This is a genomic window from Jonesia quinghaiensis DSM 15701 (assembly GCF_000423205.1).
GTDB lineage: Bacteria > Actinomycetota > Actinomycetes > Actinomycetales > Cellulomonadaceae > Jonesia > Jonesia quinghaiensis.
In genome coordinates, this window is the sequence record NZ_AUHN01000012.1 from 1,148 (window position 1) to 58,818 (window position 57,671).

Below are 57,671 nucleotides of genomic sequence, written 5' to 3' on the forward strand. Positions count from 1 at the left end.
TGTATGCTCCCCGCACTCGCGGGGATGAGCCCTGCATCTGGTGAGCATCCTCTACAGCGCGCAAATGCTCCCCGCACTCGCGGGGATGAGCCCAATGGAGAACACCCACGTTGCGGCCCGCTCGAATGCTCCCCGCACTCGCGGGGATGAGCCCTCGCCCGCCGCGTGTGCGCTTCTTGGCGAAACATGCTCCCCGCACTCGCGGGGATGAGCCTAATCACAACGCCCGGCGGTAAATCAAGAAGATATGCTCCCCGCACTCGCGGGGATGAGCCCGCCGCATTAGATGGGTGTTTAAGTGCCATTAGATGCTCCCCGCACTCGCGGGGATGAGCCCCAGCTTCGGCGAGATGGGCGCAATCTTCAACAATGCTCCCCGCACTCGCGGGGATGAGCCCAACTGGTTCCCGGTAGTCCTTCTGTTTGGCTGATGCTCCCCGCACTCGCGGGGATGAGCCCGAAATCAAAACCGCACTACTCGCCCTCGCCGCATGCTCCCCGCACTCGCGGGGATGAGCCCCGAGTCGTAAACAATGTTGCCCGCCCGCAAGTATGCTCCCCGCACTCGCGGGGATGAGCCCCAGGTCGGATTCGCCGCTTTAAGGTCATCCCAATGCTCCCCGCACTCGCGGGGATGAGCCCCAATCCAAGGGCTGAGATACCCGGAAGGCACCATGCTCCCCGCACTCGCGGGGATGAGCCCCATGCTCACCTGCACAATCACAATCTGGCTACATGCTCCCCGCACTCGCGGGGATGAGCCCGCCAAGCAAATCGCATTCATGGACGCGCACGCATGCTCCCCGCACTCGCGGGGATGAGCCCGGGCAAAACTACGCCGCGAGCGTCACCATCAAATGCTCCCCGCACTCGCGGGGATGAGCCCTTCTTGATTACACGTGCCGAGAACTCCGGTGAATGCTCCCCGCACTCGCGGGGATGAGCCCCCCGATTACTCTGCCGGCGGTGTGGTCCGCGCATGCTCCCCGCACTCGCGGGGATGAGCCCCCCCGTCGACCTTGCGCATGATTCTGACACTGAATGCTCCCCGCACTCGCGGGGATGAACCCCTTGGGATCACACTGGGGGCATTTGGTTTTCTATGCTCCCCGCACTCGCGGGGATGAGCCCATGACCGGCTACATCAAGCGCCAAGTGCCACTATGCTCCCCGCACTCGCGGGGATGAAACCCATCTGACTTGGTTTCAAGAACTACTTCAAATTGTGTTCCCCGCACTAGCAGGGTTATCTCGCTAGTGCGAACCGCATCCTGCTCATTGCGCCGTTATGGAAGCTGGGCAGGGTGCGGCAACTTTCCTTCACGCAAACGAAGGGGAGTGCGCTGTCAGGCTTGCTGCGGCCACTATCCCTGGAGAACATTAATCGCTCCTGTATTTCGCGAAGGTACTCCCCGAATCTGGGCACGGTGAAAGCGAGAACGCTAGGTTCCGGTGAGAACAGAATCCCCTTCCCTAAGAGCGACTCGCGTACTGAAGAGATCCCGCGAACGTCCTTCTTCCCAAGCCGTGAGGCGTACAGGCTTTCACGGATATAAGTTCGTGTTTTCTTAGCACAACCGGTAGCCGCTGATCATCTCGACAGGGGGTTACCCCTGCGATTCAGAGGGACGCTTACTTTCCAGCTCGATCCCACTAGACTCCTTCTAAGGTCTTCTAAGGTCTTCTAAGGTCTTCTCACGATGCCCGCTTCTCAAGCCTGCTCGACTTCGTTATTGGGATCCCCCCGTTTCATTTGGCGGTTGTCTATTTTTGGAGTGTGTTGCGCGAATGGCAGAACAAAGCGGTAAACATGTCGTGCTGCCGGTGCTTTTCGTTCTTGGGCTATTGCCCTTACTCCAAGGGTGCGCCCCGGAATCAACGGAGGAAGACCACCCGTATTACTTGAATTACCGTGACACTAAGCAGGCGCTAGCTCGTGTGGTGGAAGCTAGGCCAGATGACCTGTTTGTTTTCCCGACTGATGCACCCGAGGGTGTTAACGACATGACGAGTTACACCAATAACGAGCACTTAAAGCAGATGTTCTACGTGTATCAGGGCGTCAGAGTTGAGTCTTGTATTGCTGTCTCGCCGGAGGAATGTTCCGAACGCGGGGAAGGCGAAAGTGAGTACCTGATTGCTTCGGGGGTTGATGGTGATAAAAAGTGGCGAGTGTTCGCAACCGCTACCACAGGCGGTCTTGTAGCTACTGAATTAGGTGGTCGCTCGTCTGCCGCTGATGTTCCTTCGCCGCCGGAAGAGTGGGGTTCAATGGATTCCCCACCTCAGGTGCCACAGCCCAGTGAATCCGTTGACCGGGTTTTGGAGTTATGGGCTGGGTACACGTTCACCACTGAGAGTGAACCCGCATGGATCACCGAGTACGCGCAAGACCCACCCGTCTGTGAGCCTGAATGCTACTGATCGAGCAGCGTCGTCGCGTGGAGCGCACTGTTGCACTCTGTTTTTGGCTTTATCGGGAGCCCAAGCCCGCCGCAGCCGGTTGGCGGGTAGTTTGGAAGACGCTAGAAGCTCATCGAGCGCGGTAATGACTTTTGTTGATGCGAGGTAGGGGCCGCATTGTTGTGATGACGAGGGTACCGGTGGTGCGGGTGGTACGGGGTTCACAAGGGTTTGGCTTGAGTGTGTTTTGGTCAGGAACGCCCTCTCTGTAGCGGGCTGAGAATGGTTAAGAAAACTTAGAAGTTCCTAAAACAGCTCTAGGTGACTGCTTGACACTTTTTGAGAGTTGCTGTGGCTCACAAAAAATGCGCAGTTTACAGGTAACTGTGATCCACAGTTCGTTGCCTCGGTATAAGTCTGTATAATTATCCCGACTTATACCGAGGGGGCTTCATGGCCGTTACACCCAACCCGTTCACTCCAGCTTTCGGGATCACACCACCCAAGATTGTTGGTCGTGAACTCTTTGTTGAGGACTTTGCCGAGGCTCTTGATTCGGGCCCGGGTAGTCCTTGCCGTGCAATCCTCGTCACCGGGGATAGAGGGACAGGCAAGACGGTGACCCTCAACCTCTTCGAAGAAGAGGCTCTTAAGCGTGATTGGGTTGTTATCTCCGAGACCCTGCGCGCGCGACTAGTGGACGACCTTGTTGAGTCTGTGCTTCCTCGCATCCTTGCGACGGAAAAGCCCAAGCCCGAAGCGTTCTTCTCCGGGCTTAGTTTTCCGTTCGTCGGTGGCGGGGTGAACCGTGAGAAAAATGAGGCGTATCCCGTGAAAGAAACGGTCAGGACCCTCGTTTTCGATCTTGCCGCCGAGTTAGACAAACAAGAGCGTGGCCTACTGGTCTCGTTGGACGAAGTCCACCTTGGGTACGAGGACGATCTTGTGCCTATCGTTCAAGTTGTGCAGCACGCCTTCCGCCGTGGGCTACCCGTTGCTTTTGTCGCGGCAGGGCTCCCCGAAGCTGTCAAAGACGTGCTAAATGGCGATGTATTAACCTTCCTCCGCAGGGCCGAGCGAATGACAACTCGATACCTGACAACTGAGGAGGCGCTGACTGCGCTATCGGAACCTCTTGAGCGTGCAGAGGTTAAAGTCAAGCGCCAGACCCTTCGAGAAATCGCTGAGACCACCGGCGGATATCCATTTTTTGTGCAGTCGGCAGGCCACGAACTGTTCCGTGCCGCCCGAGAAAACGAGTGGACCCTTGAGGGCAAGGAAGACGTTGTTGACCAGGCCATGGACAAAGCGAAAGAAAGGCTGTTTCAGGCAGTTCACGACCATGAGACTGCCGGGCTCAGTCCAAACCTCACTGAGTACCTTCTAGCTATGCGGAACGCGAACTCTGCTACCGAGATAGCGCAGATCCTTGGCAAAAAGTCCTCCACGTCCACTTCGAGACAACGGGCGCAACTGATCGCTAAGGGGTTGATCAAGGCGACCGGTCATGGGCGCGTTGAGTATGCTTTACCGTTCTTCCGTGAGTATCTTACGGCGCGGCATGACGTGTTCGATGATCTTAAACCACCCCGCACGAGTGCGAGGAAGCGCCGTTGAGTAAATAAAAGGTGCTTCAATGCCCTCGGTAGGGTTGGGCAGTCAAGGGGGGACCCGTGGATCACCGAGTACGCGCAAGACCCACCCGTCTGTGAACCTGAATGCTACTGATCGAGCAGCATCGTCGCGTGGAGTGCACTGTTGCACTCTGTTTTTGGCTTTATCGGGAGCCCAAGCCCACCGCAGCTACCCCTACGGATGCTGCGGCGGCGAGTGCTCGGAGTGTGTTCCATCTGGTCCAGTGTTGTGCGTAGTGGGGCCAGTAGTGGGCTCCTTGGGTGTTGAGGGTGCGGTTGAGGGGGACGTTCGCGGCGATGGTGATGGCTGTGGTGAGCAGGGAGGCCCCTGCGACGATCAGGTCTGTTGTGTTGCCGTGTTGTAGTGCTGTTATGCCCAGGGTGGTTGTGGTGATTGCTGTTCCGGCGAAGAGGACGATGAATGGGCCGCTTTCGGCTGCCCGGTTGATGTGGTTCATGGTTGTGGTGGCGTCGGTGTTGTTGAGTTGGCGTAAAGCTGGGATCACCATGACTGTGAATGCGGTGTAGACGCCGCCGAGTAGTCCTGTTCCCACCACGGTGATGGTGTTGATCATCCCCATGCTCCGGCCATGGCGGTGCGTTGTGCGTAGGCGTGGAAGGGTGCTGGTGGCCTTCCGAGGAGTCGTTGGATGCCGTTGGTGAGTGTTGCGTTGCGGCCGTCGAGGATTTCTGTGAAGAGGTAGGCGAGGGGTTCTGCTTCTTCGGGTGGTACGCCGTCTTGGGTGAGGTCGGCGACGAATGTTGGGACGTCGACTGTTTCAAAGGTGACGGGGCGGCCCATGGCGTTGTGGAGGATTTCTGCTGCTTGGGTGAAGGTGAGGAGTTCTGGGCCGGAGAGTTCGTAGGTGTTGTTGTCGGGTTCGTCGTGGGTGAGGGCGTGTACTGCTGCGTCGGCGACGTCTTCGAGGTCGACGAATGCTTCTGGGGTGTCGTTGGCTGGGAGTTTGAGGTGGCCGCGGGTTACTGGTCCGTGGAGGAAGTGTTCTGAGAAGTTTTGTTGGAACCATGAGCAGCGCAGCACGGTGGTGGGTAGGCCGCTTTCGCGCAGTGCGTTTTCGCTGTGGCGGGCTCCTTCTTCGCCGCGTCCGGAGAGGAGGACGAGGCGTTCGAGTCCTTCGTGTGCGGCGAGGTGGCCGAGGGTTGCCATTTTTTCGGGGACGCCGGGGAATGCTAGGTCTGGGGTGAAGCATACGTATGCTGCGGTGGCGCCGTGGAGGGTTGGTTGCCAGGTGTTGGGGTTGTTCCAGTCGAAGCCGGTGCGTCGTGATGCGAGGCGTGGTGTGTGGCCTTGGGCGGTTAGTCGGTCGTTGATGCGGGAGCCGGTGTGTCCGGGGCCGCCGAGGATCAGTGTGTTCATGTCTCTACTTCACCCCAATATCGTCAGACGCTGAATAGGTGATACTCCATGAAACCTTTGTGATCGTCTAGCATGTTGTGTATGGACCCTCTCGCTCACTACCTTGCTGGCCCGCGCGCTACCCGCGCTTTTGCCCTCATGATGCATATGGGTGGCCGGTGGGGGATCAGTATTCGTGATGAATCTGCCCTGACCGTCATTGCCGTGGTGGAAGGCGCCACGTGCGTTGACGGCACGCTCCTTTACCCCGGTGATGTGGCGCTTGTGCGCGGCCCAGACCCCTACCTCCTGACTGATGCGGATCAAAGCCCGGCGAGCATCGTTATTGATCCTGGTCAACATTGCCGCACACTGGATGGCCGTGACCTGCGGCAAGAGTACCGGCGTGGGATTCGCCGGTGGGGTAACGCTGAGCAGGGGGACACTACCGTGCTGGTTGGTACTTATGAACGGCCTGACGACGTTGGTGGGTTGGTGGTCAGTTCCCTGCCGCGCCTTGCTGTGGTGCGCCGGGAACATGCCGAGTCAAGCATTGTTGATGTGCTTGCTCAGGAGATTTCCCACGACGGCCCTGCGGGACAAATCGTGGTTGACCGGCTTCTCGATGTCCTGGTGGTCAGTACTGTGCGGGCGTGGTCTGCTACCGCCGCTGGGCAAGACCACCACACCTGGTTGGCGTGCAGCGACCCGGTGGTGGTGCACGCGTTGGAGCTTATCCATGCGGAACCTGGCGCATCGTGGACGGTAGAGAGGTTGGCCCGGCAGGTGAATGTGTCACGGGCATCGTTTGCGGCGCGGTTCCGGGCGGGCGTGGGCCAAGCACCCATGGCTTACCTCACCCGGTGGCGCCTGACTCTCGCCGGTGACCTGCTCCTTACGCCCACAAACACGGTTGCTGCGGTGGCGCGCACGGTGGGGTATGACAACCCGTATGCGTTTAGTACTGCTTTCAAGCGTCACACCGGGGTGACTCCCAGCGACTACCGGCATGGCAAAGAGCTGGCAGCAGTGTCATGAGTGGGCATGCTTCACCAGCGCGCTGACGGCTGTGACCGCCGCAAAAAGGCGGCGGGCAGCGCCTCGGACAGACTGCTTGCCGATGCGTGGGAGCGTGCGGGGAGTTCGTTACGCTGGAGCGTCGTCGATTTGTTGTTTTAGTTTTATTCCCAGTGGCGTACGGGAATAATCAATGTGAGGCGACTGTGAACCAAACGGCACAAAGAAACCTTTTTTGCGGAGGTATTCTTTGTCTCGCTTAGCGAAAGCGATCTGCGACGTTGTTTCGAGGTTGGCTCGATCAAGCTCCTCTTGAGCTTGGACGCGCAAGCTCTGCAAATTACTAATAACAACCGCAGTGCATCTTTCATGTGCAAACCCGTGAGCCACAATTTCCTCCGCAATAAAAAGGCACAACACAAAGTAGCTTGTGGCGTATGTACTGTTCGTTCAGTGCCCGCCACGTGGGGCTTTCTCCATCAAGCATCTCCTAGTCGCCAACGCCACACCACCCTCAGTGCGGGTGATCCTTCGTTTTCCGCCCCCGTGCAACATGATTCATGATGCGCCTTGACATAGAGTGAAGGTTAAGGAGTTCGCTTGAAAACTTTACTTTCTTGGCGAACTACTTAAACGCATCAGTGTTTTTACATGCATTGTTTGTTGCTATATCACAAGGGGGTGAGCGTGTTGTTGAAAAAGAAAGTATGCCGTGTTGAAGGATGTCCATCACCTGTAAGAGCGCGATTGTTATGTAATCGTCACTATCAGCAGGCGCGGCGTGGTAGCCCATTTTCCTCACCCACGCCTGACGCAACTAAAGATCTGCAGCGTCATGGCTCTCCTGATGGTTTCGGCAGATTCGGCCTGTTAGATGAGGACGACCTGCTCGTGAAGTGCCATGAGTGTGGGCACTGGGTACACAGTCTCGCCCACCACGCGATTTTCGCGCATTCGATCACGGCCCGTGAATACCGGCAACGCCACGGCTTACCCCCACGGCAGCCGTTGCTTTCCAAAGCTGCGCATCAACGGCGTCAAGAGTCGTGGCATCAAGTCGGCTAGCGCCGAGGCTGCGCCACAGGGGCAGCGTTATGAGGCAGCACATGACTGTGGGCCTACCTCAAAAGTTATGAGATAGGCCCACCGTGATTCGCGGTCACACGGTTGTGAATGTCCTGTTCACCGGTGTGTGGTTACTTCTTTGACCACTTCTGGTGTGATTCGCCAGAGCATTCCCACAGTTGTAGTGCGGCGCCATTACCAGTTTTGCGGTCAACAATGTCAACGCACTTGTTAGCTTGCGGGTTCACCAGGTCACCGGCATCAGAGAGCACCCACTGTTGGGCGGCGTTCCCCGAGCAGGTCGCAATCTGCACGGGGGTACCGTTCTTGGTGCCACCCCACGCAGCGTCAAGGCACAGATTGTTGTTGGTGCGCACGGTGCCATCAGTGAAGGTCCACTGCTTGCTGTTGCCGCCCACGCAGTCCCACATGTTGACGCGCTGCCCGTCGGCGAAACGCGCAATCGGTGAGCCCGATGCGCCACTCACAGTGGGTACCGTCAGGCACTTGTCATTCAGTTTGCTCACAAGGGCAACACCTTTCGTGGTGTTGCCTGATCCGTCACCAGTCCCTGAACCGTCACCGTCACCAGAGCCTGCCCCTGGACCGTCGCTACCACCGGTGTCGCCACTGTCGCCACCATCGTTGTCGCCATTGCCGTTGTCGGCGCCGTCACCTGGGTTGTTTGTTCCTCCGCCAGAACTTTCACCGGTGACGGACGACAGTTCAAGGCGTGCGCTGACAGGGTTGCCGCTGTGAACGAGGGATTCAAATGCGCCAACGTCGTCGAAAGCGAACGCGTAGGCACGGCCATCTTCCATCGCAGCGTGGACGGCTTTGCCGTACTTGTTGACAACGTCACCTTGGTAGAACTTCGCGGCGTCGGTCACTGGTTCAGCAGTACTGTCACCCAACGTGCCGCGGGTGAGTGCCGCACACAGTGTGCGGGCAATGGGCCCAACCACTTGATCGTTTGGTGCGTGGAGCGCACCGTCGCAACCCCACACATCGGCAGATGATGGGCGATCAAACGACGCAACAGTTGCCCCGCTGGAATCGGTGAACCGCATCGTTGAGCCACTGGTCCGTCCGGTGAATGTCACCTCAGGGCGGTCACTAAACGGTGTGACCTTCAGGTCACGGTCCGTGTAGGAAGCCCACGCGGTGGAAATGTAGGAGTCAAGGTAGTTTTTGCTCATCAACCCAACGCTGGCCGCTTTGCCCGGTGCCAGCACGCGCAACACGGTACCGTCGTCACGGGTGATCACGGACCCAGCCCACACTGGGTCCGCTGCCAGGGTGTCAACCACAGCTTCGCGCCCGCCGGGAACAACCTGCCCGGTGGTGGATGTTTTGCCGTCAGCCCCGGTCACAGAAACCGCGTGGGGCAGAGCGAACATGTCTACTTGGGAGCTGTTGATCCACAGGCCGGCGTCGTTGTAGGTGAACTCTGTCCAATCGAACAAGATGTCTTCGGTGGGGTCGCCGGGCGCCCAGGGGGCGGGTTGAACCAGCCCGTCCTGGGTGAGAGAGAACGGCAGTTCCTCACCGAAGGAGAAGTACACGCGCCCAGAGAATCCGCGCGGTACTTTCAGGGTGGTGCTTTTGCCGGTGGTGGTTCCGTCAATGGATGCATCGGGTGCGGCTGACGGCGGGTTACTCCCCGCAGGCCAGGCATGGAACGTTCCAGCGGCGTCTACCCAACCCAGTTTCCCTGAGGCGAGGTCAGTGCCAAGGACGTAAAGGTGGACGTCATCGTTCAACCCGGAATTGTTCGCGATGGTGATGGGTAAAACGTCAGGCCCAGCAGCGTGAGCGGGGGCGGCAAGCCCAACGCCTCCCAGCGCTGCGACGGTGCCAGTGGTGGCGCAGGCCACCCATTGAGTGAGTCTTCGCATCATTGTTCCCTTCGATCTTCGTGTGGAGCGCGGGTGCGTTCCACAGTGATTCGCCGAGCGGGGGACCATCCGTGGTGCGCTTACGGCGACGCGCCGATCGATCAGCACGTGGTGTTGCGAGAGCCCTCAACATAACGGAACGGTAACGAAAGATACACGGGTGTCAACGGGGGAGTGGTTGGACTCCCCATATTTTTGGCGTGTAGATGGGTGAGCCCTTGGGCATAAATGAAGCCCCAGTCCGCATGTGCGAACTAGGGCTTCATTGCAGGTCAGGCGATTTTCTTTTGCCAGGCAGCTTCAACGGTGTGCAACTCAAAACCCAACGCAATGTTGATGGACAACATGTAGTCATTTTCCGATGCGTTCCACGTGTGTAGCCGTCTTGCTTGGGGGCGGATCTCCTGCAACCGGCTCAACATGTCCGCTTTCATCCACATGCCTAAGCGGTGACCACGGTGACCTTTACGCACAAGAGTTGCCTCTTGGAAGACCGCTTCAGGCCGGTCAAAGGGGTAATCCACCCGGGTATACCCCGCCAAGTCGCCCGTTGCGATATGCCGTGCAGCAACAGCCAGGTAGCCTTTGCCTGTCGCTGCGAGGGAATCTTCCATGTACCGCACCCGCTCAGGGGTTTGGTCGGTTTCCTGCATATCAAGGTCACCTTGGGGAACATCGGTACTCATCGCCTGTGAGAGGCGCACGTGCCCGTCAAGGAACTCATCCGGTGTGCGGTCCGTCCACCACACCAGGTCGTATTCGGGGTGCGCGGCGCTGCGGCTTGCCGCCGCAAACTCATCAAGTTTCGCCTGATCGGCAGGTAGTTGCAGGATCGAGTGGCGTTCCGTTTGTTCTAGTGTCCACCCGCTCGTCAGGTAGGCGGTGGCCACTGAATCTGTGGGGTTAATGCGCCCAACCCCGGTGGCGGCTTCCATCGCTGGCTCACCATCAGCAGCTTCGCGGTGGTCGGTCCATTCCATGAGGGTGGTGCGTCCGCGTTGAGTGGCAAGTTTCTCAGCTTCAGCAAGGAGTTGCGTCGTGATACTGGTTGAGCGCTCAGCTGCAACAATCCACACGAACGCGAGGTGAGTGTTGTCTTTCAACGGGTATGACACCTGAAGAAACCCAGTGACAACAGCGGGCGTTGAGTCGCTGCCCCCGAGGTTCACGGTGGTGTTCCCCTCAGGGCCCCCAACGCCCCCACTGGCGGGTGCCCCGGGTGCCGGGGTTTCGGTCATGACAACAAAGTCACGGTCGTAGTACTCCGCGCGTTGGGCCTCGGTGAGGAACACATCGAAAGGGTCGCAAAAGTCGGTGTGCCCGTGATACTCGGCTGTTTCGCGATGCCACAGTGCATTCCCAGCACGTAAAAGCGCTTGATCCACATGATGGGGGTCAGCCCAGTGTGTGAGGTGGTGAAGAGTCATGACACCACAGTGCGCCCCCAGCGTAGAGAACGGCAACGTTTTTTCTGACAGGTTTCACACCCGCACGGTGATGGGGTCAGCGTGTGTGCCAAGCCGTTTAGCGATAATCGCGCACACAATGAGTTGCAACTGGTGGAAAATCATCACCGGCAGCACCACCAACCCCAACGTGGCGGCAGGGAACAGCACCGTCGCCATGGGGACCCCGGTAGCCAAAGACTTCTTTGAACCGCACATCAAAATAGTGATGCGGTCCTCGCGGGAGAACTTTAACCACCCACCAACCGCCCACGTCAGCCACAAAACCAGAGCGAGGACAAGCATCGACAGCAGGGCAACAACAACAATGTCTGTCATTGATACCCGCGACCAAATACCATCAACCACCCCTTTGCTGAACGCGGCATACACAACGAGCACAACGGATGACCGGTCAGTGAACGTGGTGACTTTACGGTGGCGGGTAACCCACCCGGCAAGCCACCGCCGCGCTAACTGCCCCACGATGAAGGGCAGCAAAATCTGCAGCCCAATTTTGCCAATGGAACTTGCTGAGAACCCCACCTGCGCCCCCATGAAAAGAGCAACCAACACCGGGGTGATGATGACGCCAGCAAGGTTAGAAAACGACGCAGAAACAATCGCCCCAGCCACATTGCCGCGTGCAATGGAAACAAAAGCAATGGAGGACTGCACAGTGGAGGGCAGGAGCGTGAGGAACAAAAACCCGCGTGCCAGGTCAGCTGGTAAAACCTGCTCGGGGAGGAGGAGAGCCGCTAACCCAAGGAGGGGAAACAACACGTAGGTGCAGGCAAGGATCACGGAGTGAAGCCGCCAGTCTCGCACCGCAGCGATCGCCTCATCAGTGCGTAACCGCACACCGTAGAGGAAAAAAAGCCACGCCACCGCAGCAACAACCACCCAGTCGAAGATCTCGGCTGCGCTCCCGGATACCGGGAAGAACGATGCAAGCAGCACTGCACCAAGGAGTGCGGCAAGGAACGGGTCAATGCGACGGAGGAACGTCATGGGAGTCTTTCACGTGTGGGGCGGGACCTCAGGTGAATCTACCCTATGAAGCCTACGAGAACGTAAACGAGAATAAGAAAAGGCTTTCCTCAGTAAGGCTGACCTGAATTCAATAAGGCAATGCTTTCCTTTCTAGTTTTATTGTGGAATTAGTGATTCTATGAATGTATGACAACAATTCATGCTTCCACAGAACAACGGATCGAGGATGCCGTGCACACCCAGCACGGGCCGTCAGCGGCCCATCTCAACTGGCTTCGCGCCGGGGTTCTGGGCGCGAATGACGGAATTGTTTCTGTTGCTGCCGTCGTTGTTGGTGTTGCGGCTGCAACAACGAACAATTCCATGATTATTGCGTCAGGTTTAGCTGCTTTAGTGGGCGGTGCCTTATCCATGGCGCTGGGCGAATATGTTTCTGTGTCATCGGCGCGCGACGCTCAGCGCGCCTCGAAAGTTCCCGTACCTCCTGATGAGATCGTTAACCCGTGGCACGCCGGACTGGCATCGGCGTTAGCGTTTATTGCTGGGGCGCTCTTGCCTTTCCTCGCAGTTGTTGTTGTGGACGGTACCGCGAAAATCCCAGTAACAGTGGTGGCTGTTCTCCTGGCGTTGGTTCTTACTGGTGGTGTGGGTGCTCGTCTGGGTGGGGCTGCGCCAACACGGGCTGTGATTCGTGTTCTGACAGGTGGGACTCTGACTCTGGCGTTGACGTTTGCGGTGGGTTCATTGTTTGGGGTTGCTGTGGCGTAGTTCGCCCGTACAGCATTCCCATCACTCCAGCGGTTGCAGCTACTGCGCACAGTGTCACAGTTCCCCACACCAAAATCCGGTAGTCGATCAACCCCACAAGCGCTGTGGCAGTGACGGTCCCAAAAAGTTGCGGCACGTTGATCGCGACGTTAGCTGCCGCCGATGTGCGCCCCTGTAAATGCGGTGGGGTGAGGCGTTGACGCATCGTCATGTAACCCACAACAACCCAGGACACCGCACACCCCAGCACCGTAATACCTGTAATGACAAGCACTGCGCTTTGTGTTGCCGCGGCAGGTATGAGCGCGACACTGAGGAGTGCCATACCAATAATGATGGTTGCGAGTTCGCCGCGTGCACGGATGATCCGAGCCGCTGTTAAACCACCAATCACAGCGCCAATGCCTTGGAGCGGAACAATCACACCAAGCATCGCTGTCGGTAGTCCGATTCCAAACTCAAGGATCGGGAAAACGGCCACGTTGACCAGCCCTGTTGCCCCGAACCCCACAGCAATAACTGCTGTTGCTAAGGCAAGTGGTGAGGTAACGAATAAGTGGTGGAAACCGGCGAACAGTTCGGTGCGGTAGTTGCCGCGCGGTAGGGCCGGATCTTTATCCTCCTGGACGTTGATTCTGACAAAAAGCGGCACCGCAATCGCGAAGAGAGACATCGTGATGATGACAACAACCTCGGGCCCAAACGCGACGTAGAGGGCTGTGCCGCCTAAGGGCGCAAGCAACCGCAACGCTTGGTCGATTGTTGCCAGCACCCCGTTGCCTGCGGGTAGGCGGGCATCGTCCAGCAAGTCACGCAACAACCCACCCTGCGCGGCGGCGGTGAGGTAGTTCATCGTGCCGTAGGCGAATAGTGTGGCGTGCAAAATCCACACGTCACGAGGGTCGTTAACCAACAGCATCGAGCCAAGAACTGGCACCATGATGGCGTTTGACCAGGCGAGGATTTTGCGGCGGGATACGCGGTCAGCCAGGTGCCCTAACAGTGGAGCTAGGAAGGCTGGTGCACCCAGCATCACGAATGTCAGGCCTGCGGCGGTGTTGGACCCAGTGAGGTCTTTCACCCAGATGGCCACCACCAAGAAAATCAGGGAATCGGCGATATTTGTGGGCACCCACGCCCACGCGAGGTCACGAAAACCGCGAATGTCCCACGGGTTGGTCCGGGGTGCTTGGGGGAGTGATGCCGTGTCAGACATCGGTAGGTGCTCCTTGGGGACCAGTGGTGGAGGTGGGTGGTTGTGTTAGTGGTGATGAGGTGTTCAGCATGGCGGTGAGGAAAAACTGGACGCGGCCAGCATCGGCGGGGCGTTCGCCGGTGTCGCGGTCCGCGTAGTTCTGCAAGGTGGTGAAGAAAGCTTCGGTGATCTCTGAGAGCTCTTCGGGGGTGAGCCACAGGCTTGCGCCAGCTGCCACGCAGTGTTCTAGCCAAACTGAGTGTTCAGGGTTGTTCACCAGCGCTTGCACGTTATTGCGTGCAGTCAGTGATGCCCGTTCGATGGCGAGGTCCGCGAGCGCCCCGATTGCTGCCCCGGAGTCTGGTTGGGTGGGGTCTGCGGCGACGGTGACTGTGGTGGAGACGAGTTTCCAGGGTTTTTCGCGCCCGTGGGATTCGGCGCGTTCGACGTATCCGTATTTGGCGAGTTGGCGCAGGTGGAAGGAGCACGATGCGACGGATTCGCCGGTGAAGGCGGCGCATTGGGTGGCGGTGGCGTGGTGAACTTCGCGCAGGTATTCCAGCAGGGTTATGCGTAGCGGGTGGGTGATGGCGCGGATGCGTTCGGGGTCTTGGGTGAGGGGTGTTGTTGTGGGTGGTGTGGGGTTGCTCATGGGCAACACCCTACAATCCTAAAGATCTCTTTAGCAAGGTTTCTTTAGGATTGTTTGTGGCATGTTCTGGGACTGAGTGTGCTGTCCTGGATATGCCACACGGTCCCAGAACATGCCACATGCAGGAGGGGGGCGATGCGCGGGTGTGTGCGGGAGGAGGAGTGACGATGCAAGGGCTGGGCTGGGCTGGGCTGGGCTGGGCTGGGCTGGGCTGGGCTGGGCTGGGCTGGGCTGGGGGAGATTGCGTAGCGTCGCGTTCGACGTGTAACGCATTGTGCCCTCCAAGGATTACCTTGGAGGGCACAAAGCTGTGGCAGTGTTTTCTGTGGCGATCTGAGTTAGCGTCGACCAGGAATGTAAGCAACAACTTCCAGTTCAAAACCGTCATTGTTTTCCAAATATGCCGCATAGTGGTGGCGGCCGCCCGCATACGGGTGTTTGTCTGGGTACATCAGCGTCCAACCATGTTTGGTTGCCTCAACAGCGATCTCATCAACAACATCGCGAGAGTCTGCCCACAACGCTAAATGATTTAGCCCTGGAGTCATGCGGTTATGGTCAAGCCCTTGCAAGTGGGGGCTTTGCTCGCACACCACGTACTGGGTGCCTAGACGGTAACTAAAACCGTGCTGCCACGTTTGATAGCTCTCAAACCCAAGGGTGGTTAACACCCAACCAAATTCGCTGCCAGCACGTTCAAGGTCAGGGACCCACACCTCGACGTGGTGGATTCCAACAGGGCGCATAAATTGTCCTCGGGGTCAGGGGTGGCAAGTGGCGGTGGAGTGGGTCGCCGCAGTCATTGGGGCTCGGGTGAAAGCGGCAGGGGTGTCTTGATCACTGAGAAGTCATAAATTTACGATGGGTCCGTCACCCCATGATTTACGAGTCATCGGTGACTAACGGTCCTTCGAATTCGTACCCTACAGTCGCACGGGCCCGGAACAAAATGCCATGGCCCGCTGTGAGAGACCTGACGGGATCCCCGTCATTGCAGCGTTCTTCAAGGGGAATCGCAGGTCACAACGACGTCAATTCCCAGTGGATAGTAGTCCACAGTGACAAGTAACCGGGCACCCGCCCTAGTGAGCGGTGCCCATTTTTTGCCCCTACTGCCATGAGTAGTGTCCGTGAACAGGCAACCGTGGCCGCTCACAGCCTCTTCCCCACCGCTGTGAGCCACGGTTGCCACCACCGGTACTGAAGGAACGTAGTACCACTGCACGGCCCATCACAGGTGGGTAAACCATAGACAACAGGAGGAACCATGGAGAGACAGGCATCAACAGCCAGTCGCTTTAAGCGCACCATGAAAGCAGCGTGGAGTGCAGCATTCGCGCTCGCAATCACCGGAGCGGTGGGCGTCACCGTTGCGACTCCAGCACAGGCCGCTAGCGTTGACACCAACCAGTGGTACGTGTTGGAGAACCGCCAAAGTGGCAAGGTCATGGAAGTTGCTGACTGGTCCACCGCTGACGGCGGTGTCATTCAGCAGTTCACCCGCAACGACGGCGCTTGGCAGCAGTGGCGCTTCAAGAGCGTTGGTAGCGGATGGTACGTGTTGGAAAACCGTCACTCCGGCAAGGTTGTTGACCTGTGGGAGAACAAAACTGCTGATGGGACCCCATTCCGCCAGTTCACCGCGCACAACGGTGTGAACCAGCAGTTCAAGCTTGCTGACTCAAACGGTGGCGCACACAAACGCCTCATCAACAACGCGTCTTCCAAGGCGCTCACAGTCACAGACCGTTCAAAGGCTGACTTCGCCACAGTGACTGCGTTGAGCGACAAGAACCAGTTCAACCAGCAGTGGAAGCTCATCCCCGTAAGCACCAGCGGCTCAACTGGTGGAAGCACCGACGCTGGCACCGGAACTGGTGTCGCTGATGGAAACTTCGCTTCTTGGCCAAAGGCTAGCTCGCAGACCAAGGTTTCCAAGACGATCCCTGTGCCAAAATCAGGTTTTGATGGAAAGATGGTCCGTTACTACGGCATCTCAGCTGGTGACCAGGACGAAAACCAGCCCGCCATGTTCGAACTTGAAGATGGTGCAACCATCAAGAACGTGATCATTGGTGATGGCGCCGGAGACGGCATCCACTGCAAGGGAACCTGCACCATCGAGAACGTGTGGTGGGAGAACGTCGGAGAAGACGCTGCGACTCACAAGGGTAAAGAGTCGAACCACGTGATGACTGTCAATGGTGGTGGCGCACGCTCCGCTGACGACAAGGTCTTCCAGCACAATGGGTCTGGCAAGGTTGTTATCAAGAACTTCCAAGTTGAGGACTTTGGCAAGCTCTACCGTTCATGCGGAAACTGCTCCAAGCAGTACGCGCGGTCGGTGGAAATCTCAAACATCTTGGCAACTGGCCCAGCACTGTCCATCGCTGGTATCAACTCCAACCTTGGCGACAAGGCCACCATCAAGAACGTCACTATCGTGAACGACCCTAAGAAGAAGATCGCAATCTGCGAAGAGTACAACGGTGTCACCAAGGGTGAACCAAAGAAGATCAGCACTGGCCCATCCAGCGCTTGCAACTACTCAGCATCGACTGTCACCTACCGCAACTAATACCTGTCACTAGGTATGTAGCACAGACAGTATGAACAAGGGCCGGTACCCCCAATGGGGTACCGGCCCTTGTGCGTCTCATCCTGCTGAAACGAGAAGACTACCGTTTCACAGGTTTTGTGCGGTCAGAACCAGCCGACACCGTGGTGTAACCAGACTTCTTACCTGTAACCACCACCGTGATGCGCTTGCCTTGAAGCGATTTTTTCACTGTCAGCGTTGACTTCTTCGCACCGGAAATCGCTTTTCCATTGGCGTACCACCGGTAACTCAAGGTCGTTCCCTTGGTCCACTTGCCTGGCTTCGCAGTGAGCTTTTTACCCACCTTGACGCTCCCGGAGATCTTCGGCGTAGCAGCACGCATCACCTTCTTTGTTGCCGTGGACGTCAATGACCGGGTGGTGTACCCCGATTTCTTGCCCGTGACCTTCACGGTGATGCGTTGCCCCTCACGTGCGGAACTGAGTTTGAGGGATTTCTTTGTGGCGCCCTTGATGGCTTTACCGTTGGCATACCACTGGTAGCTGAACGAGGTTCCCTTAGTCCACGCCCCCGTCTTAGCGGTGAGGGTTGTTCCCACTACCGCTTGACCAGTAACAACAGGTCGTGTTGCGGACAGTTCCTTGGGTTCTTCCGGTTCGGGAGCAGGGTCGGGAGAAGGTACTTTCTGGGCTGTCACTCCACCCAATGTTGGGGTGACGGGGTTCATCAAACCAGTTGTGGCATCAAACGTCACCCGGTCGATGGTGGTTTCGCGGTGGGTGCCGTCCCCATCAGGAATCGCAAACCGGTGGTAAGCCATGTACCAGTCATCGGTCCCTGGAACATTGAGCACGGAGTTATGTCCGGTTCCCAAAATTCCTAATGTCGGGTCTTTTTCCAACACCACACCACGGTAAGTCCACGGCCCAGTGATAGTTGTTGCCGTGGCATAACCAACCCGGTAGTTAGGTGAACCAGTGTCATCAATGGAATAGGTCAGGTGGTACATGCCCTTGCGGTAGTTGACAAACAATCCTTCACGGAAGTCCGTTAAACCGGTCATACGAGTGAGGGTGTCTGCTTTGATGGAGGTCATGTCTGCGTTGAGTTCCGCCATCACAGGTGACCCGTTGCCCCACAACAGGAAGTCCTTACCGGTGACTGGGTCGTGGAATGTTGCCGGGTCGATCGCCTGCCCAGAGGTGATGGCCTCATTGTTGAGGATGATGGGTTCATCAGTGGCAACGAACGGACCAGTGGGGCTATCAGCAACAGCAACACCAATAGTTTTCCTGTTCAGGGCCGTGTTGTGCCCGGAGAAGTAGAAGTAATACTTCCCATCCTTCTCGCCTATGGTTGGTGCCCATGCGTTACCGGCAGCCCACGGAACATCGCCTGCATCGCCGTCAAGAGTCAAAATCGGAGACTCAGAACGTTTCCAGGTCACGAGGTCCTTAGAGGACCACACGTAAAATTCCTTGCCACCCCACCCGGGGAACCCATCACTGGTTGCATAGATGTAGTACGTGTCGCCAAAAACGGCGATGTTCGGGTCAGCGTACAACCCTGGTAGCACCGGAGTGCGGACCTCAACCGCGCTGATAGTCCACGTCACTGGCTGGGTACCCGAAGGTCCAGTCAGGGTGTAAGTCACCGGTGAAGAAAGGTCCTGAACCGAACCGCTAGCGGGGTTGACCGTCACTGAGTCTGCGGTGGAGAACGTAGGTGCCAGCGTTTTCACGTTTGTGCCAGCCGTTACCGGCAACACCACCGTGCGTTGTTCCGCATCAATGATGGGGTTGTGGGCCAACACCTGCGGTGTTGTCACACTGACGTCAAGGAGCGCCCCAAAGTTGCCGGAAAGCCCCAACACCTCACGTGCATCTAGTGCACGGTTGTAGATCGCAAACTCACGCATCTGCCCAGCGAACAACTTGTCCGCACTGTACAGGGATTTCCCCAACAGGTTGGAGGTGGTGATTCCACCACCAATGTCACCAGGTTTTGTTGTGACACCTGTTTGGGTTCCCACTGCCACACCGTTGAGGTACACCGTTGCGGTGCCATCGGCGAGTGTGTATGTCAGGTGGTGCCACGTGTCAGCGGCTAACGCTTGGCCTGACGCTGCGGTTTGTTCACCGTTCCAGTTCGACGGTGAAATCGAGGTCCGGTAGTTATTGCGGTTCGCTGAGGTAAAAATGTAACCATTCCCAGCGCCTTGCGAGCTGTTTCCCAACCCGTACAAGAAGTAGTCACCCGTTAAACCAGCCGCAAGGCGAACATCGGCCTCGATGGTGATCTCATCAAGTTCAGTCATCAGGTTGTCCGGCAACTCCACAAAGGTGTTTGTGCCGTTGAACTGCAACGACGTGTCAGTCCATTGCGCTGTGCCCTGAACGGTGGCATCAGCACCATTACCCGAAACATCGGTGAGGGTGCTACCTGATTGGCTATCAAAGCTGTATCGCAGGATCTCCCCTTCATCATTGACGGGTGCCGCACTCGGTGCGTTCGTCAAGGCGTTCAGTTCAGCTTTTGTCACCGGGACAACCGTGCCGTGTCGCGGTTTGGCAGGCAGGTCGTAGCTGGCTGGAACTTTCCAGTCTGGGTTGTTGAGGTCTTTAGTAGCCAACGGAATGTACCCGCGGCCACCGTACTCATCAACAAACAGGTAGAACGACTCACCGTTGACGTCACCAGGGTTCGCAGCGAAAACGGTTGGGCCTTCCACAGCGGACGTTCCGGCTTTCTTCCCGATGCAACTGGTCACCATCTCCCACTCGTCCAGTTGAGCGCGCAAAGTGGTGGAACGTTCCTGAATGATGTCCGAGCATCCGGTTCCACCGGCACCTTCATCTTTGGTGAACCTGTGGTAGGTGTCGCCGTCTTTGATAACGGTGGAGTCGATGCGCGACATCCCTTGATCCTGCCAAATTTCAGGTTCAGTGAACGTCACGAAGTCGCGGGTCACCGCGAACATCATGCGGTTGTAGGTGTTCCCGGTGTGGTCGGTATCTTGCGAGTCGTAGAGTTTCGAGGCCCAGAACAAAATGTATGCGCCAATGGACTCGTCGTAGTACGCCTCAGGTGCCCAGGTGTTACCGGCTTCGGGTGGCGATACTTCAACGTGGCGCTGCTCTGACCAGTTGATGAGGTCCGAGGACTCCCAAATTTCAACGTGTCGTGACCCGGTGCGTTGCGAAGCGTCCCATGACGTGCCCCCACCAATGGAAAGGTCAGTGGCAATGAGGTAGAACGTGTCACCTTCGGGGGAGCGAATAATGAACGGGTCACGCAAACCTTCGGTGCCTTTGGTGGATTTCAGAATGGGTTCTCCACCGTTGAGTTCCTGCCATTGCAGGGCGTTGTTTCCTTTGCTTGCAGCAAGGAAAATGTTCTCTCCGGCTTTGCTGTCCCCCGTGAAGTACGCAAAAGCGTACCCCTCATACTCATCAACCTCGTAGGCTGGCCGCACCTGAGCGGTAAAGGTCTTTGTGGTGGTTGCTTCGCCGCGGGTCAACGTTGCAGTCAGTTCGACAGTGGTGGCTTGTGGCTGCCGGGTGACAATGCCTTGCGTGCTCACAACACTGGGGTTGGCTGATTCCCAGGTTACTGAGGTGCGGGCATGTTCAGAGGGCAGCGTAATGTTGCCCTTCACGTCATCAATGGTGTTGACCGTGAGTGTGTCACGGGCGGCATCAACAATTTGCTGATCACTGGAATCGGCAAGCACCGTTACGGTGAACTCACGGGTGTCACTGGTGTTCCCAAGAGTGGCGGTTGCTGTCAGAGTGACCGTGGCATCGGGTTCACCGGCGTTTGGCCGGGTGACCTCACCACGGTTCGTCAGGACCCCAGGGTCACTCGATGTCCACGAGATCGTCGACCCTCCCACACCACTGGTGCGCAAGGTCAGGTTTGAGATGACGCCTGTGGTGTCGCCGAGGTCAAGTGCCTCCAGGTCGCGGGCAATAATGTCGGCATCTGAGGGGGCTAATTCTGCGACCTCGTCAGCGGTGAGAGCTGTGTTGTAGATGCGGAAGTTCTTCACTGAACCGCGTAGGTTTTTGTCGCTTGTGTAGTTGGATTTTCCGATGAAGTTGCTGGTAGTGGTGCCATTCCCCAGGCTGGCGGGGGTCACGGTGACGTTGGTGTTGGTCGCAACTTCACGTCCATTGAGGTAGGAAATCGCAGTGTTTGTTGAGTCGTCCAACGTGTAGGTGATGGTGTTCCACACCCCGCGGGGCAGGTTTGCTCCGGAGTTGACGTTTTGTTCCCCGGACCAGTTCGTTGCACTGATGGAGGTCCGGTAGGTATTTCCGGTGGCGAAAAGATAGCCGGTGCCTGCGGAACTGGTGGCGGTGTTTCCTAGGCCGTAAATGAAGTACGGGGTTTGTTGGGCTGGGTCGATGAGGACGTCAAGGGACACGGTGATGGAGTCCAGGTCGCTCAGGATGTTGTTGGGTAGCTTGATGGCGTCATCGACCCCGTCAAGGGTGTACCCCTGTGCCCCGGTGAGGGTGGGGGAGCCGTTAATTGTGCCATCGTGCCCGTTGCCCGAGGCGTCACGGGCAGTTGTTCCACTGGTGTCATCGAGTGGGTAGTGCAGGATCGGTTGGGGACTGTCACTGCCGCCTGCTTGAGCTGGTGCTTGGGCAACGATGCCCGCCAAGCTCAAGGTGAGTGCGACAGCAACAGCGCGTGTAGTGCTGCGTGTGCGCGTCATTGCGTCTCTTTCGGTGGATGGGGTCGTTCTGTGGCTCGGGGTCATCGTTGAACCCGGTTCATCAGGGCGCCACTGCCCCGATGGTAACGTAAACATCCATGATGTTAGCGCTAACATTATGGGCGCTGTTTTTTCTCTGTCAAGACCTGTTGTGTGTTTAGTGGAGTGCTAAAAACAAACGACGATGCTCAGCGTGCGCGGTGAAGAGAGTTAGGGTATACGCGCTACGGAAAGCACGAATTCATCAGGTTTTCACGGCAGGGCAAGGGCTTCCGTGTGGCCTGTGGGCTCGTGTTTAGTGTTCCGCGGCGGGGGTGGTGAGTGGTGCCGATGGGTGATGTTTGAGAAGTGTTTGCGCTGTTAGCGACCTTTCCCAGTCGAACCTCGACCGTTTTTCTTCGTGAGACGGTGGATGAAACAGAAGCGGCAAGAAGTGTGGGGAGTTGTGCCCATGCTTCGGGCGAATCAGTTTCAAGCTGGTTTTCCATTAACTCGTGAGCCGGATTAATTCTGTTTGGCTGCGATTCCCTGACCCCGCGACACACCATTTCCGCAGGGGAAGTGCTTGCTGAATCGATTCGACAAAAAAGCCCGTAACCAAAACGTTAGAAAAAGAAGCCTTGCGCTTTGGCATGTTAACGCTAACATTGCTCATGTCTTGTCCAACGGTGGGCGAGACCCATTTCTCGAGGAGGAGATATGTTCCGCACATTCAGCAAGCGGGCGGGGCTCCTGGCTGCGGCAACGGTCAGCGCACTTGCACTTGCCTCATGTTCACAAGGGGCCTCAGGCGACGGCGGGTCAGGTGACTCCGACACCATCCGGGTGGGATTCTCACAGCTCGGCGCCGAAAGCGGATGGCGAACCGCGAATACAGAATCAGTCAAGGCGAGCCTCACCGAGGACGCTGGGTTCGACCTCACCTTCGTTGACGCCCAACAAAAACAAGAAAACCAAATCAAGGCTCTGCGCGACTTCATCGACCAAGATGTTGATGTCATCGCTTTCTCCCCCGTTATTGAAACCGGGTGGGATGAGGTCCTTCAAGACATCAAAGACTCCGGCATCCCCGTTGTTTTGGTAGACCGCACCGTTACCACAACCGTCGAGGACCCCTACGTCACCTGGATTGGAGCCGACTTCCGGCTCGAAGGCGAAATGGCTGGGGAATGGGTTGCAGAAAACCACCCAGATGCCAAGATCTTCCAACTACAAGGCACCCTGGGTTCGGGTGCTCAAGTTGACCGTGAAGAAGGGTTCGAAGCCGCAGTTGGCGCCGACGCCATCATCGGTGAAGCAACAGGTAACTTCACGCGTGCCGAAGGTAAAGTCGCTGTTGAAGCCGCGTTGCAGGCTTACCCAGACATGGACATGATCTTCGCGCACAACGATGACATGGGCCTGGGCGCTGTTGAAGCGATCGAAGCTGCGGGTCTCACCCCTGGCGAAGACATCAAGATTGTCACAGTGGACGCTGTTCGCGATGGCCTGCAAGCCCTCAAAGACGGCAAATTCAACTACGTCGTTGAATGCAACCCAGTCTTTGGTGACCAGCTTGCCGAACTCATCAAGCAGGTAGTCGCTGAAGAAGACGTCCCACTCGAAACAGTTGTGGTGGACAAAACCTTCGACCAGAGCATCACCCAAGAGGAACTTGACGCCCGCCTGTACTGACGTCATGAGCCGGGGCGTGTCCACCACGCCCCGGCTATTTCCCGCGAGCGCACCACACCACACCACCTCTACAGCGACGTAGAAAGAAGGCGTGCATGTCGCACCCATCAGGCCACGCCCCGGTTGTTGAAATGACCGGGATTACCATCGAATTTCCTGGAGTCAAAGCACTCGATTCCGTGAGTTTCCGCCTCTTCCCCGGCGAGGTGCACGCACTCATGGGAGAAAATGGGGCCGGAAAATCCACACTTATTAAAGCCCTCACGGGGGTGTATCAAATAGCTGCTGGCACTGTGAACATTGACGGTAAAGCAGTGCGAATCACCGGTACAGATGCCGCACAAAAAGCGGGGATCTCCACGGTCTATCAGGAAGTTAACCTGTGCGGGAACCTCTCGGTTGCGGAAAACATCATGCTGGGGCACGAACCCCGGTTTGGGCCATTCATTTCCTGGCGTGCGCTGAAAGCGCAGGCGGCCACGTTCCTTGCCCGGTTGCATTTGGACATCGACCCATCCAGCAAACTCTCTGAACATTCCATTGCTGTTCAGCAGTTGTGCGCCATCGCGCGTTCCACCGTTGTGCAAGCAAAAGTGTTGATCTTGGATGAGCCAACGTCCAGCCTTCAACAAGCAGAAGTTGACGAGCTTTTCGCTGTGATCCGTGAGTTACGTGACCAAGGGGTTGCTATCTTGTTCGTGTCACACTTTTTGGATCAGATTTACGAGATCTCCGACCGTATTACCGTGTTGCGTAACGGCTCATTCATTGGTGAATACATGGTCAGTGACCTGCCTCGACTGCAGCTCATCGAGAAGATGATTGGGCGTTCAGGGGCGGAACTCGAAAAGATTGACAAAACCTCTGAGCGGCGTGATCCGCAACAGGATGCGACGCCTATTTATCAGGCTGCGGGGTTAGGGAAATTCGGGAAAGTCGAGAACGTTGACATCACCGTCCACCCTGGAGAGATCGTGGGGCTTGCTGGGCTCCTTGGGTCTGGTCGTACCGAAACAGCGCGACTTATGGCTGGCGTTGACCGCCCAGAACACGGTGAAACAAGCCTGCGTGGGAAACCAACCCCCATCAATGACCCGAAAACTGCGCTCAAGAACAACATCGTGTACTCCTCTGAGGACCGCAAAAAAGAAGGCATCATTGGGGACCTCACTGTTCGGGAGAATATTGCCCTGGCGCTGCAGTCCTTGCGAGGAGTGTGGCGGCCCATCCCCAAAGCTGAACTCGACACCATCGTTGAGCGCTATCTCACCGCTTTACGCATTTACCCAGCGAACCCGAACATGCTGATTCGTAACCTCTCAGGTGGAAATCAGCAGAAGGTTTTGCTCGCACGGTGGTTAGCTACCCAACCTGAACTGTTGATTCTTGATGAACCGACCCGTGGCATCGACATTGGTGCGAAAGCTGATATTCAACGGCTTGTTGTTGAACAAGCTCGTGAGGGAATGGGCTTTGTGTTTATTTCCTCGGAGTTTGAAGAGGTGCTGCGGGTGTCAGACCGGGTGCTGATTTTCAAAGATCGTGTCATCACCGATGATCTGGATAACGCTGAGCACACGTTGACCTCAACCGACATTCTCCACGCGATCGCCGCACTGACCGACGCGAAACCCCGCGACGCCGCTCAGCCAGCGACTCACGCGACCGTGACCAAGGAGCACAACGCATGACTACCTCACCTGTGCAACGGATTGTCGGTGCCGTGTGGCACCACCGCCTTTTTTGGCCCGTTGTTGCTTTGATTGTTTTATTGCTCGCATGCCAGATCAATAGCCCAGGCTTTTTGTCTATTGATGTGCGTAATGGTGCGCTCTTTGGTCAACCGATCGATATTTTGCGTACTGCTGCCACCCCGCTGCTGCTTGCCCTTGGGATGGCGCTTGTCATCGCCACCGCTGGTATTGACTTGTCCGTTGGTGCGGTGATGGCCATCAGCCTGGCCGTGTCACTGACTTACCTTCAGGGCAGTGCCAGCGCAGGCGAAGTCCCCACTGTGATGGCTGCGGTGGCGTTGGGTATTGGCGTGGCTTTGCTGTGCGGAATGTTCAATGGATTCCTTGTGTCAGTGTTGGGGATTCAACCTTTTATCGCCACCATGATCCTGATGGTGGCGGGCCGCGGTATCGCCATGCTCATCACACAAGCGCAAATCACCACGGTGACATCGGCGCCCTTTAAATTTATTGGGTCTGGTTCAGTGTTTGGTTTACCTACCCCGGTGGTTATTGCCGCGGTGGTGTTTGTCATTGTGGCGGTCATCGTTCGCCGAACCGCATTAGGCATGATGCTGGAGTCCATCGGGATTAACCGCGAAGCGTCGCGCTTAGCTGGTGTGAACTCACGCGGTATTACGTGGTTTGCCTACGCGCTTGCCGGTGTACTTGCCGGGTTGGCGGGCATCGTCTATGGGGCTCCAACAATGGCGGCAGACGCCAACAATATTGGCCTCATGAAAGAAATGGACGCCATTATGTGTGTCGTCCTGGGCGGCACATTGTTGTCAGGTGGAAAGTTCTACCTTTCGGGGACCGTCATTGGGGCTTTGATCCTGACCACCATTGAACGTGCTGTCATCATTTTCCACCTCCCTTCCCAGATCACACCGCTCTTTAAGGCAATTGTCATCATCGCGGTATGTATCGCACAGTCACCCGAGTTACGCACCTGGCTGCATAAAGCGGGCGGGCGCATGCGGACTAAAACACCCCCCTCTGCGCCATCAACCACCGCATCAACCAGCTCTGCTGATGACCCACGCAAGGAGGTGGCTGTCTCATGACCGCACCAACAGTGACCACAACCCCTGCACCACAGGGTGCTGGTTCCCCGCAGCGATCCTGGGGTGATCGTGCCGCGAAGCTCTGGCATCGCATGACAACACCCTCCACCTTGCCGCTCATGGGCACCCTCGTCACGTTGATCCTCATGCTGGTTATTGGGCAGATGCGTTACTCCACTGAGCGGCGTGACTTTGTATCCATCAAACTGTTCTCCAACCTGTTTGTTGATAACTCATATCTGCTTGTGCTCGCGGTGGGGATGACGTTTGTTATTCTCACTGGCGGTATTGACCTGTCCGTAGGGGCGGTTGTTGCCCTGGTTGGTTTGGTTATTGCCACCCTGCTCCCTACGGGGTTGCCGCTGGTGATTGTGCTGCCGTTGGCTGTGGGAATTGGCTCTCTGTTTGGGTTCATGATCGGGGTGATGGTTCATTACTTCTCCATCCAACCCTTCATAGCCTCACTGGCTGCCATGTTCTTGGCCCGCGGGTTAGCGAACGTGGTGTCTGTGCAGTCGGTGGGTATCGATCACGATGGGTTTTCTGCGCTTGCTGGGTGGTCGTTGAAGTTTGGTGAAGGCCGCGACATTTGGAAAATCAACTCCTCGATGCTCGTGGCAGTTGCCGTGCTCGCCGTGGCGTACCTGTTGCTGCATCACACCCGCTTTGGTCGCACCGTGTATGGGGTGGGGGTAGGTGACCGTGGCAACGCCATCCAACTGATGGGGTTGAACGCTGGGCGCACCACACTGTGGGTGTACGTGATTTCCGGAACCTGTGCGGGTATCAGCGGAGTGCTGTTCGCCTTTTACACAAAGTCCGGTTTTAACCTCACCGGAATCGGCATGGAACTTGATGCCATTGCCGCTGTAGTCATCGGTGGGACTGTGTTGACCGGGGGAGCTGGCTACGTGCTAGGCACGTTCCTTGGGGTCACTGTGTATGGCCTGATCCAGGTCATGATCGCCCGTGAGGGGTTGGATTCCTGGTGGACGAAGGTGTTCATCGGAGTGGTACTCCTCGCGTTTGTTCTGTTGCAGCGCGCGATTGCGCGCAAGAAAGTGAGGTGAGCGGTTCACGACCGTGAAGTTACGTGCCCTCACCGGCCGAAGCGGCAACTTGGGGTCCGGTGAGGGGCACGCTAACGGGGCCATTGGCACCCGTTTTGCTCTCCGAAATTTGAGGAGGAGAGGCACTGTGATTTTCTCATGGTGCCTGAAGTTCCGTCACTCTCCTCACACTGAACAATGAGGTTGAGTGCGTCACGTCCACGACATACATGATGGAAGGCACGTGCATGAGAGTACATCGCAGGGGGCAAGCACGTCAGGCTGCCCGAACTACGGCAATAACGCTGGTGGCAGCACTATCTGCCACCCTTCTCGCAACACTTCCCACCCAAGCAAACATGATGCGCAACACCCCGGACGCCAGTGTCCCGGTTGTTGACGATTTCGACGCTGACCTGTCCTCACAGTGGCAGATCCTGAACGAAGACACCTCAAAGTGGGCGGTAGACACAGCAGAGTCACGCCTCACGATCAATGCACCACGCGGAGATACTTACCAAAGCGACAACACGGCAAAGAACATTTTTGTCATGGATGTCCCGGCTGGGGATTTCACCGCCGTCACTGAGGTATCCGCGCAGGTTGCAACCGTGTACCAAGGTGCCGGGTTGATTGCCATGGGCGACTTGGACAACTATGTTCGCACCGGTCTCACGTTCGTTGGTGGCCTCACGCCCAGCGGCATCGCGGTGGAAACCGATGTGGAGACAGCCGCCGTTTTTAGTGCAGCTGACTTTGAGGACCGCCCCAACTCTGCTTCAGAAACCCTGAGAATTCAACGCTCAGGGGACACTCTCACCAGCAGTTTGTGGGCAGACACCCAGTGGCAAACACTGCACACCCAAGCGGTCACTTTTGATGTCACCCAGGTCGGGTTGTACGCACTGGGCGCACAAGACGGCACAGAACTGGCCGCATCATTTGACTACTTCGCTCTTGAAACAGCTCCGCCGGGGTCGGTGAACCCGCCAGACGCGTTCACCCTGGCGCCCACGACCGGTGGGCGTCTCACTGTCACTGACAGCGGGCTGCGTGTCACCTCGGAACCGGGGGCGGCATCGGCAATTATTACCGTCGATGCGCGTGACGGCGATACGTTCACCGCAACAGTTGCCGACCAACACATCGTGGTCACCGACAACACCCTGACCCTGTCCGGACAGGGCACACCACAACCGCTGACCCTTCACGATGCTGGTGGGGGAACGGTCACCCTGTGTACCAGTGACACCGACTGTGTCACTGCTGGTGACGGTGCTGTTCTCACGTTAGGGGACAGGGACGGTGCTGCGCGGTTCGCCGTGAACTCGGTGACGTTCGCTGAAGATTCCCTCCTCACCATCGACGGTGACGACACCCTCATCGAAACATCACCAGACCTGTACGGCCTGTTCTACGAAGACATCAACTACGCCGCAGATGGCGGGTTATATGCCGAGCTCATCCGCAACCGGTCCTTTGAATTCACCACCGCAGACAACGCATCGTTCAACGCACTCACAGCATGGCAAAAAGTCACCGCAGGTGACACCGCTGCCGGGGACATCACCGTGGTCAACGATGACGGGCGGCTCAACGACTCTAACCGCAACTACCTGACCATTAACGCTGCCGGGCCCGGCGCTGGTATCCGCAACATCGGATACAACACTGGGATCACCCTCATCAAGGGGGACACCTACGACTTCTCAGTGTGGGCGCGCAGCGACACCGCGCAAAACCTGAACGTCACCGTCACCGACGCGTCAGGGGACACCACCGCAGCAACAGGGACACTGACCGTCCCAGGGGACAACACTTGGGCGCAGCACACCGTGACCCTCACCGCGACCAGTGACACCACCACAGGGCGCCTCAACGTCACCACCAGCGCAGCAGGCACACTGGCCCTCGACATGGTGTCACTCTTCCCTACAGACACCTGGGAAGGGCCGGTCAACGGAAAATCTGTGCTCCGTAAAGACCTCGCCGAGAAGCTCGACGCCATGAACCCGCAGTTCCTGCGGTTCCCTGGCGGCTGTGTCACCAACGTCGGGACCTTCAAAAGCTACGAAGAGTCCGGCTACACCGACCGCAAACGCACCTACCAGTGGAAAGAAACCATTGGGCCCGTTGAAGAACGCGCCACCAACTGGAATTTCTGGGGTTACAACCAGTCCTACGGAATTGGGTACCTCGAATACTTCCTCCTCGCCGAAGACCTCGGCGCATTTGCCCTGCCCGTTGTGTCAGTGGGGGCAAACGGGTGCGGCTCGACCATCCCCGAGATGACCGACCCACAAATGATCGACCGGTGGGTCAACGACACCCTTGACCTCATCGAATTTGCCACCGGCCCAACAGACAGCACCTGGGGTGCGATCCGCGCGGAACTCGGCCACCCTGAGCCCTTCGACATGCCCTACATTGGGCTCGGCAACGAAGAAAACACCAAAACCTTCGAGGCGAACTTCCCCACGTTCCGTGACGCCATCGAAGAACGATTCCCAGACATCACCATCATTTCCAACTCCGGGCCTGATGACGCCGGTACCCGATTTGATGAACTGTGGGACTTCAACCGCGAACAAGGCGTCGCGATGGTTGATGAACACTACTACAACGACCCAGGGTGGTTCTTGTCCAACCACAACAGGTACGACACCTACGACCGCGAAGGCCCAGCAGTATTTCTTGGTGAATACGCTTCACGGGGCAACACCATGTTTAACGCTGTCGCTGAAGCGTCCTACATGATCGCGCTGGAACGTAACTCAGACATCGTCAAACTTGCCTCCTACGCGCCACTGTTCGCCAACGAAGACCACGTCCAATGGTCACCAGACGCCATCTGGTTCAACAACCACCAATCATGGGTGACCCCAAACTACTGGGTGCAAAAAATGTTCGCCGACAACCACGGCGACGCCATTGTTCCATCCACCCAATCAGGTGGGCACATCCCAGAAACACCCATCAACGGTGGAATTTTCCTGTCCACCTGGAAAACCGCTGCAACCTACGACAACATCACCGTCACCGGTGATGACGGCACCAACCTCTTCACCGAAGACTTCACCGACGCTTCCGCGTGGCGCCCAGTCACCGGAACGTGGGCGCTCGCTGACGGTGGGTACCGGCAATCCGATGCAACTGTTGAAGATGCCCGAGCCATCATTACTGACGCTTACTCCAAAGATTGGGACAACTACACCCTTGAGGTGGAAGCAACCAAAGAATCAGGTGACGAAGGGTTCCTTATTGGGTTTGGTGCAACAGCATCAGATGAGTACTTCTGGTGGAACCTTGGCGGGTGGAACAACACCCGTTCAGTGTTGGAGAAAGCCCAAGGTGGGCGTTCTGGTGAGGTGAAAGCCAAAGAAGGCGTTTCACTGGAAACCGGGAAAACCTACACCCTGCGTATTGAGGTCTCTGAACGCACCGTCAAGCTGTACCTCGATGGGGAACTGCACCTGGAATACAGTGACACGGCCCAAACCCAAGAACTGTTCTCCGGGGTGTCACGGGACACGGACACTGGTGACCTGGTGGTGAAGTTGGTGAACACTTCCAACGCCCACCACACCACAACCGTGCAGGTCAACGACGTCACAGTGGGGGACAACGCCACAGTGACAACACTTGCCGGAGACCGTGGGGCGGTGAACACCAAAGCCACACCGGATAACGTGGCACCGGTTACCACCACGCGTAATGATGTTGGTAACGAGTTCACGGCAGCGTTGGACCCCTACTCGGTGACGTTCATCAGGTTAGAAACCCAAGATTCCACCCCACCCGCCATCGACCTAGCGGAACTCCCACAACCCGTCGGTAACGGATGGTACGCACCACCACTGGAGATCACCGCAACAGCCAGTGATATCCGCGGCGTGGACCGCATCGAATGGCGGGTGGACAACGGTGAGTGGGTGACCGGCAAACAGGGCAACGACACCATTACTGCGACGGTCAGTGATCACGGTCAGCACACCGTGGCATTCCGGGCTTTTGATAAGGCTGGTAATGAGTCAGACCTGCGGGACATCACCGTGAACGTGGATGCCCGCGCCCCACTGTCGCGGGCTGACATCAACCCTGAAACCCGGGTCGTCACAATGCGTGCCGTTGATGAGGAATCAGGGTTAGCTGGCATCACCTACCGGGTCGATGACGGGCAATGGGCGCAGTACAACGAGCCCGTGACCCTCGCAGCGGCAGCGCAAACCATCACCTGGTTTGCCACCGATAAGGCAGGGAACAAAGAGGACGCCACCACCATGGAGGTCGCTCCACCAGATGCCCCAACAGCACCCTCACAGGTGAAGGTCACCGCGAAAGACACACGGATAACTGCCGGTAAAGATGCCCGCCTCGCCGTGAAAGTCACCTCACAGGCAGCAATCAGTGGAACAGTGACTGCCAGCGTGGGGGACACCCCCCTCGCCTCGGCTCCCCTCAAAAAGGGCACCGCAACACTGAAACTGAGCCACCTGCCCGTGGGGCGCCACACCATTACCGTGGCCTACTCCGGAAACGACGTCACAGCACCGTCCACCTCAACGCTGACTATCACGGTCACCGCGAAAAAGACCTCGCTGAGCGTCAAACCAAAACACAAAGCGATCCGTGCAGGCAAACCCCAAGACATCCGCGTTAAAGCGCCAAAGAACGCTAGCGGAGACGTCACTGTCACCGTCAAACGGGGAAAGAAAAACGTCTACACAGTCGCCGCGACCCTCCACAAGGGGAAAGTCACCGTTGAACTTCCCCGCTCAGCCACAGCGTCGTCCGGGAAGTACACCGTAACTGTCACCTACCCCGGTGACAGCGTGTACGCCCCAGCTGACGCTCAAGGCGCCTTCACCGTGCGATAGCACCAACCGGTGGGGCCGGGAACACCGGCCCCACCCACCCCACAACCCACATATCCCCACGCACAGGAGGACCCCATGGTCTCACCAGCGACACGGACGGTAGCCACAACAGCAACGATGCTCCTCACGGCCGCCCTCTGGATAACCCCCGCTGCCCAAGCAGCCCCAACCACAGCAGCCGCACCGGCAGCAAGCATCCCAGACCTACAAGTCACCGTCATCGACGATGACCAACCCACCCCAGCCCCAACCGACCTAGCCGCATACTTTTTCCCCTACTTCACCGGCGAAGTAGCAAACGGAGAAAAAGTGTACTTTGCAGCCTCACAAGGGAACAACGCCCTCGCCTGGGACGAACTCAACGACGGCAAACCAGTCCTCGAATCCACCTTTGGTGAACAAGGCGTCCGCGACCCCTTTATCATCCGATCAGCAGACGGAAACAAGTTCTTCCTCCTTGCCACCGACCTGAAAATCTACCCCAACAATTCCTTCGCCACCGCCCAACAAAGCGGTTCACGACACCTGGAAATCTGGGAATCCGAGGACCTCATCACCTGGTCCAACCAGCGGCACGTTAAAGTCTCCACCGACTACGCCGGCAACACCTGGGCGCCCGAAGCGTACTGGGACGAAGCATCACACCAATACGTTGTGTACTGGGCATCAGCGCTTTACCCCACCACCAACACCGCTGGGCGCGACATTCGCACCACGTACCAAAAAATGATGTACGTCACCACCACAGACTTCGTTGAATTCAGCGAACCCACCGTCTGGGTGGACGTATCACGCGGGTCAGGGCTCGGCATGATCGACTCCACCGTCATCAAAGACGGCGACTACTTCTACCGCTTCACCAAAGACGAGCGATACATGATCCCCAGGCTGGAACGTTCCACCAGCCTGCTGAACACCATCACCGGGACACTGCCAACCACCACCGCAGACCCCACCAGCGGGTGGCAACTCATCACCGAAAAAGTAGGCCACGGCCTCGCCAACCAATGGGGCGGAACCTTCACCGCAGGAGAAGGCCCAACCATCGTCAAAGCAAACCCCGGCGACACCTCAGCACCCCAAGACGACACCTGGTTTCTCTTCATCGACCAACCCTCCTATCACGGCGGGCGCGGGTACGTTCCCTTCGCCACTCACAACCTCGCCGACCCCAACGGGTGGTACTCCGTAGCAGCAGACTCAGACCTGCCCACCTCACCGCGGCACGGCACCGTCCTACCCATCACCCAAGAAGAATACGAACGAGTCCTCCACGCCTACCAACCCGACCTCCTCGTCGACACCATCGCCGACCAACAAGTCACCACACCCCAAGGCACACCAGCAACACTCCCCACAACCGTGGCTGTGACCTACGCCGATGGAACAAAGCGCACGCAGCCAGTAATGTGGCCCCAACTACCCACCAACTACGCCGATGCCCCCGGTGAATTTGTCCTGCGCACCGTACCCATACCTGGCTCCAGCGTGCGTGCCGAACTACGCATCCTCGTCACAGACGCTGACGCACCCAGCATCACCACACTCACCACCCCCTCACAGCCCGACGGTGCAAACGACTGGTACACCACCACCCCAACAGTGCAAGTCACCGCAACAGATGACACCGGTGTGCAGTGGATCGAAACCTCACTCAACGACGGGCAATGGGTGCGCCACACTGGCGACACCGCAGAAGTTAAACTCCCCGATGGGCGACCCACACTGCGCATTCGTGCTGCAGACGTGTTCGGCACCATCAGCACACCCGTCACACTCAACGCCACCGTTGACACAGAGGCACCGCTATCACGAGCGTTCGTCACCACCGGGGAACGCGCCGTCACCATTGATGCGCGCGACGCAGCATCGGGAATAGACAAAGTGCAATACCGGGTGCCAGGTGGGCAATGGAAAACCTACACCGAGGCCGTCAACGTGCCAGATGACGCGAGACGCCTCGAATACCGCGCGGTAGACCGGGCAGGGAACATCGAACCCACCCACACAGTAACCGTGGCCCCCGCAACACCAGTAGAAAAATCTGTGTCAACCACCCGCGCCACCCTCACCCCAAAGAAAACAACAATCGGTGGGAAAGACGTCACCGTCAACGTTGTAGTGTCCTCACCAGGGATGGTGACAGGCACCGCGAAGATTGTGGTGCTGCGCGGTTCACAACAGGTCGCCACCCACCTCGTTGATGTTCATGGCGGAACAGGAAAAGCGGTGATCAACAATGATGACCTCACCAAAGCAGGTACCTACACGGTGCGTACTGAGTACCTTGGTTCAGCCACAGTGCTTGGATCAGTAGCCAAAGCTGCAACCTTGACGGTTACCGCACGGCGGTAATCCTCACAGCAACACACCACTCACACAACACCACAGCCAGCATGGGTAGCAGTGCCCATGCTGGCTGTGGCTGTTTTACAACACAACACATCCCCCCTGCTCAACGCCACAACCACCCCACCACACAGATGTTCACCCCACCCGCCCCTAGCGCCCACCCACTGTTGACGGCACAGTTTTGCTTAAGGGTCACCAGCCACTGCCGACGGGGGAAGCATGGGCGAGACACAGCACGACACAAACCACAGCCACGCGCCAAGCGCGAGACACCACACAACCATCACCCGCCGAATGCGCCAAGCGCTCGCAGTTGGGACCGCAACTGTTTTGGGCATCCTTGGGGCAACGGTGCCCGCGCATGCGACAGCACCTGCACCAGTACAGAACGTCATCACAGCGAAAACGCAAAAGTTCGCGTACCCACTTAAGGCGAAGAGTTACCGAATTTCCTCAAAATTCGGTGCACGCTGTATTCCGGTACGTGGCGGCTCAACAATGCACCTCGGTGAAGACCTCGCAGCACCCAGTGACAGCAAGATTTATGCCATTGCCGATGGCACCGTGCGCTACACCGTCAACGGCACCTCACGTGCCGCCGGGTACATCGGGGTAGAACACAAAGTCAACGGACGCACCTACATCTCGGCATACGTTCACGTATGGAACGCCAAACGGTTCGTGAAAGTGGGAGACAAGGTCACTGCCGGGCAGAAAATTGGGCTGGTAGGTAACTCTGGTGCATCAACAGCTCCACACCTTCACCTTGAACTCTGGCGTGACGCCTTCCATGGCAAGGGAACAGCAATCAACCCAGTGACCTTCCTCAAGGAACGCGGGGTCGATGTTCGCGGAAAAGCGACCTCAGTGACTACTGCAAAAGCTCCAGCAACGTGTAGTTACTACACGGCGTTGTATTCGAGTTTGCGCACCGATCCTTCGTCAACCGCAAAAGCGCTGACAACGCTGAAGCCGAACTCAGTCGTTGTTCACAAGCCAGGGCAATCAAAGGCCGGGTTCATCCCCGTCACCGTCGATGGCCGCACTGGCTGGGTTGCCATGGGAACCGTGCAGCCACGGCGCGCTGCGGTACCTGCCATCAAAAAGACTGTGCGATACCACGCTGTTGTGAAGAAAACCGTGGTGCGTAGCAAAACCAGCAGTACATCGGCAAAAGTGAAAACCATTGCCACGGGCACGAAGGTCAAGGTTCTCGACGTCCGCAAAAACGGATGGGCAAAGGTGTCGGTTCAGGGGAAAACTGGGTGGGTTAAGCCTGGAACAGTCCGCCTCACAGACAAGCGGTATCGCGTAACAGCAGCGACGACGATGCGTAAAACAGCGTGGAGTAAAGGCGCTGCGGTCTCTACTTTGGCGTCGCGGAAAACCGTGAATATCCGCGGTGCGGAATCTGGGTGGACCTACGTGAGCGTTGGTGGGAAAGACGGATGGGTGCCTAGCTCCTCAGTCAAATACTTCACGGTCAGCCGCATGGTCAACTAAGTACTAACCTCGACAGGCCCTCTGTGGGCTTGAGTCCCGGAGAAGTTTCCTGCACACCAGAAGGGGTGCACATCCCCCTGGATGTGCACCCCTTCTGAGTCCCCTCAGCGGTGAGGCCGAGGGGGCTGATGGGCAACTAGCCCACCGTTGCGCTGTTCAGCGTGTTATGGCTTTTTACGACCGCTGATTGCGCCCCAGATCACGAGGACGAGGAGTGCACCAATAAAGGCCCACAACCAGGTCGCGAGGTCAAAGAAGGAGTCGTTGGTTTCGACTCCGAAGAGTGCACCGGCAAGCCACCCACCAAGGAGTGCTCCGACAACACCGATGACGAGTGTAATGACCCAGCCACCGCCTGCGCGGCCTGGAAGAACAGCTCGAGCGATCGCTCCCATAATTAATCCGATGAGGATCCAGCTGATAATGCTCATTGTCATTCCTTTCGTCTGAATGGCGTTTTGGCCACGTCAAAACTCTGACACGTCGGAATGGCATGTGCATGTTGAGCGTAAGCGGTTGCGAGATCTCTCCCTTGGGTGCACTATGCGCTCTTGCCCCCGTGGATGTCTGTGAGTTCGCTGGCATCAATCTGGGAGTTTCCCGCTAGATTTCCGCTGTTTTTGCTGTTCGCAAGGTCAGGGGCGGGAGTGCTACCAACTTTTTGCGGATTTGTCACGTGGTACAACTCCCCACCTCCTGTGGTGCGACGCACAATGATCGCCAACAACCATTCCAGTGGTCCGCGGGTGAAGAAGAACCGCCACACTGTTGCCGCGAACATGAACACCGCAACAGAACCGAGCCATGGTTTCCACGCGAAACCATCCGCGTTCATAGCCATGTCGCTGAGGAACCAGTAACTCACCACATGCGCGGTGTATGTAGTCAGTGACATGGACCCCATGGCAATGACTGGAAGTAGTGCGTAACGCACCGTCGAACCGATGAGAAGGAAAAAGCCGATCAGGGCAATAGCGAACCCGCCCGAGCCAATAACCTCATGAGGTGTTGCGGTGTGAGGTTCAGCAGTTGCCCAGTTCTCCAGCAGTGTGGCGACATGATCAATAGGTGTGCTTCGCTCAACCGGTTCAGCGCTGACATCATCAGTAACCTGTGACCAGCAGTTCACGTTGCGTTGGGCGCCAGCTCCGTAGTCGCTAACCTCATCCCAACACTCCAAACCTGACAGGTCGATTTCCGTGGCATTTTCTCCATTGAGGAGGAACTCGCCATCTTGAAGGTTGGCAGCTGCTATGGGGTCGGGGTAGGAACTGAGGTCTTTATTGCCCATGTCTTCGCTCGAGGAGTCGTCCTTGCTGGCCGTGTCCTTCTCGTAGAGCGAATCATCCTCAATGACCAGAGGCTCCCCAGAGAGCACAGAACTGATGGTGGCGGTTACGGGGACAGTGGCGTAACCCAGCAGGGCAAGTACTGCGCCAATCCCAATGAGGGACAGTTGGTTGCGCATGGATGTCAACGATGTTCGCCCGATGGCGAGGCCGATGAGAATGAACGGAATCCACGACAATGCCGGGTAGGAACTGTTGAACAGCAACTCGGGCATCGGAGGGGACATGGCAGCCCGCTCTGCAAGCAGAGGAAGAACGTAAGTAAGGAAAGGGCCAAGAACGCTGAACACGGCGGCCCACAAGATCAACCAACGGCGGCGCATTGTCAAAAAAGCGAGAGCAACAATAAAGAGCAGAGCGTATGTCTGCAAAATGACAGAGATCCCAGTGTTCATTGCGGCCAAGATACTGCCGAGCACAAAGATAAAGATTGCCCGAACGAGGATTTTGAAACGAGTCTGACTGAGTGCTTGTCCAGTGACAGGAGTGGTGCGCCCGGAGATAATCGCTAGCGAGACCCCAGCCAGCGTTGCAAAAAGAATGGAGGACCGGCCATTCACTAAACCACCCCAGGTGGAGGGTGAGGTGAGCTCCGGTGATGTCGACAGCATAAAGTGCGCTGCCATCATGCCCATCAAGGCGAACCCTCGAGCGAGGTCAATGCCGATCAAACGCGTCGAGCGCGTAGAGCCATCAGCGGATGCCCACCCCATGCGTTGAGCAATGGTGCGCCGTGTGGCTGTCAATGTACTGGTCACCTCCTGATCCTAAAGAGTTTGCTCCCCGTGGGACATCATCCTCAAAGGGGACTTTGTGGCCTGGTTGCATCATTCTGCGGGGGCGTAACGAGTCATATGGTGGCATGATCGAGACGTCATCAACCGATGCACGACGAGGAGGACATATGTCAGACCCCAAATACGTCACTAGTGCAACCTCATGGGGCGGTGGCCGTCAAGGTCGAGTCGCAACCCAGGACACCAAAATCGATGTCGAACTTTCTGTGCCAGCTGGACTAGGCGGAGACGACGGCCCAGGCACCAACCCCGAACAGCTCTTTGCTGCAGCGTGGGCTTCCTGTTTCCACGGAGCGGTGAAAGCTATTGCCCGCAGCAAAAAGGTCGACGTCGGAGAATCTGCTGTGACAGTCACCGTCGCACTCAACGGCGAGTTTGACTCAGGTTTCTTCTTCACTGTCACCATTGAAGGCGAGTTCCCTGGTGTCGACACTGCTACTGCGCAAGAACTCCTCGAAGCAGCGCACGAGAAGTGCCCCTACTCCCGGGTTACCCGCGGAAACGCTGAGGTTGACCTCAAAGTCGCCGGGTAGGTAGGCGTGTGGGCGCGGTGGGAAATGGCGTGCCCACTGTGGTGTCCTTGCGCCACGAAGTTCTGTCAAAGATCAACGAAAGGCTCGACCTGTCGGTCGAGCCTTTCGTGCGCTACAGTAGAACTAGTTAGCCAGACTAGATACTTGCCTGGCGAATAAAAACGTATGGCTTAGCCACTGCACCCAAGGGACACCTCATGACACCCCCAACACCCACCCGCCGTACCCCCAGATGGCGCACCCTGATAACTCCCCTGATCCTCGTCATTGTGTGGCTTGGTGCCGCAGCATTTGGTGGCCCACTCTTTGGCCGCGTCGAAGAAGTCTCCACCAACGACCAAACCCAGTTCCTTCCCTCCTCCGCTGGCGCTACCCGCGTGCAAGAAGAACTCAGCAGATTCCTTGGCGATGACACCATCCCAGCTATCGCACTCATCACCACAGCAAACGGTGAACCCCTCACTGGCCCAGACCTTGAAGCAATAACCACAGCAGTTGCACAAGCAGCCACAGACATCGGCGCGCTAGGTGAACCCAGCCCAGCGATACCCGCCGAAGACGGACTCGCAGCCCAAGCCTTCCTAGCCCTCGCCTCAGACGGCGAAACCGCAGAACAAGTCACCGAACTCAGCGACCACCTCACCGAAGCGCTCCCTGACAACCTTGAGGTCTACATCACCGGCCCTGCAGGGCTCACCGCCGACCTCTCCAGCGCCTTCGCTGGAATCGACGGCATCCTCCTCGCCGCAGCGCTACTGGCAGTCCTCATCATCTTGGTGATCGTCTACCGCTCACCCATCTTGCCCTTCGCAGTGCTCTTCACCTCAGTGTTCGCCCTCGCCGGGGCACTCGGAGTCGTTTTTGTCCTCGCGCAAGAAGGCGTCCTCCTGCTGTCCTCCCAAACCCAAGGGATCCTGTTCATCCTCGTTATTGGGGCCGCAACCGACTACGGACTGCTGTATACAGCTAGATTCCGGGAAGAACTGCGTAACTACGCTGACACTTATCAAGCCACTAAAGCGGCGCTCCGTGGTTCAGTAGAACCAATCCTCGCATCGGGCGGAACAGTCATCGCAGGATTGCTGTGCCTGCTGTTGTCAGACCTCGAATCCAACCGAATCCTCGCACCAGTCGCCGCAACCGGCATCGTGTTCTCAATGCTCGCAGCATTCACCCTGCTACCTGCCATCCTGATGCTGCTCGGGCGCGCAGCGTTCTGGCCCCGCCGCCCAGTAGTTGACGAAACCCACTCACCACTACCCACCAAGGGATTCTGGAAGCGCGTACCAGCGTTTGTTGAACGTCGCCCACGCCTCGTATGGGTGGCATCAACACTGATCTTGGTCGCAGGAAGCCTCGGAGTGTTCCAACTCAAAGCAGACGGGATTGCCTCCTCTGACCTCGTCATCGGGTACTCCCAAGCCCGCGAAGGTCAACAAAAACTCGCCGAACACTTCCCCGGCGGCACCGGCTCACCCACCTACGTGCTGACCCCAGCCAGCCAATCCGCCGAGATCACCGAAACCCTCAACGCAATCAACGGCATAGCCACAGTCGACGAACCAGCAGTCGACGGCGACGACGCCCTCATTTCCGTCACCCTCAACGACGCCTCAGACTCCACCGCAGCGCAAAGCACCGTGAACAACATTCGTGCAGCGATGCCAGAGGGAACCTACGTCGGAGGAAGCACCGCAACAGCAATCGACTCCAACGACGCATCCATCCGCGACCGCAACCTCATCATCCCCGTGGTGCTCGCCGTGATCGTCCTGATCCTCGGGCTGCTCCTGCGAGCAGTAGTTGCCCCACTGATGCTCATAGCCACCGTGGTCCTGTCCTTCGGCACCGCACTGGGAGTGTCCGCCTGGGTGTTCAACCACGTCTTCGACTTCCCCGGCGCAGAACCGGCCGTGCCACTCTTCGCCTTCGTGTTCCTCGTGGCACTAGGGATCGACTACAACATCTTCCTCATGACCCGAGTGCGCGAAGAAGTCATCAAACATGGCCTCCACGACGGCATTACCCGCGGCCTAGCCATCACAGGCGGGGTCATCACCTCAGCCGGAATTGTCCTAGCAGCAACCTTCATGGCACTAGCCGTTATCCCCGTGCTATTCCTCGTGCAAATTTCCTTCATCGTGGCATTCGGTGTCCTCCTCGACACCCTGCTCGTGCGCACCCTGCTTGTGCCAGCACTATCCCACGAACTTGGACGCGCACTGTGGTGGCCCAGCCGACTATCCCGCCCAGGGGCAGTAGACCCAACCCCATCAACAACGCAAGGCCCTGCTGGTCACCCAGCTCACGCATCGGACGCTGAGCCCAGTGTCAGCACCGACGCTGCTAGCCGTCCAGCTCACGCCGCCGGGGACACCACTCAACCAGGAGGAAACCAGTGAGAATTTGGAGCCTCGACCCCGCATACCTTGATCGCCAGGCCCTCATTGCTTGCTGGCGAGAAACCCTCCTTGCGCAGGCGGTCCTGCACGGCAACACCAAGGGCTACACAAACCACCCGCAACTGCACAGATTTAAGGAAGCTGAAGACCCCAAACAAGCGATTGTTGATTACCTTCACATCCTCGCTGATGAGGCAGATGCCCGCGGGTACAAATTCAACCGCACCCGGTTGCTGGGGGAGAGGTTACCTAACCCCGTGATCATGACCGTCACTGACGGGCAACTGCGCTACGAACTTGCCCACCTCATCAACAAACTCACAGCCCGCAGCCCACAGGTATTGGACAAGCTCCGGCTTGAGGAACCCACCCTCGAACTGGACACCTACCTACCGCGAACACATCGACTATTTACGATGATCCCAGGCGACGTAGAGCACTGGGAACGGGTCTAACTGCAGGTAACCGCAACTATCAGCGGGCGCTAGCGATGTTTGCTAGCGCCCGCTGTGCTGTGTACGCGCTGCGAATCACACATCCATATGCGCGTTGCGAAACCACGAATTCATCGCACGGTGTGAGGGCTCATGATGCGCGGTGGCCAAAGGAAGCGCTATTGGGGTCAGTCCAGAATGAACGTGCTGATCAGGATCACTTGGGTGATGTAGAAGCCAGCGAAAAGGTTCAGCCACATGAATCTGCGCCACCCGCGCCGGGTGTCTGTTGCGTGGGCGTCGTCAACGTTCCAATACATGATTGTTGATGCCACATAGAGCAGCGGCACGACCGCGCACACTTGCACGGCGGCGCTACCGCTTACCAGGAGGAGCACGGCTGACAGAAGGTACAGCACAACGGTGAACCGTGCTGTGAATTGCGCCCCAACCACTGTTGCAATGGAGCCGATGCCCCCCTCACGGTCCGCTTGAACGTCCTGAATCGCCCCGAAGGCGTGTGATGCCATGCCCCAGGCAAAGAAGGACGCTAAAACCCATCCGGTGACACCGCCTAGGGGTGCTCCGGTGACGACCGCACCAAAAAGCGCGGGTGAAACAAAGTGGTAGGACGAGGTGATGGAGTCGATGAAGGGGCGTTCTTTGAATCGCAGCCCGGCAAGTGAATACGCAACGACAGCGAAGCAGGAGGTGAGGAAAACGGCCCGGGCCGCCCATGAGGTTACCGCCAGGGTGTAGATCACGAACGGCGTGCAGGTGATGACGGTGGCGATTAGTGTTGCCCGGTGCATTGACCGGTCCAACACGATGCCTTCCATCCCGGTTTTCCTCGGGTTGCGTAGGTCGGATTCGTAGTCAAATACGTCGTTGATCCCGTACATGGCCAGGTTGTATGGGATGAGGAAAAACAGGGTGAGGATGCTGAAGAACACCCAGTCATTGCCGCCGGTGAGCAGGTAGGCGGCGGCGAATGGGTATGCGGTGTTGATCCAGGAAAACGGGCGGGATGTTGCGACGAGCTGTTTCACTGGGGTCCTTCGGCGGGTGGTGGGGAAGCATCGTTGGTGCCCTCTTGCGGGCTGGGACTGTGTCGCTCGCTGTTGCGCGCATCGAGTGCGAGCAGGAGGCAGGGGCCAGCGAGGCCGGCAGCTATAGGCCAACCGAGGTCTTCCAGCGGCGCATACCAGATGGTGATTCCTGACAGTTTGTTTTCGTCGTAGCGGAAGAGGTCGGCTGCGATCATCAGTGAATCGAAAATGATGGTAAGTACACACAGCACGATGATGCTCAGCGTCACAGCCACCCAAAACCGTGGTGGTACTGCCCCGCGGCGGGCCGCGTACTGGTAGGCCACGGCGGCGATGATCGCGGGGACAATCACGGTGATGAGGGCGAGAACGGGGTAGGTCATTGCTGGCCTTCGGTGCGGTTGAGGAGGCGCCACATCGCACCATATCCCACGAGGGAGAGGTGGGACAGGAACAGGATGAAGAATAGCTCTTCGATGGGGAAGTGCGGCGCAAGGTGAATGCCGATGAGTGCCGGTGATTCACCAATTCCGTACAGTTCGTAGGCGATCGCTAGCACATCGATGCTGATGAAAAGCACGGTGAGGATCGCGATGACAGTCAGGGCTGCGCGGGGCTTGTCCCACACCGCGAGGCGCCAGCGTGCGTCCATGAGGGCGATCCCCAGGTGTGAGAAGAGGATCGCCCCAAGGTACAGACCTGTCATGTCAGGCCGATGCTGTGTCGTGTGGCAGGGGGAACGTTGGCCCCGTTGGGGCAGGTGTTCCAGGTTGTACCTCGTGCAGGATCCCCCGGGCGGTGATGTCTGCGCTGATGAGGCACATTGGCAGCCCGATGCCAGGGATTGTTGACCCGCCTGCGTACCAGAGGCCGTCGATTTTTTTGGAGCGGTTTGTGGTTCGGAACATCGCGGATTGTGCGAGGGTGTGCGCTGGTCCTAGTGCCCCACCTGACCAGGCGTTGACGTCGTTGACGAAGTCAGCGGGGCCAACGGTTTTGCGGAGAACGATACGTTCGCGTAGGTCGGGGATACCAGCCCAGGTCGCTACTTGGTCAATGGCGGCGTCGGCGGCGAGTTCTACGGTGGGGTCGCCTATGCCGTTTTCTCCGCCGGATCCAATGGTGGGGTCAGCAGGCACTGGCACGAGGATGAAGACGTTTTCGTGGCCTTCTGGCGCTACAGCGCTGTCTGTCGCGGAAGGTTTACACACGTACAGTGACGCCGGGTTGGGTAGGTGCTTGTTTTTCCCGTAGATGGCATCGAAGTTTGCATCCCAGTCTTTGACGAAGAACAGGTTGTGGTGGGTGAGTTCAGGTAGTTCGCCGCGCACCCCGAGGTGGACAAGTACACTGCCTGGGCCTGGGTCTTTTTTGTCCCAGTAGGACTGCGGGAAGCTTTGTTCCTCGGGGTCGAGTAGTTGTGTTTCGAGGTGGTGGAGGTCAGATGCTCCAACAACGAGGTCGGCTTTGTGGAATGTTCGTTCACCGTCGCGTTCGGTTTCTAAACCAATGACGTGTTTGGTGCGTTTTCCAGTGAGCGCGGCGATGCGTTCCCCAGCTTTTCCTCGCAGCCCGTGAGTGCTTTGTGTTGGGCGGGCATCTGCTGTGACGATGCGGGTCACGGGGGAGCCACGGTGGATGGTGACGCCTAGGTCGAGGGCGACCTGTTCAATGGCGTTGATGATGGTGATGAAACCACCCTGTGGATACTTCACGCCATCGACGAGGTCCAGGTGGCTCATGAGGTGGTACATCGCAGGGGCGCGGTCCGGGCTCGTACCGAGGAACACGGCGTGATAACCAAGGATCTGTCGCAGTACGGGGTGGGAGAAACGTTTGGTGACGAAGGAATTCAAGCTTGTGCCCAGGAGGGTAGGTAGTTCTCCGACACGGCTGACGATCTTTTTATCCAAGAACGGCCCAATGGCGCGAAAGTCTGTGTATAAAAAGTGGTCCAGTGCGAGCTTGTATGTCCGGGACGCAGAGTCAAGGTAGGCGCGGAGTTTTTTACCGCCGCCTGCTTCGAGGGAGTCGAAGAGTTCCTCGGCTTGGCCGCTGGTGACGTCAACGGGTACGGGGTGGTTTTCAGCAAATACCCGGTAGCCAGGGGTCAGGGTGGTGAGGTCAATCTGTTCACCTGTTGATGTGCCGACATCGTGGAAGAACTTGTCGAACACTTCTGGCATGAGGTACCACGAAGGCCCGGTGTCAAACAGATATCCGTCGCGTTCCCACAGGCCGCACCGTCCACCGAGGTCTTCGTTCTTCTCAAACAGGTCAACGGTGAGGCCGTTTTTCGCGAGGAGAGCGGCGGTAGCGAGCCCGGCTAGCCCGGCCCCGATGACTGCAACGTGCGTCTGGTGTGTGCTCATGTGTGGCTTGATACCTTCGATGATGTTGACGGGGTGTGTGGGCGTGGCGTTGTGGGGAGCGCAGCTTGGGCGAGGACCGCAACTTTGTGTGGTGTGCTCAAGCGTAGGCGGGTGGTGCGCAGTTCGCTGCACGATGCCCGCCTGAGTTTGTTGGTGAGGGTTGCGAAAAGGAGGTAGGCAGCCTTGACTGCGCCTCGTGACGATTTGGGGAGGCGTGCGATGCCTTGCCGGGCGATGTTGAGATCGTTGTCGATGTCGGCAATGATCTCATTTTTGGTGTGTTCTGTGAGTCCGAACTCGGCGATTTGGGGGAAGTAGTAGCGTCCCAGTTCGCCTTGGTCGGCGGCGAGGTCACGGAGGAAGTTGATTTTTTGGAACGCGGCACCAAGTGCGCGTGCGGCGTCGATGTTGTTGGTGACTAGGCTGCTGCGATCGTCGGGGCGAACATCAGGCGCTTGAGTGAACGCACGTAGGCACATCACACCGATGACTTCTGCTGACCCGTAAATGTAGGTCGCTAGTTCTTCGGGAGTGTAGTAGGCCTCACCGAGGTCGCGTCGCATGGACGCGAAGAACGGTGCGATTTCCGCTTCGGTGATACCGCAGGTATGGGCGGTGCGTGCAAAAGCGTGGACCACCAGGTTGGTGGAGTACCCGCAGGCTATGGCTCGGTGTACTTCTGCTTCGAGGTCATCGAGTGCGGTGAGGAGGAGGTTGGTGGGGGCGGGGTCGAAGCTGCCGTCAACGATTTCGTCTGCGACTCGCACGAGGGCGTATATGTTGCGCACGTGTGTGCGCACTGGTTCGGCGAGGAACTTGGTGGCCACACCAAAGCTGGTGGAGTAGGTGCCAATGACGGTGCGTGCTGCTTGTTGGGCTGCCAGGTTGTACACCACTTGGGGGCGGGGGGCTGGTCGTTTTTTCATGAGGTGAGCCCGTCAAGGAGAGTTGTGAGAACTGGAATGTCGCTGGTGGCGATGTTGTGTTCGGTGGCGAGGTTCATCGCGATGCAGACGTGGTCTCGGATGTGGTTTTCCACAAATCGAGCTGCACCGCATTCGAGGAGTAGTTCTTGTACCCGCATGACGCCTAGTTGGGTGATGGTGGGGCCGAGTAGTCGCTCAATTTCTGGCCATACGTCTGTGGTGCGGGCGAAGGCGATGAGGAGGGTGTCTTTCTTTTCCCGCAGGTCGGCACCTACTTCTTTGCCGGTGACGGAGGTTGGGGCGAACACTCCATTGAGGTCGTCTTGGAATTGGTAGGCAATCCCGATGTGACGGCCGATGGCTACGAGCGCTTCGGTGGTCGTTTCTTCTTGGCCCGCAAGTATTGAGGCAGCTCGGAGGGGCAGGACAAAGGAGTACTCGGCTGTTTTGAGTTCCGCTACTTTGAGTGTGTCTGGGATGGAGATGAAATGCGGGTGGGTGGCGTAGTAGACGTCTAACAATTCACCGAGTGCACTGAGGGTGATTGCTTCGTTGAAAGCGGCGAGGAGTTGTTGGCGTTGGCGTTGCGGGAGGTCTAGCGTGGCGATTCCCATGAGGGATTCGGTTAGGGCTAGCACTCCGCCGAGGATTCCGGCGCTGTCTCCGAAGGCTCGGGCACTGGGTAGGTCAACGTCTGATGCTTGTGCAAGGAGTTGGAAGTGACCGTTGAGGTTGGTTTGTCCTCGACGCATAGTGTCGTGGTCGATCACGTCGTCGTGGATGAGAAAAGCTGTGTGGAGTTGTTCAATTGCTTCAGCGACTGCTTGCGCTTCGTGGTTATTGGGCAATGTCACCAGCCGCGATGTTGTTGATTCGCTTGATGCTGTGGTGAGGCCAACGTGCTGGGGCCGGGTGAAGGAGCGGTAGGCATCGAGAAATAGTTGTGGTCGCACGCGGCGGCCACGACCGTGCATTTGGGTGAGTTGTGTCTGAAATTCAGCGAGTGTGGCCAGTGCTGAACTGCTCATGGAGTCATTGGTCATGATCTGGGGGCGGGGCGCGTGATCAACGGACATTCGGGCCGCCGGTGTTATGGAGCGCGGCGGTCTGCTCAACAGCCCAGGGGCTGATGAGGTAGGGGGCAACGGAGGCGGTATTCACAAAAACGGCAAGAGGTGTCCAGGCGTGCTCAGCAACTTCGTCAGGGTTGGGTTGTGGTTGTTGGCTGGTGCGAGCGAAAAATACTGGGCAGAACTCATTTTCGACGATTCCGCTTGCGTCAACGGCTCGGTACGCAAAGTCGGGCAAGGCGACAGAGATCGAGTGGATGTCGGTGATTCCTAGCTCGTGTTCTGCGTACCTGGTGATGGCGTCTTCGAAACTTTCACCCGGCCGTGGGTGGCCGCAAAACGAGTTGGTCCACACTCCAGGCCAGGTCTTTTTTGCCAAAGCTCGACGTGTGACGAGCAGGTCTCCGTTGTCGTCGAGGAGGTAGCAGGAAAACGCAAGGTGGCGTGGGGTCTCAGCGGTGTGGACGTCCGCTCGCGGATATGTTCCTGTTGCCTCATTGTTGTCGTTGAGGAGGACGACAACGTCCTGCGAGGCAGACTGCAGGGCGGCTGGGGGTGTCAACAGAGCGTGTTGCGGAGTTGTGGTCACGAATCCCTCCCGGGGTTGTGTTGGACCAGATGTGAACCAGCCACCATTTAGTTAGCCTATCTAGTTACTAGTTAGGCTAGAATAGAACACAGACGTCTAAATATGCAACGGCCTGGCGCGAGTCGCGTTAAGCCGGCCCTGCTGGCAGTGGAGTGAAAATGCAGGATAGGAAAAACCTGCGGGACGAACCTTACTGGTACGAAAACCGCGAATATGTGCATGATGTGCTTGATGGCATCCGGAGATTCCGGCGCGCCAACGCCAACATGCGCAAACGCATGGCGGACGGCATGGGAATGAATAAAACAGACATGCAAGCACTTCAGGTTGTTATCGCCGCGCAACGCGCAGGCGAACCTGTTCATCCACGGGAACTGGCCCATGAACTGTCGATCTCCACAGCCTCTACGACGAAGTTGTTGGATCGGCTCGAAAAATCTGGTCACCTTTTTAGAGTGCCTCATCCTGCCGATCGGCGCTCGGTGACTGTCGCTGCCACGGACTTTGCGCATCGGGAAGTAAAAGACCGGCTCTCCAGCATGCACCAAGAAATGGAAGACATTATTTTGGAGTTCGCTCCGGAGGAACAAAAAGCGATATCCCAGTTCCTCCACGCAATGGCAGACCTCTTTGATCGTTCCGGCAATGTCGAACCGCTTGGTGATATCAACGACTAACCCCGGAGAAATCCGCTAACGTGCCGCAAATCGGGCGAGATTGCTATCCAACAATCACCCGCTCCTCAGGCAAGCGAATAAGACGATCACCTGATCGCATCGCTAGCGCTGCACCGAAAGTCATCGTCCCGACACGCCCAATAAACATCAACAGCACAATGATGGCTTTCCCCGACTCAGGAAGACCGCCAGTGATCCCTGTGGAAAGCCCCACAGTGGCGTACGCAGACACCGTCTCAAACAGCACCACATCCAACGTGAGCCCTGTGATCTCCAGTAAAAGCATCGTTGCCATAGCAATAATCGTGGCGCTCAAAAAGGTCACAGCGATGGCAAGCCGCAAAATGTCTGTGGGAATTCTGCGGTGGAAAGAGACGGTGTCGCGGTCACCACGAGCTTCCGCGATGATAGCCAGCAGCAGAACAGCCAACGTTGTCGCTTTAATGCCACCTGCAGTGGAGGCGCTTCCACCGCCAACAAACATCAATGCATCGGTCATGAGCCAGCTTGGCTCGCTGAGCGCTCCAATATCAATGGAGTTAAAACCTGCTGTCCGCGGCATCACCGAAAGAAAAAGACTAGAGAGTACCTTTTCCGACCACGGCATCGGGCCCAAGGTTTCGGGATTCGTCCACTCTTCGGCGAGGAACCACACAAAACCAATGGACAGTAGAAAAGCGGTGACAGTCAGGGTCATCTTCGTGTGAATAGACCAGCGTTTAGTGTTCCACCGTGTTCTCGCGATGTTGAGGATCACCGGAAAACCCAAACCTCCGACAATGACTGCCAGCATAATGGGGCTGAGAACAAACCAGTCACTCGCAAACTGCGTCAGCCCAGCTGACGTAGGGGAGAACCCGGCGTTATTAAAAGCGGAAATAGAGTAGAACACGCTGAACCACACTGCGTGGCCAATAGAATCCTCCACCTCAAGGAATCTTGGCAGCAGCATCAACGCGATGATCAACTCGATACCGAGAGAGACAAAAACCACGGTGAGAATGATCTTGCGTAAATCGCCAAACCGGTTGGTTTGAGTTTCCGCAGCAGCGAGCATGGTGGTGGTCAGACTCAGACGCTTTGTCACAAGCAACCCCAGCAACGACGCCAGGGTTAGCACGCCGAAGCCGCCAATCTGAATAGAACTAAGAATCACTGCTTGGCCAAAAAATGACCAATGAGTCCCGGTATCAACTGTTGCTAAACCTGTGACGGACACCGCAGACGTAGCGGTAAAAATCGCATCCATTGGCTCAGTAGTGAGCCCGTCAGCGTGTGCTGCAGGGAGCATCAGCAAAGTCGCTGACACTGTAATGACCAGTGCATATATCCCAACAGTCAAACGTGCCGGGTAACGCCGCCCGATGCGTGCCATAGCAAACCGCAATGACCACACACCAGCAACAAGACGTGGAAACACGTCGTTCCTCTCTCAACCCCGCGCCGTCATAAAGCGCAGGCCCAAGAAAGAACTTTGCCACACGACGTGCAATGTGTCAGGCGATGTGACGCGAAAAACCTTCGCCGGGTGTCAGAGCGCAGGGTTATGCTCACTTGAGGCGTGTGTTCGCACAGCGAACCTCCCGCGCGGGAACGCATTGCCACCACCAGCCCGTTTTGGGCGCAGACTTTGGTGAGGACCATTCATGCTCAAAAATATCCTGTTGCGCTATCTGCGCCCCTACCGTTCCTTGGTGCTGGGAGTTTTGTTTTTCCAGTTCCTCGCAGCCATGGCTACGTTGTATTTGCCGTCATTGAACGCAGACATCGTCGACAATGGGGTGTCTGTTGGGGACACCGCCTACATTTGGCGTACCGGGTCAGTCATGCTGGCCATCTCACTGGGGCAGATCGTGTGCTCCATCATCGCGATGTACCTCGCCGCAAATGCGGCAATGAGTTTAGGCCGCGACATTCGCAACGACGTTTTTGAACGTGTTGTGGGGTTCTCCGAACGTGAGGTCACCCAGTTTGGGTCTGGCTCTCTAATTACCCGCAACACAAACGACGTTCAGCAAGTGCAGATGCTCGCCATGATGACGGCTACGTTCCTTATTACTGCGCCGATGCTCGCCGTCGGTGGCATCATCATGGCACTACGCCAAGACGTTGGTTTGAGTTGGCTTATTGCCGTCTCAGTACCAGTGCTCCTCGTGGTGGCGGGCCTGATCATCAGCCGCATGGTTCCCCTGTTCCGCAGCTTCCAGGGGAAACTCGACACCGTGAACCGAGTCATGCGTGAGCAACTCACGGGAATCCGGGTGATCAGGGCGTTTGTTCGAGAACCCATTGAACAAGAACGTTTTCGCGAGGCCAACACAGACATTCTTGTGGTGGGCCGCAAAATCGGTTCACTCTTTGTTTTGCTGTTCCCTCTAGCCATGCTGGTACTCAACCTCACCATTGTGGGAGTCGTATGGTTCGGGGCGGTCGAAATTGACAACGGTACCGTGCAAATCGGAACCCTGTTTGCGTTCATGCAGTACATCATGACCATTTTGATGGGTGTCCTCATGGCGACTTTCATGGCGATGATGATTCCACGGGCTGCTGTCTCGGCGGAACGCATCAGTGAGGTGCTTAACACCAAACCGTCCATTGTGCGTTCAGAGCACGGCACTACCGCGTTCCCTCAACCAGGGGCGGTTGCGTTTGAAGATGTTGAATTCTCCTACCCTGGCGCTGACCAACCCGTCCTGGGGAACCTGACTTTCGCCGCTCAGCCAGGTCAAACTTTGGCAATTGTTGGATCCACGGGTGCTGGCAAAACCACGTTGGTGTCACTCATTCCACGGCTTTTCGATGCAACAGGTGGAGTAGTGCGCATCAACGGTGTTGATGTTCGTGACGCGGATATTGACGCACTATGGACAAGTATCGGGCTTGTGCCACAAAAACCGTTCCTTTTCTCCGGCACAGTCGCCTCCAACCTCAGATTCGGGCGTGAAGAGGCCACAGATGACGAACTCTGGCATGCCCTAGATATCGCACAGGGAAGTGACTTTGTGCGTGAGATGGATGGCCAACTTGAGGCGCACATCGCCCAAGGTGGAACGAACGTTTCCGGTGGGCAACGGCAACGGCTGGCTATTGCCCGCGCGATTGTCCACAACCCAAGCATCCTCGTTTTTGATGACTCATTCTCAGCGCTAGATCTGACAACCGATGCGAAACTGCGCGAGGCGCTGTGGCAAAACCTTCCACACCTCACAAAAATCGTGGTGGCGCAACGAGTCTCCACCATTGAAAGCGCAGACCAGATCGTTGTCCTTGACGGCGGAACAATCGTTGGCGTGGGCACCCACACCACCTTGCTCAACACCTGTCAGACCTACCGGGAGATCGTTGACTCCCAGCGCGGCGTGGAGGCCCACTGATGTCCGGAAAAACTGACAACACAACACCGGGGGCTACCCCCACAGTTGAGGAACTCCGCGAGGAACAACTCGGGGAACAAGCCCGCATTAGCGCGGACGACTGGAGTGGCGCAGTCGCCCCAGGAAAAGCAGAAAATTTTGGGCCAAGCTTTGCGCGCCTCATTGGTCTGCTTCGCCCCTACGCCTGGCAGTTCGCCGGGGTGTCCCTCCTGGGTGCAATTGGTGTGATCCTGTCCGTTCTGACACCACGAGTATTAGGTAACGCCACAAACACAGTATTTGAAGGGTTTGTGAGCAGGTCACTGCCAGCAGGAGTATCGCAAGAACAAGCAGTTCAGGGGCTTCGGGATTCCGGTCAAGATGACTTCGCGAACGTTGTCTCCGCCATGGACATTGTTCCCGGTGAAGGCATCGATTTTGTTCGGCTCACCCAACTCTTAGTGCTAGCGATGGTGCTGTACCTTGTAGCAGCAACACTGATGTGGATTCAGGGCTACGTCATTAACATCATCATGGTGCGCACCATGTGGCGCCTGCGTGAAAGTGTTGAAGCGAAAATTCACCGGTTGCCGTTGTCCTACTTCGACCGTGTGCAACGCGGAGAACTTATCTCCCGCGTCACCAACGACATCGACAACATCACCCAAATGATGCAACAGTCCTTGTCCACGGTTGTGACGTCAGTACTGACCGTTGTTGGTGTGGTTGTCATGATGTTCTCCATCTCATGGCAACTCACCCTCGTGGCTCTGGTATCACTGCCACTCATGGCAGTGATCTTTGGGGTCATTGGTCCAAAGTCACAAAAAGCGTTCGGTATCCAATGGCGCAAGGTTGGGCGCCTCAACGCACGCGTTGAAGAGTCATTCTCCGGTCACGCACTGATGAAGGTCTACGGCCGCGAACAAGCCAGCGCACAAGCCTTCCGTGAGGAAAATGAGGAACTCTACCAAGCATCGTTCAAGGCGCAATTCCTCGCCAACACGATGATGCCCTCCATGATGTTCGTGGGGAACCTCACCTATGTGGGAATCGCCGTGCTAGGTGGGCTTGCCGTAGCCACCGGGCAACTGCGACTGGGAGATGTTCAAGCATTCATCCAGTACTCACAGCAATTCACACAACCACTGTCCGAACTTGGCGGTATGGCAGCGGTCATTCAATCGGGAACAGCCTCAGCAGAACGAGTCTTCCAACTCCTTGATGAGCCGGAAGAAAGCGCCGACAGTTCCGACGCTCCAGAACTAGTACCTGGCGACGGAACCATCGAGTTCGACAAGGTGACCTTCTCCTACCGTGAAGATCAACCACTCATTGAGGACTTGTCCTTCCAAGTGACCCCAGGGCAAACGGTGGCGATCGTTGGGCCAACCGGCGCCGGAAAAACCACCTTGGTGAACCTCATCATGCGGTTCTATGAACTAGACGGTGGGCGAATCCTGATCAACGGGCAAGACATTTCTCAACTGACCCGCCACGATGTTCGCGCAAACACTGGCATGGTTCTGCAAGACCCGTGGCTGTTCGCTGGCACCATCAGAGAAAATATCCGCTACGGAAATCACACTGCGACTGATGAAGAAATCCATGCCGCAGCTGAGGCCACCTACGTGGACCGTTTCGTCCATGCGTTGCCGGACGGGTACGACACCGAACTCGATGAAGATGCCTCCAACCTGTCAGCAGGTGAACGGCAACTCATCACGATTGCCAGGGCGTTCGTGTCCCAACCGTCCGTGCTCATTTTGGATGAGGCCACATCGTCCGTTGATACGCGCACCGAAGTGCTGCTGCAGCACGCCATGGCTGCGCTGCGCCGTGGGCGAACATCGTTTGTTATCGCCCACCGGTTGTCCACTATCCGCGACGCTGACTTGATTCTTGTGATGGAACACGGGCGGATCGTTGAGAAGGGGACCCACGAGCAGTTGATTACCGCAGAGGGAGCTTACTTTAGGTTGTACAACTCCCAGTTCGCGCAGGCAGCAACTGACGAGGTGTGAGCCGAACGCTGTGGGGATGCGCCGCAGACGTTTTAGCATCTGAGCAGTAGCAGTAGCAGTAGCAGTAGCAGTAGCAGTAGCAGTAGCAGTAGCAGTAGCAGTAGCAGCGGGTGGTCCCCAGCGTGATGGGGGCCACCCGCTGTGTTGTCTGCCCCCTCCCCCCACCTGTGCCGAGATCCTAGATCTCGGCACGAGTTCCTTGTTCTGGCTAAGGATGTCGCACCGACATCTAGGATCTCGGTGGGTTTTTCGGGGGCTGGAAAGATGCGCGGGAATAGAATCGGGGATAGCAAAGTTGAGTGAAGTAGACTCAAGTTTGGTTAAAAAACTTGCGCTGCTGGCGCGAGAAGAGCAAACTTGAGTGTGGAAGACTCAAGAATGTTTTGCTCGTGACGATGACAGGCTCCAGCCTCCGTCGCGGCAGCACCTCAGAAAGGAAAGACCTCCATGGCCCGTGCAGTAGGAATTGACCTAGGAACCACCAACTCATGCGTAGCCGTTCTCGAAGGTGGCGAACCAACAGTTATCGCCAACGCTGAGGGCATGCGCACCACCCCATCCGTCGTAGCTTTCTCCAAGACTGGTGAAGTACTCGTCGGTGAAATCGCTAAGCGTCAAGCAGTCACCAACGTTGAGCGCACTATTGCCTCCGTGAAGCGCCACATGGGCACCGACTGGAACCAAGAGATCGACGACAAGCAGTACTCCCCCCAGGAGATCTCCGCTCGTATCCTTGGCAAGCTGAAGCGTGACGCTGAGGAATACCTCGGCGAGCCCGTCACTGACGCAGTGATCACCGTTCCTGCATACTTCAACGACGCTGAGCGCCAAGCAACCAAGGATGCCGGCCAGATCTCCGGCCTCAACGTGCTGCGCATCGTCAACGAGCCCACCGCCGCCGCACTGGCGTACGGCCTAGAAAAGGGTAAAGAAGACGAACTGATCCTCGTGTTCGACCTCGGTGGCGGAACCTTCGACGTGTCACTCCTCGAAGTTGGCAAGGACGAAGACGACTTCTCCACCATTCAGGTGCGTGCCACCTCAGGTGACAACCGCCTCGGTGGTGACGACTGGGACAAGGCCATCGTTGACTTCCTCATCAAAGAGGTCAAGAAGAACGACGGTGTTGACCTCTCCAAGGACAAGATCGCCCTACAGCGTTTGCGTGAAGCCGCAGAGCAGGCAAAGAAGGAACTGTCGTCAGCAACATCGACGAACATCTCCATGCAGTACCTGTCCATGAGCGAAAACGGCCCCATCCACCTCGACACCAAGCTCACCCGAGCACAGTTCGAGCAGATGACCGAGGACCTCCTCAAGCGCACCGAAGCTCCATTCCGCGCTGTCATCCGCGACGCAGGCATCTCCGTTAACGACATCGACCACATCGTGCTCGTTGGTGGGTCAACCCGTATGCCAGCTGTCACGGAGAAGGTGAAGGAACTTACTGGCGGCAAAGAGCCCAACAAGGGTGTCAACCCTGATGAGGTTGTTGCTGTCGGCGCAGCGTTCCAAGCTGGTGTGCTGAAGGGTGAGCGTAAGGATGTTCTCCTCATTGACGTCACCCCACTGTCCCTCGGTATTGAAACCAAGGGTGGTGTGATGACCAAGCTCATCGAACGCAACACTGCGATCCCCACCAAGCGCAGCGAAATCTTCTCCACCGCTGAAGACAACCAGCCTTCGGTGCTTATCCAGGTGTTCCAGGGTGAGCGTGAGTTCGCTCGTGACAACAAGCCATTGGGTACTTTTGAGCTCACCGGTATCGCACCAGCGCCACGTGGCATGCCACAGGTTGAGGTTACCTTCGACATCGACGCCAACGGCATCGTGCACGTGTCCGCTAAGGACAAGGGCACCGGCAAGGAACAGTCCATGACCATCACCGGTGGTTCATCCTTGCCCAAGGACGACATCGACCGTATGGTGCGCGAAGCTGAAGAGCACGCCGCTGAAGACAAGAAGCGCCGTGAAGACGCCGAAGCCCGCAACCAGGCTGAGTCCTTCGCGTACTCGATCGAGAAGCTCCTCAAGGAAAACGACGAGAAGCTCAGCGACGAGATCAAGACTGAGGTCTCCAGCGACGTTGACGCCCTGAAGAAGGCTCTTGAGGGTGACGACATCGATGAGATCAAGGCGAAGAACGAAGCCCTGGTCACCTCATCCCAGAAGATCGGGGAGGCACTGTACGCCCAGGAACAAACCGCGGGCGAGACTCCAGCAGGTGACGGACCACAGGCATCGGCATCAGATGATGACGTTGTTGACGCCGAGATCGTTGACGAGGAGGACGAGAAGAAGTGAGCACCGAGAACCCACGCCCTGAGGACAACTCGCCGCAGGACGGTCCGGACTCGATTGAACACCTCGACTTCGAACCTGACGCCGCTGAACAGGACGCTGGCGATGCTGAACCTGACGCGGTCTTGACCGACCTCGAAAAGGCCCAAACTGAGGCAGCATCTCACCTCGCTGACCTACAGCGCCTGAACGCCGAGTACGTGAACTACACCAAACGTGCCAAGCGAGAACAGGAAGCTGCACGTCACCGTGGTACCGAAGACGTCCTTATGGGACTGCTTCCGGTACTCGATGATGTCGCCCGTGCACGCACGGCCGGGGATTTAACTGGCCCGTTTGTTGCGATCGCGGAGAAACTGGACTCGGTTCTTACCCGGTTCGGAGTCAGTGCGTATGGTGAAGTCGGTGAAGAATTCGACCCAGCCGTCCACGAAGCTCTCATGCACCAGACGTCACCTGATGCAACGTCCACCACAGTCACGCATGTGATTGAGGTGGGGTACCGCATTGAGGACAAGGTGGTGCGGGCAGCACGCGTTGCTGTCACCGGGCCCGAAAACGCGTGATCATTTCACGGCATAACGGTGCGGGCGTCACACATGACGCCCGCACCACCCATATGTTCCTGTATCGAAAGGAGACGCCATGACCGGGCAGGATTGGCTGGAAAAGGATTTCTACGCTGTTCTCGGCGTCTCGAAAGACGCCAACGACGCAGACATCAAAAAGGCATACCGCAAGCTTGCGCGACAGTTCCACCCTGACCACAACCAGGGCGACGATAAAGCCGAAACTCGATTCAAAGAGATCGGTGAAGCGTACGCGGTGCTTTCTGATTCCCAGCAGCGCCAACAGTACGATGCGATTCGTTCCATGGGTCAAGGTGGCCGGTTTACCGGTGGTGCTGGTGGCGGTTTTGATGATGTCTTCTCCTCCATGTTTGGGCAAGGAGGCGGGCGTGCAAATACGGGCAGCAACCAGGACTTTGACGACATTTTGTCGGGCCTTTTTGGCGGTGGATACGGTGCGCAGCAAGGTGCAGGACGCACCGGATTTGGGACGGGATTCCGCCCCAACCAAACCACCCCAGGCCAAGACATCTCCGCAACTACTCGTATGCCGTTCCGTAGCGCTGTTGCGGGAACCGAGGTAACACTCACTGTTGAAGGCCGGACGGTTAAAGCGCGCATCCCCGCTGGGGTGAAAGACGGTCAAAAGATCAGGATTCCGGGCAAGGGGCGCCCCTCACCAAACGGTGGTGCTGCCGGGAACTTGGTGTTGACGGTTGCTGTTGACCCTCACCCGGTGTTCAGCATTGATGGAATGAACCTGCGGATGACATTGCCTGTGTCATTCGATGAGGCAGCGTTGGGCTCTCAGGTTGAGGTGCCAACGTTCCACGGCGACCCGGTAAAGGTCAAACTGTCAGAGGGAACCCCAAACGGTAAAGTATTGCGTCTTAAGGGGCGCGGCGTGAAAACTGCGAAGGGAACCGGCGATCTGCTGGTAACAGTCGCTGTGATGGTGCCGCAAAACCTCTCCAAGAAGGCCCGTGCCGCTGTGGAGGCTTTCCGTGAGGCAACGGCATCAGAAGATGTCCGCAAGGACCTGAACGCTGCGGCTCGAGAATAGGGCCTAGCGTTGGGTAACCACTGAAGGGGGTATGTCATGCGAGTTCGTATCGTATTTGATGACGGCGTGCGAGAAGACGATCCGGTATATGTGATCTCGCGTGCCGCGGAACTCGCAGGCATGCACCCTCAAACGTTGCGCCAGTATGACCGGATGGGTTTGGTGTCGCCTCGCCGCACAATTGGGCGGGGC

42 protein-coding genes, 1 pseudogene and 1 CRISPR repeat array (1 of these 44 cut by a window edge) are annotated in these 57,671 nt (G+C 57.3%); of the genes and pseudogenes, 23 read left to right on the forward strand and 20 right to left on the reverse strand.

Annotated elements, in window-relative coordinates:
• Nucleotides 1–64 precede the first annotated feature (64 nt).
• Nucleotides 65–1,192: direct repeats of the CRISPR family, unit length 29 nt; unit sequence ATGCTCCCCGCACTCGCGGGGATGAGCCC.
• A 596-nt stretch (nucleotides 1,193–1,788) separates the two neighbouring features.
• A complete protein-coding gene (locus tag G538_RS0111930; RefSeq protein WP_029069495.1) occupies nucleotides 1,789–2,424 on the forward strand; it encodes a hypothetical protein in 636 nt (211 codons plus the stop codon).
• 432 nt (nucleotides 2,425–2,856) lie between these two features.
• Nucleotides 2,857–4,020 (forward strand): ATP-binding protein, encoded by a 1,164-nt coding sequence (locus tag G538_RS0111935; RefSeq protein WP_029069496.1) that lies wholly within the window; start codon nucleotides 2,857–2,859, stop codon nucleotides 4,018–4,020.
• 160 nt (nucleotides 4,021–4,180) lie between these two features.
• Here the strand turns inward: G538_RS0111935 and G538_RS0111940 are convergent, their stop codons facing one another.
• Together G538_RS0111940 and G538_RS0111945 are read right to left on the reverse strand one after the other, a co-directional pair.
• Nucleotides 4,181–4,618, reverse strand: coding sequence for an anthrone oxygenase family protein (locus G538_RS0111940; protein WP_029069497.1), 438 nt, complete (start codon nucleotides 4,616–4,618; stop codon nucleotides 4,181–4,183).
• Nucleotides 4,609–5,415, reverse strand: a complete 807-nt coding sequence (locus tag G538_RS0111945; protein ID WP_029069498.1) for an SDR family oxidoreductase — start codon at nucleotides 5,413–5,415, stop codon at nucleotides 4,609–4,611. The genes G538_RS0111940 and G538_RS0111945 overlap by 10 nt, the downstream gene beginning before the upstream one ends.
• Before the next feature lie 81 nt (nucleotides 5,416–5,496).
• Between G538_RS0111945 and G538_RS0111950 the strand changes: the two genes are divergently transcribed.
• Nucleotides 5,497–6,432 carry an AraC family transcriptional regulator gene (locus G538_RS0111950; RefSeq protein WP_029069499.1) on the forward strand — a complete coding sequence of 312 codons (936 nt, stop codon included), beginning with the start codon at nucleotides 5,497–5,499 and terminating at the stop codon, nucleotides 6,430–6,432.
• A 108-nt stretch (nucleotides 6,433–6,540) separates the two neighbouring features.
• Here G538_RS0111950 and G538_RS0111955 read toward each other — a convergent pair whose 3' ends face one another.
• Entirely contained in the window at nucleotides 6,541–6,741 is a 201-nt protein-coding gene (locus G538_RS0111955) for a hypothetical protein (RefSeq protein WP_157544491.1), read from the reverse strand.
• 321 nt (nucleotides 6,742–7,062) lie between these two features.
• Between G538_RS0111955 and G538_RS18540 the strand changes: the two genes are divergently transcribed.
• Entirely contained in the window at nucleotides 7,063–7,476 is a 414-nt protein-coding gene (locus tag G538_RS18540; protein WP_084618383.1) for a MucR family transcriptional regulator, read from the forward strand.
• 131 nt (nucleotides 7,477–7,607) lie between these two features.
• On the opposite strand, the gene G538_RS0111965 is transcribed toward G538_RS18540, so the two are convergent.
• The 3 genes from G538_RS0111965 to G538_RS0111975 all read right to left on the reverse strand — a co-directional run bounded on the left by G538_RS0111965 (nucleotide 7,608) and on the right by G538_RS0111975 (nucleotide 11,830).
• Entirely contained in the window at nucleotides 7,608–9,377 is a 1,770-nt protein-coding gene (locus G538_RS0111965; RefSeq protein WP_245566863.1) for a glycoside hydrolase family 64 protein, read from the reverse strand.
• A gap of 269 nt (nucleotides 9,378–9,646) precedes the next feature.
• Nucleotides 9,647–10,801, reverse strand: coding sequence for a hypothetical protein (locus tag G538_RS17525; RefSeq protein ID WP_051197093.1), 1,155 nt, complete (start codon nucleotides 10,799–10,801; stop codon nucleotides 9,647–9,649).
• 54 nt (nucleotides 10,802–10,855) lie between these two features.
• Nucleotides 10,856–11,830, reverse strand: a complete 975-nt coding sequence (locus G538_RS0111975) for a bile acid:sodium symporter family protein (RefSeq protein WP_029069502.1) — start codon at nucleotides 11,828–11,830, stop codon at nucleotides 10,856–10,858.
• Between the two features lie 168 nt (nucleotides 11,831–11,998).
• Between G538_RS0111975 and G538_RS17815 the strand changes: the two genes are divergently transcribed.
• On the forward strand, nucleotides 11,999–12,580 hold the full coding sequence (locus G538_RS17815; protein ID WP_084618385.1) for a VIT1/CCC1 transporter family protein: 582 nt from the start codon (nucleotides 11,999–12,001) through the stop codon (nucleotides 12,578–12,580).
• Nucleotides 12,581–12,599: 19 nt separating this feature from the next.
• Here G538_RS17815 and G538_RS18380 read toward each other — a convergent pair.
• The 3 genes and pseudogenes from G538_RS18380 to G538_RS0111990 all read right to left on the reverse strand — a co-directional run.
• A pseudogene (locus tag G538_RS18380) lies at nucleotides 12,600–13,796 on the reverse strand (MFS transporter); the annotation flags it as partial.
• Nucleotides 13,789–14,427 carry a winged helix-turn-helix domain-containing protein gene (locus tag G538_RS17530; RefSeq protein ID WP_051197095.1) on the reverse strand — a complete coding sequence of 213 codons (639 nt, stop codon included), beginning with the start codon at nucleotides 14,425–14,427 and terminating at the stop codon, nucleotides 13,789–13,791. The gene G538_RS17530 and the pseudogene G538_RS18380, both read right to left, overlap by 8 nt.
• A gap of 338 nt (nucleotides 14,428–14,765) precedes the next feature.
• Nucleotides 14,766–15,173, reverse strand: coding sequence for a VOC family protein (locus tag G538_RS0111990; RefSeq protein WP_029069504.1), 408 nt, complete (start codon nucleotides 15,171–15,173; stop codon nucleotides 14,766–14,768).
• A gap of 521 nt (nucleotides 15,174–15,694) precedes the next feature.
• On the opposite strand from G538_RS0111990, the gene G538_RS0111995 reads away from it, so the two are divergent.
• On the forward strand, nucleotides 15,695–17,005 hold the full coding sequence (locus tag G538_RS0111995; RefSeq protein ID WP_029069505.1) for a pectate lyase: 1,311 nt from the start codon (nucleotides 15,695–15,697) through the stop codon (nucleotides 17,003–17,005).
• Between the two features lie 100 nt (nucleotides 17,006–17,105).
• Here the strand turns inward: G538_RS0111995 and G538_RS16595 are convergent, their stop codons facing one another.
• Nucleotides 17,106–21,713 (reverse strand): family 43 glycosylhydrolase, encoded by a 4,608-nt coding sequence (locus G538_RS16595; protein WP_051197096.1) that lies wholly within the window; start codon nucleotides 21,711–21,713, stop codon nucleotides 17,106–17,108.
• A gap of 699 nt (nucleotides 21,714–22,412) precedes the next feature.
• Here G538_RS16595 and G538_RS0112005 point away from each other — a divergent pair.
• From G538_RS0112005 to G538_RS17545, 7 genes are all read left to right on the forward strand, one after another.
• On the forward strand, nucleotides 22,413–23,387 hold the full coding sequence (locus tag G538_RS0112005) for an ABC transporter substrate-binding protein (protein WP_029069507.1): 975 nt from the start codon (nucleotides 22,413–22,415) through the stop codon (nucleotides 23,385–23,387).
• 95 nt (nucleotides 23,388–23,482) lie between these two features.
• Entirely contained in the window at nucleotides 23,483–25,078 is a 1,596-nt protein-coding gene (locus tag G538_RS16600) for a sugar ABC transporter ATP-binding protein (RefSeq protein ID WP_084618392.1), read from the forward strand.
• Nucleotides 25,075–26,187, forward strand: coding sequence for an ABC transporter permease (locus G538_RS16605; RefSeq protein WP_084618394.1), 1,113 nt, complete (start codon nucleotides 25,075–25,077; stop codon nucleotides 26,185–26,187). The genes G538_RS16600 and G538_RS16605 overlap by 4 nt, the downstream gene beginning before the upstream one ends.
• Complete coding sequence (locus tag G538_RS0112020; RefSeq protein WP_029069508.1) at nucleotides 26,184–27,257, forward strand: ABC transporter permease subunit; 1,074 nt, start codon at nucleotides 26,184–26,186, stop codon at nucleotides 27,255–27,257. Before G538_RS16605 ends, G538_RS0112020 begins: the two co-directional genes overlap by 4 nt.
• A gap of 227 nt (nucleotides 27,258–27,484) precedes the next feature.
• A complete protein-coding gene (locus G538_RS17535) occupies nucleotides 27,485–32,113 on the forward strand; it encodes an alpha-L-arabinofuranosidase C-terminal domain-containing protein (protein WP_169514123.1) in 4,629 nt (1,542 codons plus the stop codon).
• 75 nt (nucleotides 32,114–32,188) lie between these two features.
• Complete coding sequence (locus G538_RS17540; protein ID WP_029069509.1) at nucleotides 32,189–34,468, forward strand: OmpL47-type beta-barrel domain-containing protein; 2,280 nt, start codon at nucleotides 32,189–32,191, stop codon at nucleotides 34,466–34,468.
• A gap of 216 nt (nucleotides 34,469–34,684) precedes the next feature.
• Nucleotides 34,685–35,968: a peptidoglycan DD-metalloendopeptidase family protein gene (locus tag G538_RS17545; protein WP_029069510.1), complete on the forward strand. Its 1,284-nt coding sequence runs from the start codon at nucleotides 34,685–34,687 to the stop codon at nucleotides 35,966–35,968.
• Between the two features lie 164 nt (nucleotides 35,969–36,132).
• Here G538_RS17545 and G538_RS0112040 read toward each other — a convergent pair whose 3' ends face one another.
• Together G538_RS0112040 and G538_RS17550 are read right to left on the reverse strand one after the other, a co-directional pair.
• Nucleotides 36,133–36,399 (reverse strand): GlsB/YeaQ/YmgE family stress response membrane protein, encoded by a 267-nt coding sequence (locus tag G538_RS0112040; protein WP_029069511.1) that lies wholly within the window; start codon nucleotides 36,397–36,399, stop codon nucleotides 36,133–36,135.
• Between the two features lie 110 nt (nucleotides 36,400–36,509).
• Nucleotides 36,510–38,075, reverse strand: a complete 1,566-nt coding sequence (locus G538_RS17550) for a heparan-alpha-glucosaminide N-acetyltransferase domain-containing protein (RefSeq protein ID WP_051197100.1) — start codon at nucleotides 38,073–38,075, stop codon at nucleotides 36,510–36,512.
• Between the two features lie 146 nt (nucleotides 38,076–38,221).
• Here G538_RS17550 and G538_RS0112050 point away from each other — a divergent pair, with 146 nt between their 5' ends.
• The 3 genes from G538_RS0112050 to G538_RS0112060 all read left to right on the forward strand — a co-directional run bounded on the left by G538_RS0112050 (nucleotide 38,222) and on the right by G538_RS0112060 (nucleotide 41,504).
• The gene (locus tag G538_RS0112050) at nucleotides 38,222–38,647 is read left to right on the forward strand and encodes an organic hydroperoxide resistance protein (protein ID WP_029069512.1); all 426 of its coding nucleotides are present in this window, start codon (nucleotides 38,222–38,224) and stop codon (nucleotides 38,645–38,647) included.
• A gap of 197 nt (nucleotides 38,648–38,844) precedes the next feature.
• Nucleotides 38,845–41,049, forward strand: coding sequence for an MMPL family transporter (locus G538_RS16630; RefSeq protein ID WP_084618397.1), 2,205 nt, complete (start codon nucleotides 38,845–38,847; stop codon nucleotides 41,047–41,049).
• On the forward strand, nucleotides 41,046–41,504 hold the full coding sequence (locus G538_RS0112060; RefSeq protein WP_029069513.1) for a pyrimidine dimer DNA glycosylase/endonuclease V: 459 nt from the start codon (nucleotides 41,046–41,048) through the stop codon (nucleotides 41,502–41,504). Before G538_RS16630 ends, G538_RS0112060 begins: the two co-directional genes overlap by 4 nt.
• Nucleotides 41,505–41,671: 167 nt before the next feature.
• Here the strand turns inward: G538_RS0112060 and G538_RS0112065 are convergent, their stop codons facing one another.
• From G538_RS0112065 to idi, 7 genes are read right to left on the reverse strand one after another with little or no spacing between them, the layout of a single operon-like run.
• Entirely contained in the window at nucleotides 41,672–42,532 is an 861-nt protein-coding gene (locus tag G538_RS0112065) for a prenyltransferase (protein WP_029069514.1), read from the reverse strand.
• Nucleotides 42,529–42,915, reverse strand: a complete 387-nt coding sequence (locus G538_RS16635) for a lycopene cyclase domain-containing protein (protein WP_051197102.1) — start codon at nucleotides 42,913–42,915, stop codon at nucleotides 42,529–42,531. Before G538_RS16635 ends, G538_RS0112065 begins: the two co-directional genes overlap by 4 nt.
• The gene (locus tag G538_RS0112075; RefSeq protein WP_029069515.1) at nucleotides 42,912–43,238 is read right to left on the reverse strand and encodes a lycopene cyclase domain-containing protein; all 327 of its coding nucleotides are present in this window, start codon (nucleotides 43,236–43,238) and stop codon (nucleotides 42,912–42,914) included. The genes G538_RS16635 and G538_RS0112075 overlap by 4 nt, the downstream gene beginning before the upstream one ends.
• 1 nt (nucleotide 43,239) lies before the next feature.
• Complete coding sequence (crtI, locus tag G538_RS16640; RefSeq protein WP_051197104.1) at nucleotides 43,240–44,904, reverse strand: phytoene desaturase family protein; 1,665 nt, start codon at nucleotides 44,902–44,904, stop codon at nucleotides 43,240–43,242.
• On the reverse strand, nucleotides 44,901–45,830 hold the full coding sequence (locus tag G538_RS16645; protein ID WP_051197105.1) for a phytoene/squalene synthase family protein: 930 nt from the start codon (nucleotides 45,828–45,830) through the stop codon (nucleotides 44,901–44,903). Before G538_RS16645 ends, crtI begins: the two co-directional genes overlap by 4 nt.
• Complete coding sequence (locus G538_RS16650; RefSeq protein ID WP_169514124.1) at nucleotides 45,827–46,858, reverse strand: polyprenyl synthetase family protein; 1,032 nt, start codon at nucleotides 46,856–46,858, stop codon at nucleotides 45,827–45,829. The genes G538_RS16645 and G538_RS16650 overlap by 4 nt, the downstream gene beginning before the upstream one ends.
• Nucleotides 46,859–46,895: 37 nt before the next feature.
• Nucleotides 46,896–47,489, reverse strand: a complete 594-nt coding sequence (gene idi, locus G538_RS0112095) for an isopentenyl-diphosphate Delta-isomerase (RefSeq protein ID WP_084618399.1) — start codon at nucleotides 47,487–47,489, stop codon at nucleotides 46,896–46,898.
• Between the two features lie 158 nt (nucleotides 47,490–47,647).
• On the opposite strand from idi, the gene G538_RS16655 reads away from it, so the two are divergent.
• Nucleotides 47,648–48,166 (forward strand): MarR family winged helix-turn-helix transcriptional regulator, encoded by a 519-nt coding sequence (locus G538_RS16655; RefSeq protein WP_051197109.1) that lies wholly within the window; start codon nucleotides 47,648–47,650, stop codon nucleotides 48,164–48,166.
• A gap of 43 nt (nucleotides 48,167–48,209) precedes the next feature.
• Here the strand turns inward: G538_RS16655 and G538_RS0112105 are convergent, their stop codons facing one another.
• Nucleotides 48,210–49,586: a TrkH family potassium uptake protein gene (locus G538_RS0112105; protein WP_029069517.1), complete on the reverse strand. Its 1,377-nt coding sequence runs from the start codon at nucleotides 49,584–49,586 to the stop codon at nucleotides 48,210–48,212.
• A gap of 226 nt (nucleotides 49,587–49,812) precedes the next feature.
• Here G538_RS0112105 and G538_RS0112110 point away from each other — a divergent pair, with 226 nt between their 5' ends.
• The 6 genes from G538_RS0112110 to G538_RS16665 all read left to right on the forward strand — a co-directional run.
• Nucleotides 49,813–51,543 carry an ABC transporter ATP-binding protein gene (locus G538_RS0112110; RefSeq protein ID WP_029069518.1) on the forward strand — a complete coding sequence of 577 codons (1,731 nt, stop codon included), beginning with the start codon at nucleotides 49,813–49,815 and terminating at the stop codon, nucleotides 51,541–51,543.
• A complete protein-coding gene (locus G538_RS16660) occupies nucleotides 51,543–53,546 on the forward strand; it encodes an ABC transporter ATP-binding protein (RefSeq protein ID WP_035834294.1) in 2,004 nt (667 codons plus the stop codon). The genes G538_RS0112110 and G538_RS16660 overlap by 1 nt, the downstream gene beginning before the upstream one ends.
• A 447-nt stretch (nucleotides 53,547–53,993) precedes the next feature.
• A complete protein-coding gene (gene dnaK, locus G538_RS0112120; RefSeq protein WP_029069519.1) occupies nucleotides 53,994–55,850 on the forward strand; it encodes a molecular chaperone DnaK in 1,857 nt (618 codons plus the stop codon).
• Nucleotides 55,847–56,413 (forward strand): nucleotide exchange factor GrpE, encoded by a 567-nt coding sequence (grpE, locus tag G538_RS0112125; protein WP_029069520.1) that lies wholly within the window; start codon nucleotides 55,847–55,849, stop codon nucleotides 56,411–56,413. Before dnaK ends, grpE begins: the two co-directional genes overlap by 4 nt.
• A 79-nt stretch (nucleotides 56,414–56,492) precedes the next feature.
• Nucleotides 56,493–57,479 carry a DnaJ C-terminal domain-containing protein gene (locus G538_RS0112130; protein WP_029069521.1) on the forward strand — a complete coding sequence of 329 codons (987 nt, stop codon included), beginning with the start codon at nucleotides 56,493–56,495 and terminating at the stop codon, nucleotides 57,477–57,479.
• 36 nt (nucleotides 57,480–57,515) lie between these two features.
• Nucleotides 57,516–57,671, forward strand: the 5' end (the start) of a protein-coding gene (locus G538_RS16665; RefSeq protein WP_084618400.1) for a heat shock protein transcriptional repressor HspR. 384 nt of this gene lie beyond the right edge of the window; only the first 156 of its 540 coding nucleotides appear in the window; the start codon lies at nucleotides 57,516–57,518; the stop codon falls past the right edge of the window.

Coding starts and splice junctions, on each gene's coding strand:
- G538_RS0111930 (WP_029069495.1), top strand. CDS start 1,789: ATGGCAGAACAAAGCGGTAAACATGTCGTGCTGCCGGTGCTTTTCGTT.
- G538_RS0111935 (WP_029069496.1), top strand. CDS start 2,857: ATGGCCGTTACACCCAACCCGTTCACTCCAGCTTTCGGGATCACACCA.
- G538_RS0111940 (WP_029069497.1), bottom strand. CDS start 4,618: ATGGGGATGATCAACACCATCACCGTGGTGGGAACAGGACTACTCGGC.
- G538_RS0111945 (WP_029069498.1), bottom strand. CDS start 5,415: ATGAACACACTGATCCTCGGCGGCCCCGGACACACCGGCTCCCGCATC.
- G538_RS0111950 (WP_029069499.1), top strand. CDS start 5,497: ATGGACCCTCTCGCTCACTACCTTGCTGGCCCGCGCGCTACCCGCGCT.
- G538_RS18540 (WP_084618383.1), top strand. CDS start 7,063: ATGCATTGTTTGTTGCTATATCACAAGGGGGTGAGCGTGTTGTTGAAA.
- G538_RS0111965 (WP_245566863.1), bottom strand. CDS start 9,377: ATGATGCGAAGACTCACTCAATGGGTGGCCTGCGCCACCACTGGCACC.
- G538_RS17525 (WP_051197093.1), bottom strand. CDS start 10,801: ATGACTCTTCACCACCTCACACACTGGGCTGACCCCCATCATGTGGAT.
- G538_RS0111975 (WP_029069502.1), bottom strand. CDS start 11,830: ATGACGTTCCTCCGTCGCATTGACCCGTTCCTTGCCGCACTCCTTGGT.
- G538_RS17815 (WP_084618385.1), top strand. CDS start 11,999: ATGACAACAATTCATGCTTCCACAGAACAACGGATCGAGGATGCCGTG.
- G538_RS17530 (WP_051197095.1), bottom strand. CDS start 14,427: ATGAGCAACCCCACACCACCCACAACAACACCCCTCACCCAAGACCCC.
- G538_RS0111990 (WP_029069504.1), bottom strand. CDS start 15,173: ATGCGCCCTGTTGGAATCCACCACGTCGAGGTGTGGGTCCCTGACCTT.
- G538_RS0111995 (WP_029069505.1), top strand. CDS start 15,695: ATGGAGAGACAGGCATCAACAGCCAGTCGCTTTAAGCGCACCATGAAA.
- G538_RS16595 (WP_051197096.1), bottom strand. CDS start 21,713: ATGACGCGCACACGCAGCACTACACGCGCTGTTGCTGTCGCACTCACC.
- G538_RS0112005 (WP_029069507.1), top strand. CDS start 22,413: ATGTTCCGCACATTCAGCAAGCGGGCGGGGCTCCTGGCTGCGGCAACG.
- G538_RS16600 (WP_084618392.1), top strand. CDS start 23,483: ATGTCGCACCCATCAGGCCACGCCCCGGTTGTTGAAATGACCGGGATT.
- G538_RS16605 (WP_084618394.1), top strand. CDS start 25,075: ATGACTACCTCACCTGTGCAACGGATTGTCGGTGCCGTGTGGCACCAC.
- G538_RS0112020 (WP_029069508.1), top strand. CDS start 26,184: ATGACCGCACCAACAGTGACCACAACCCCTGCACCACAGGGTGCTGGT.
- G538_RS17535 (WP_169514123.1), top strand. CDS start 27,485: ATGAGAGTACATCGCAGGGGGCAAGCACGTCAGGCTGCCCGAACTACG.
- G538_RS17540 (WP_029069509.1), top strand. CDS start 32,189: ATGGTCTCACCAGCGACACGGACGGTAGCCACAACAGCAACGATGCTC.
- G538_RS17545 (WP_029069510.1), top strand. CDS start 34,685: ATGGGCGAGACACAGCACGACACAAACCACAGCCACGCGCCAAGCGCG.
- G538_RS0112040 (WP_029069511.1), bottom strand. CDS start 36,399: ATGAGCATTATCAGCTGGATCCTCATCGGATTAATTATGGGAGCGATC.
- G538_RS0112050 (WP_029069512.1), top strand. CDS start 38,222: ATGTCAGACCCCAAATACGTCACTAGTGCAACCTCATGGGGCGGTGGC.
- G538_RS16630 (WP_084618397.1), top strand. CDS start 38,845: ATGACACCCCCAACACCCACCCGCCGTACCCCCAGATGGCGCACCCTG.
- G538_RS16635 (WP_051197102.1), bottom strand. CDS start 42,915: ATGACCTACCCCGTTCTCGCCCTCATCACCGTGATTGTCCCCGCGATC.
- G538_RS0112075 (WP_029069515.1), bottom strand. CDS start 43,238: ATGACAGGTCTGTACCTTGGGGCGATCCTCTTCTCACACCTGGGGATC.
- crtI (WP_051197104.1), bottom strand. CDS start 44,904: ATGAGCACACACCAGACGCACGTTGCAGTCATCGGGGCCGGGCTAGCC.
- G538_RS16645 (WP_051197105.1), bottom strand. CDS start 45,830: ATGAAAAAACGACCAGCCCCCCGCCCCCAAGTGGTGTACAACCTGGCA.
- G538_RS16650 (WP_169514124.1), bottom strand. CDS start 46,858: ATGAGCAGTTCAGCACTGGCCACACTCGCTGAATTTCAGACACAACTC.
- G538_RS16655 (WP_051197109.1), top strand. CDS start 47,648: ATGCAGGATAGGAAAAACCTGCGGGACGAACCTTACTGGTACGAAAAC.
- G538_RS0112110 (WP_029069518.1), top strand. CDS start 49,813: ATGCTCAAAAATATCCTGTTGCGCTATCTGCGCCCCTACCGTTCCTTG.
- G538_RS16660 (WP_035834294.1), top strand. CDS start 51,543: ATGTCCGGAAAAACTGACAACACAACACCGGGGGCTACCCCCACAGTT.
- dnaK (WP_029069519.1), top strand. CDS start 53,994: ATGGCCCGTGCAGTAGGAATTGACCTAGGAACCACCAACTCATGCGTA.
- G538_RS0112130 (WP_029069521.1), top strand. CDS start 56,493: ATGACCGGGCAGGATTGGCTGGAAAAGGATTTCTACGCTGTTCTCGGC.